At 70.7% G+C, this 56,752-nt stretch carries 53 protein-coding genes, 1 tRNA gene and 3 pseudogenes (2 of these 57 only partly in view); 15 read left to right on the forward strand and 42 right to left on the reverse strand.

Going from position 1 to position 56,752, the window contains the following annotated elements; translation table 11 throughout:
- The 10 genes from ACFYPG_RS23635 to ACFYPG_RS23680 all read right to left on the reverse strand — a co-directional run.
- Window positions 1-343 carry the 5' end (the start) of a cytochrome P450 gene (locus tag ACFYPG_RS23635; RefSeq protein ID WP_387353886.1) on the reverse strand. Its footprint begins 857 nt before the window's first position, so only the first 343 of its 1,200 coding nucleotides appear in the window; the start codon lies at window positions 341-343; its stop codon lies beyond the left edge, outside the window.
- Window positions 340-1,152 (reverse strand): methyltransferase domain-containing protein, encoded by an 813-nt coding sequence (locus ACFYPG_RS23640; protein WP_387353887.1) that lies wholly within the window; start codon window positions 1,150-1,152, stop codon window positions 340-342. Before ACFYPG_RS23640 ends, ACFYPG_RS23635 begins: the two co-directional genes overlap by 4 nt.
- 4 nt (window positions 1,153-1,156) lie before the next feature.
- On the reverse strand, window positions 1,157-2,326 hold the full coding sequence (locus ACFYPG_RS23645; protein ID WP_387353888.1) for an acyl-CoA dehydrogenase family protein: 1,170 nt from the start codon (window positions 2,324-2,326) through the stop codon (window positions 1,157-1,159).
- The gene (locus ACFYPG_RS23650; RefSeq protein ID WP_387353889.1) at window positions 2,314-3,498 is read right to left on the reverse strand and encodes an acyl-CoA dehydrogenase family protein; all 1,185 of its coding nucleotides are present in this window, start codon (window positions 3,496-3,498) and stop codon (window positions 2,314-2,316) included. The genes ACFYPG_RS23645 and ACFYPG_RS23650 overlap by 13 nt, the downstream gene beginning before the upstream one ends.
- Window positions 3,495-5,114, reverse strand: coding sequence for an amino acid adenylation domain-containing protein (locus ACFYPG_RS23655; RefSeq protein ID WP_387353890.1), 1,620 nt, complete (start codon window positions 5,112-5,114; stop codon window positions 3,495-3,497). Before ACFYPG_RS23655 ends, ACFYPG_RS23650 begins: the two co-directional genes overlap by 4 nt.
- Window positions 5,111-5,374, reverse strand: coding sequence for an acyl carrier protein (locus ACFYPG_RS23660; RefSeq protein WP_355008489.1), 264 nt, complete (start codon window positions 5,372-5,374; stop codon window positions 5,111-5,113). Before ACFYPG_RS23660 ends, ACFYPG_RS23655 begins: the two co-directional genes overlap by 4 nt.
- A gap of 72 nt (window positions 5,375-5,446) precedes the next feature.
- Window positions 5,447-6,412 carry an EamA family transporter gene (locus ACFYPG_RS23665; RefSeq protein WP_387353891.1) on the reverse strand — a complete coding sequence of 322 codons (966 nt, stop codon included), beginning with the start codon at window positions 6,410-6,412 and terminating at the stop codon, window positions 5,447-5,449.
- An 81-nt stretch (window positions 6,413-6,493) separates the two neighbouring features.
- Window positions 6,494-7,519, reverse strand: coding sequence for an iron-containing redox enzyme family protein (locus ACFYPG_RS23670; RefSeq protein ID WP_387353892.1), 1,026 nt, complete (start codon window positions 7,517-7,519; stop codon window positions 6,494-6,496).
- Window positions 7,520-7,805: 286 nt separating this feature from the next.
- On the reverse strand, window positions 7,806-8,309 hold the full coding sequence (locus ACFYPG_RS23675; protein WP_387353893.1) for a DUF1772 domain-containing protein: 504 nt from the start codon (window positions 8,307-8,309) through the stop codon (window positions 7,806-7,808).
- Window positions 8,306-9,163 (reverse strand): NmrA family transcriptional regulator, encoded by an 858-nt coding sequence (locus ACFYPG_RS23680; protein WP_355008485.1) that lies wholly within the window; start codon window positions 9,161-9,163, stop codon window positions 8,306-8,308. Before ACFYPG_RS23680 ends, ACFYPG_RS23675 begins: the two co-directional genes overlap by 4 nt.
- Before the next feature lie 103 nt (window positions 9,164-9,266).
- Between ACFYPG_RS23680 and ACFYPG_RS23685 the strand changes: the two genes are divergently transcribed.
- Window positions 9,267-10,226, forward strand: a complete 960-nt coding sequence (locus ACFYPG_RS23685; RefSeq protein WP_387353894.1) for an AraC family transcriptional regulator — start codon at window positions 9,267-9,269, stop codon at window positions 10,224-10,226.
- A gap of 222 nt (window positions 10,227-10,448) precedes the next feature.
- On the opposite strand, the gene ACFYPG_RS23690 is transcribed toward ACFYPG_RS23685, so the two are convergent.
- Window positions 10,449-10,859: a hypothetical protein gene (locus ACFYPG_RS23690; protein ID WP_387353895.1), complete on the reverse strand. Its 411-nt coding sequence runs from the start codon at window positions 10,857-10,859 to the stop codon at window positions 10,449-10,451.
- A 155-nt stretch (window positions 10,860-11,014) separates the two neighbouring features.
- Window positions 11,015-11,611: an XRE family transcriptional regulator gene (locus tag ACFYPG_RS23695; RefSeq protein WP_355008482.1), complete on the reverse strand. Its 597-nt coding sequence runs from the start codon at window positions 11,609-11,611 to the stop codon at window positions 11,015-11,017.
- Between the two features lie 95 nt (window positions 11,612-11,706).
- Between ACFYPG_RS23695 and ACFYPG_RS23700 the strand changes: the two are divergent.
- The 5 genes and pseudogenes from ACFYPG_RS23700 to ACFYPG_RS23720 all read left to right on the forward strand — a co-directional run bounded on the left by ACFYPG_RS23700 (window position 11,707) and on the right by ACFYPG_RS23720 (window position 18,022).
- A pseudogene (locus ACFYPG_RS23700) lies at window positions 11,707-12,365 on the forward strand (FAD-dependent oxidoreductase).
- Complete coding sequence (locus ACFYPG_RS23705) at window positions 12,362-12,997, forward strand: class I SAM-dependent methyltransferase (protein ID WP_387353896.1); 636 nt, start codon at window positions 12,362-12,364, stop codon at window positions 12,995-12,997. The pseudogene ACFYPG_RS23700 and the gene ACFYPG_RS23705 overlap by 4 nt, the downstream one beginning before the upstream one ends.
- Before the next feature lie 167 nt (window positions 12,998-13,164).
- Window positions 13,165-14,280, forward strand: a complete 1,116-nt coding sequence (locus ACFYPG_RS23710) for an MFS transporter (protein WP_387353897.1) — start codon at window positions 13,165-13,167, stop codon at window positions 14,278-14,280.
- 300 nt (window positions 14,281-14,580) lie between these two features.
- A complete protein-coding gene (locus ACFYPG_RS23715; protein WP_387353898.1) occupies window positions 14,581-16,245 on the forward strand; it encodes a hypothetical protein in 1,665 nt (554 codons plus the stop codon).
- A gap of 676 nt (window positions 16,246-16,921) precedes the next feature.
- Window positions 16,922-18,022, forward strand: a complete 1,101-nt coding sequence (locus ACFYPG_RS23720; protein ID WP_387353899.1) for a hypothetical protein — start codon at window positions 16,922-16,924, stop codon at window positions 18,020-18,022.
- Window positions 18,023-18,338: 316 nt separating this feature from the next.
- Here the strand turns inward: ACFYPG_RS23720 and ACFYPG_RS23725 are convergent, their stop codons facing one another.
- The 8 genes from ACFYPG_RS23725 to ACFYPG_RS23760 form a co-directional block, all read right to left on the reverse strand.
- Window positions 18,339-19,856: an RICIN domain-containing protein gene (locus ACFYPG_RS23725; protein ID WP_387353900.1), complete on the reverse strand. Its 1,518-nt coding sequence runs from the start codon at window positions 19,854-19,856 to the stop codon at window positions 18,339-18,341.
- A 75-nt stretch (window positions 19,857-19,931) separates the two neighbouring features.
- The gene (gene iolB / locus ACFYPG_RS23730) at window positions 19,932-20,756 is read right to left on the reverse strand and encodes a 5-deoxy-glucuronate isomerase (protein WP_387353901.1); all 825 of its coding nucleotides are present in this window, start codon (window positions 20,754-20,756) and stop codon (window positions 19,932-19,934) included.
- Window positions 20,757-20,799: 43 nt separating this feature from the next.
- Entirely contained in the window at window positions 20,800-21,984 is a 1,185-nt protein-coding gene (locus tag ACFYPG_RS23735; protein ID WP_355008476.1) for a glycoside hydrolase family 88 protein, read from the reverse strand.
- Window positions 21,985-22,068: 84 nt separating this feature from the next.
- Window positions 22,069-22,746 carry a hypothetical protein gene (locus ACFYPG_RS23740; RefSeq protein WP_387353902.1) on the reverse strand — a complete coding sequence of 226 codons (678 nt, stop codon included), beginning with the start codon at window positions 22,744-22,746 and terminating at the stop codon, window positions 22,069-22,071.
- Window positions 22,747-22,751: 5 nt separating this feature from the next.
- The gene (locus ACFYPG_RS23745) at window positions 22,752-23,648 is read right to left on the reverse strand and encodes a carbohydrate ABC transporter permease (protein ID WP_387353903.1); all 897 of its coding nucleotides are present in this window, start codon (window positions 23,646-23,648) and stop codon (window positions 22,752-22,754) included.
- Complete coding sequence (locus ACFYPG_RS23750) at window positions 23,648-24,553, reverse strand: sugar ABC transporter permease (protein ID WP_355008473.1); 906 nt, start codon at window positions 24,551-24,553, stop codon at window positions 23,648-23,650. The genes ACFYPG_RS23745 and ACFYPG_RS23750 overlap by 1 nt, the downstream gene beginning before the upstream one ends.
- A gap of 74 nt (window positions 24,554-24,627) precedes the next feature.
- Complete coding sequence (locus tag ACFYPG_RS23755) at window positions 24,628-25,932, reverse strand: extracellular solute-binding protein (protein WP_355008472.1); 1,305 nt, start codon at window positions 25,930-25,932, stop codon at window positions 24,628-24,630.
- Window positions 25,933-25,942: 10 nt separating this feature from the next.
- Window positions 25,943-27,976 (reverse strand): DUF2264 domain-containing protein, encoded by a 2,034-nt coding sequence (locus ACFYPG_RS23760; RefSeq protein ID WP_387353904.1) that lies wholly within the window; start codon window positions 27,974-27,976, stop codon window positions 25,943-25,945.
- 241 nt (window positions 27,977-28,217) lie between these two features.
- Between ACFYPG_RS23760 and ACFYPG_RS23765 the strand changes: the two genes are divergently transcribed.
- The 6 genes from ACFYPG_RS23765 (at window position 28,218) to ACFYPG_RS23790 (ending at window position 32,388) form a co-directional block, all read left to right on the forward strand.
- Window positions 28,218-28,505: a hypothetical protein gene (locus tag ACFYPG_RS23765; RefSeq protein ID WP_387353905.1), complete on the forward strand. Its 288-nt coding sequence runs from the start codon at window positions 28,218-28,220 to the stop codon at window positions 28,503-28,505.
- Complete coding sequence (locus ACFYPG_RS23770) at window positions 28,502-29,641, forward strand: substrate-binding domain-containing protein (RefSeq protein ID WP_387353906.1); 1,140 nt, start codon at window positions 28,502-28,504, stop codon at window positions 29,639-29,641. The genes ACFYPG_RS23765 and ACFYPG_RS23770 overlap by 4 nt, the downstream gene beginning before the upstream one ends.
- A 590-nt stretch (window positions 29,642-30,231) precedes the next feature.
- Window positions 30,232-30,678, forward strand: a complete 447-nt coding sequence (locus tag ACFYPG_RS23775) for an NADAR family protein (RefSeq protein ID WP_387353907.1) — start codon at window positions 30,232-30,234, stop codon at window positions 30,676-30,678.
- Between the two features lie 221 nt (window positions 30,679-30,899).
- A complete protein-coding gene (locus ACFYPG_RS23780) occupies window positions 30,900-31,343 on the forward strand; it encodes a carboxymuconolactone decarboxylase family protein (protein WP_387353908.1) in 444 nt (147 codons plus the stop codon).
- 71 nt (window positions 31,344-31,414) lie between these two features.
- Window positions 31,415-31,789 (forward strand): PhzF family phenazine biosynthesis protein, encoded by a 375-nt coding sequence (locus tag ACFYPG_RS23785; RefSeq protein ID WP_387353945.1) that lies wholly within the window; start codon window positions 31,415-31,417, stop codon window positions 31,787-31,789.
- Window positions 31,790-31,896: 107 nt separating this feature from the next.
- Window positions 31,897-32,388, forward strand: coding sequence for an OsmC family protein (locus ACFYPG_RS23790; protein WP_355008464.1), 492 nt, complete (start codon window positions 31,897-31,899; stop codon window positions 32,386-32,388).
- Window positions 32,389-32,631: 243 nt separating this feature from the next.
- Here ACFYPG_RS23790 and ACFYPG_RS23795 read toward each other — a convergent pair.
- The 3 genes and pseudogenes from ACFYPG_RS23795 to ACFYPG_RS23805 all read right to left on the reverse strand — a co-directional run.
- A pseudogene (locus ACFYPG_RS23795) lies at window positions 32,632-32,802 on the reverse strand (transposase); the annotation flags it as partial.
- An 83-nt stretch (window positions 32,803-32,885) separates the two neighbouring features.
- On the reverse strand, window positions 32,886-33,143 hold the full coding sequence (locus tag ACFYPG_RS23800) for a hypothetical protein (RefSeq protein WP_387353909.1): 258 nt from the start codon (window positions 33,141-33,143) through the stop codon (window positions 32,886-32,888).
- Window positions 33,143-33,553: a hypothetical protein gene (locus ACFYPG_RS23805; RefSeq protein ID WP_387353910.1), complete on the reverse strand. Its 411-nt coding sequence runs from the start codon at window positions 33,551-33,553 to the stop codon at window positions 33,143-33,145. The genes ACFYPG_RS23800 and ACFYPG_RS23805 overlap by 1 nt, the downstream gene beginning before the upstream one ends.
- A gap of 160 nt (window positions 33,554-33,713) precedes the next feature.
- Here ACFYPG_RS23805 and ACFYPG_RS23810 point away from each other — a divergent pair, with 160 nt between their 5' ends.
- Together ACFYPG_RS23810 and ACFYPG_RS23815 are read left to right on the forward strand one after the other, a co-directional pair.
- The gene (locus ACFYPG_RS23810) at window positions 33,714-34,058 is read left to right on the forward strand and encodes a hypothetical protein (RefSeq protein WP_387353911.1); all 345 of its coding nucleotides are present in this window, start codon (window positions 33,714-33,716) and stop codon (window positions 34,056-34,058) included.
- A 42-nt stretch (window positions 34,059-34,100) separates the two neighbouring features.
- Window positions 34,101-34,357, forward strand: a pseudogene (locus ACFYPG_RS23815) (site-specific integrase); the annotation flags it as partial.
- Here the strand turns inward: ACFYPG_RS23815 and ACFYPG_RS23820 are convergent.
- The 10 genes from ACFYPG_RS23820 to ald form a co-directional block, all read right to left on the reverse strand.
- Window positions 34,345-34,707, reverse strand: a complete 363-nt coding sequence (locus ACFYPG_RS23820) for a hypothetical protein (RefSeq protein WP_387353912.1) — start codon at window positions 34,705-34,707, stop codon at window positions 34,345-34,347. The pseudogene ACFYPG_RS23815 and the gene ACFYPG_RS23820 overlap by 13 nt on opposite strands.
- Window positions 34,708-35,274: 567 nt before the next feature.
- A tRNA-Pro gene (locus ACFYPG_RS23825) sits at window positions 35,275-35,348 on the reverse strand.
- Between the two features lie 264 nt (window positions 35,349-35,612).
- On the reverse strand, window positions 35,613-37,019 hold the full coding sequence (der, locus tag ACFYPG_RS23830) for a ribosome biogenesis GTPase Der (protein WP_347664889.1): 1,407 nt from the start codon (window positions 37,017-37,019) through the stop codon (window positions 35,613-35,615).
- Between the two features lie 76 nt (window positions 37,020-37,095).
- Window positions 37,096-37,776: a (d)CMP kinase gene (cmk, locus tag ACFYPG_RS23835; protein WP_387353913.1), complete on the reverse strand. Its 681-nt coding sequence runs from the start codon at window positions 37,774-37,776 to the stop codon at window positions 37,096-37,098.
- A 195-nt stretch (window positions 37,777-37,971) separates the two neighbouring features.
- The gene (locus ACFYPG_RS23840) at window positions 37,972-38,742 is read right to left on the reverse strand and encodes a pseudouridine synthase (RefSeq protein ID WP_238659881.1); all 771 of its coding nucleotides are present in this window, start codon (window positions 38,740-38,742) and stop codon (window positions 37,972-37,974) included.
- The gene (gene scpB / locus ACFYPG_RS23845; RefSeq protein WP_387353914.1) at window positions 38,729-39,772 is read right to left on the reverse strand and encodes an SMC-Scp complex subunit ScpB; all 1,044 of its coding nucleotides are present in this window, start codon (window positions 39,770-39,772) and stop codon (window positions 38,729-38,731) included. Before scpB ends, ACFYPG_RS23840 begins: the two co-directional genes overlap by 14 nt.
- Window positions 39,765-40,811: a segregation/condensation protein A gene (locus ACFYPG_RS23850; protein ID WP_355008453.1), complete on the reverse strand. Its 1,047-nt coding sequence runs from the start codon at window positions 40,809-40,811 to the stop codon at window positions 39,765-39,767. The genes scpB and ACFYPG_RS23850 overlap by 8 nt, the downstream gene beginning before the upstream one ends.
- 41 nt (window positions 40,812-40,852) lie before the next feature.
- Entirely contained in the window at window positions 40,853-41,776 is a 924-nt protein-coding gene (locus ACFYPG_RS23855) for a ParA family protein (RefSeq protein WP_124817891.1), read from the reverse strand.
- Window positions 41,777-41,955: 179 nt separating this feature from the next.
- Entirely contained in the window at window positions 41,956-42,921 is a 966-nt protein-coding gene (locus ACFYPG_RS23860; RefSeq protein ID WP_387353915.1) for a site-specific tyrosine recombinase XerD, read from the reverse strand.
- A 67-nt stretch (window positions 42,922-42,988) separates the two neighbouring features.
- Window positions 42,989-44,104, reverse strand: a complete 1,116-nt coding sequence (ald, locus tag ACFYPG_RS23865; protein WP_387353916.1) for an alanine dehydrogenase — start codon at window positions 44,102-44,104, stop codon at window positions 42,989-42,991.
- A 229-nt stretch (window positions 44,105-44,333) separates the two neighbouring features.
- Here ald and ACFYPG_RS23870 point away from each other — a divergent pair, with 229 nt between their 5' ends.
- Window positions 44,334-44,672: a TM2 domain-containing protein gene (locus tag ACFYPG_RS23870; RefSeq protein ID WP_387353946.1), complete on the forward strand. Its 339-nt coding sequence runs from the start codon at window positions 44,334-44,336 to the stop codon at window positions 44,670-44,672.
- Window positions 44,673-44,756: 84 nt separating this feature from the next.
- Here ACFYPG_RS23870 and ACFYPG_RS23875 read toward each other — a convergent pair whose 3' ends face one another.
- The 9 genes from ACFYPG_RS23875 to recN form a co-directional block, all read right to left on the reverse strand.
- Entirely contained in the window at window positions 44,757-45,362 is a 606-nt protein-coding gene (locus ACFYPG_RS23875; RefSeq protein WP_387353917.1) for an NUDIX domain-containing protein, read from the reverse strand.
- On the reverse strand, window positions 45,359-47,110 hold the full coding sequence (locus ACFYPG_RS23880) for a CTP synthase (RefSeq protein WP_387353918.1): 1,752 nt from the start codon (window positions 47,108-47,110) through the stop codon (window positions 45,359-45,361). Before ACFYPG_RS23880 ends, ACFYPG_RS23875 begins: the two co-directional genes overlap by 4 nt.
- 163 nt (window positions 47,111-47,273) lie before the next feature.
- A complete protein-coding gene (locus ACFYPG_RS23885; protein ID WP_387353947.1) occupies window positions 47,274-49,688 on the reverse strand; it encodes a hypothetical protein in 2,415 nt (804 codons plus the stop codon).
- Window positions 49,688-50,857, reverse strand: coding sequence for a glycosyltransferase family 4 protein (locus ACFYPG_RS23890; protein ID WP_387353919.1), 1,170 nt, complete (start codon window positions 50,855-50,857; stop codon window positions 49,688-49,690). The genes ACFYPG_RS23885 and ACFYPG_RS23890 overlap by 1 nt, the downstream gene beginning before the upstream one ends.
- The gene (murJ, locus tag ACFYPG_RS23895; RefSeq protein WP_387353920.1) at window positions 50,854-52,539 is read right to left on the reverse strand and encodes a murein biosynthesis integral membrane protein MurJ; all 1,686 of its coding nucleotides are present in this window, start codon (window positions 52,537-52,539) and stop codon (window positions 50,854-50,856) included. Before murJ ends, ACFYPG_RS23890 begins: the two co-directional genes overlap by 4 nt.
- Window position 52,540: 1 nt before the next feature.
- Window positions 52,541-53,407 (reverse strand): hypothetical protein, encoded by an 867-nt coding sequence (locus tag ACFYPG_RS23900; RefSeq protein ID WP_355008446.1) that lies wholly within the window; start codon window positions 53,405-53,407, stop codon window positions 52,541-52,543.
- Window positions 53,408-53,474: 67 nt separating this feature from the next.
- The gene (locus tag ACFYPG_RS23905; protein ID WP_355008445.1) at window positions 53,475-54,419 is read right to left on the reverse strand and encodes a copper transporter; all 945 of its coding nucleotides are present in this window, start codon (window positions 54,417-54,419) and stop codon (window positions 53,475-53,477) included.
- Between the two features lie 27 nt (window positions 54,420-54,446).
- Window positions 54,447-55,625: a putative cytokinetic ring protein SteA gene (gene steA, locus ACFYPG_RS23910; RefSeq protein ID WP_355008444.1), complete on the reverse strand. Its 1,179-nt coding sequence runs from the start codon at window positions 55,623-55,625 to the stop codon at window positions 54,447-54,449.
- A gap of 119 nt (window positions 55,626-55,744) precedes the next feature.
- On the reverse strand, window positions 55,745-56,752 hold the 3' portion of the coding sequence (gene recN, locus ACFYPG_RS23915; RefSeq protein WP_357262904.1) for a DNA repair protein RecN. The gene runs 750 nt beyond the window's last position; the window shows 1,008 of its 1,758 coding nt (coding positions 751-1,758); the start codon falls outside the window, past its right edge — the gene reads right to left on this strand; the stop codon is at window positions 55,745-55,747.

The following is a 56,752-nucleotide window of genomic DNA, read 5'->3' on the forward strand; positions in this document are numbered from 1 at the left end:
GCACCGCCGCCGGGACGAGTTCGCCGAGGTACCCGGGGATGGCCGACGCGGAGAAGCTCCGGTTGGTCAACGCCCGCAGCCGGACGTGCTCCTCCCCCTCCACGTCGGTCACGGTGCGACCGAACAGCACCCGGGTCGCCCGGAACGGGCTCTCCACACTGGAGCGCCGGTCCCGCAGCACCGCACCGGCGGCGGCGTGGTCCGTGGCGAACCAGGTGCGGCGCGACGTCGAGTGGACGAGTTGGCCCTGCGCCCGCAGCGCCGCGTACACGGGGTAGGGGTCGAGCTGGAACGCGGGCGTCCCGAAGTCGCGGTCGGCGCCGTTGCGCGCGGGCGCGGTCACCGCGCCGCGTCCGGCGCGTCGGCCGGCTCCCGCACGGCGGCGAAGCGCAGCCGGTGGTAGTCGGCGTACCAGCGGCCGTCGCGCAGCAACGTCGGCGCGGCCAGCTCGTTGATCCGCGCCAGGACGGCGTCGCGCCGCTCCGGCGGCACATGGCCGATCAGGGCCGCGCCGAACATGGCGACCCAGTCGGCGACGCCACCCGGGCAGTCGGTCAACTCGGTGGGCCGGGCGAAGTAGTCCATCCGCAGCACCTGGAAGCCGTGCGCCTCCAGCAGGGTGGCGTACTCCCCGGGGCTCGGGAAGTACCAGGGCATCCGCGCGCCCTCGGTCAGACCCTGCTCGGCCAGCGCGGCGCGGACGGCGGCGAGGATCCCGGCCACGTTGTGGGCACCGCCGAGTTCGGCGACGAAACGCCCACCCGGGCGCAGCACGCGACGGACGGCGACGACGACCTCCGCCGGACGGGTCATCCAGTGCAGCGCGGCGTTGGAGAACACCGCGTCGACCTGCTCGTCGATCTGGAAGTCGTGGCCGTCCGCGAGCAGCACGTCCGATCCCAGGCGGGCGGTGGCCGAGGCGACCATGGCGGGGTCGCCGTCGACCGCGATCACCCGCGCCCCGCTCGCCGCGATCGTGGCGGCCAGCTCACCGGTGCCGCACCCCAGGTCGAGGACTGTCTCGCCGGGCACCGGGGCGAGCAGCTCGACGACACCGCCGGCCAGCGCGGACACGTAGCCGAACTGGCGGTCGTAGCGGTCGGCGTCCCACCCGGGGTCGGGCCGGGACTGGTGGACGGAGTGCTGTGTCATCGTGTCACCCTCGATCAATCTGTTGGAGCATGAGTTCTGTGGTGCCGCCGGCGAGCGCCAGGCCGGTCGCGTCACGCAGGGCCCGTTCCGCCGGATGGCCGCGCCGGTAGCCGTCAGCACCGGAGAGTTGCAGCGCCTCGTCGGCCACCTCGGCCAGCACCGCGGCGGCCCGGTGTTTGCCGGCGGCCGCCCAGCCGCCCGGGCAGGCGCCCGCGGCGAGCAGGCGAAGGCTCTGCCCGGCCATCGCCTGCACCTCCTGGACTGCGGCGTCGAGCCGGGCGAGCGTGAATCGGACGTGCTGGTTGGTGATCAGCGGAACCCCGAAGGTGATCCGCCGGCCGGCGTCGGCGATCGCGTGGTCCAGGACCGACTCGGCCAGTCCGGCCATCCGGACGGCGAGCATCACGCGTTCATGGATCCAGTGGCGCATCAGCACCAGCAGTCCGTGCCCGCCGACGGCGAGCACGGCGGCGACCGGGGCCGCGTCGAGCACCACCGCACCGGTCAGGCCGGTGTGTCCCAGGCCGTCCAGGGTGGTCACCCCGACGCGCGGCCCGGCGGACACCAGCAGGAGCGCCGGCCCGCGCCGACCGGTGCGCCCGTCGCTGTCGTCGGCCAGTACGAGCAGGTGGTCGGCGTACGGGGCGTTGCTGATGAACCACTTCGTTCCGGTCACGGTCAACCCACCGGCCGCGCCGGCGCCCACAGTGGTCTTCAGGGCGGTCAGGTCGCTGCCGCCGTCCGGTTCGGTGGCGGCCAGCGCACTGGTCGCCGAGCCGGCCAGGGCGTCCGTCACCAGCCCCACCGGTGTCGTCGGCAGGACGCCGAGCAGGCGTGTCGCCACCTCCAGGTGGGTGAGCAGCGCCGCGCCCGGCGCGCCGTTACCGACCCGGGCGAACGCGCGGTGCAACGCGGCGGCACGCCACAGGGCTGCGGCGCGGTCGCCGCCACGGTCGGCCCACGCGTCGCGCAGCAGGCCGGCCTCGCCGACGGCGCGCAGCAGCTCCCGTACGGGCGGGCCGGCCGACTCCCAGACGCCCGCAGCGAGCAGGCCGTCGCGGTGCCGGTCGGTGAAGGCGTCGAGCCGCGTCGCGAATTCGACGTCGGCGGCACCCTGCGGACAACGCGACCCGACCGTCGAGGCGAGCACCGACGCGGCGGTCACTGGGGCCACCCGCGCAGGCGGGCGAGGGCGGTGAGCATCATCTCGTCCGATCCGGTGGAGATGGACAACAGCCGGGTGTCGCGGAACGCGCGGTTGACCGGGTGGGTGCTGAGCTGCCCCTCGGCGCCGTGCAGGTGCAGGCAGGTGCGGGCTACCTCACGGGTGAGACGGCTGGAGCGCAGCTTGACCGCTGCGGACAGGGTGTTCACCGCACCGCCGGTCACCCACCGGTCGATGCCGGTGTACGCGAGCTGGCGCACCGCCTCCACCTCGGCGCGCAGGCGTGCCAGCTGCGCGGCGGGCTGCTGACGGTCGGCGATCGGTACGCCGAAGGTCCGCCGCTCCCGCAGCCGCTCGGCGGTCCGCAGCAGCAGGGTGTCCGCCATGGCGATCGCGCGGCAGGCGGACAGGATGCGCTCCGGTTCGAACTGGCGCAGCTGGGTGACCAGTCCGAGACCGTGCCCGCCGAGGCGGTGCCCGTCGGGCACGAACACGCCGTCGAAGCGGAGCTGCCCGGCGACGCCGGCGGTCCGCAGCCCGAGCGTGGCGTCCGCCGGTTCCCTGCTCACGCCCGGGGCGTCGGCCGGCACCATCAACAGGACGTGACCGAAGGTTCCACGAGCCTCGGGCAGCCGGGCCAGCACCGCGAAGGCGTCCGCGGTGAGCCCGGCCACGACCCACCGCTTGGCGCCGGTCAGCCGGTACCCGCCCGGCTCGGGGGTGGCCGTGGTGGCGACGGCGGCCACGTCGGCGCCGGCGCCCGGCTCGGAGACCGCGTGCCCGAGCAGGCAGCGCCCCACCAGGGCCGGGCGCAGGAAACGCTCGACGGCCTCCGGCCCGCCGGCATCGGCCAGCATGGGCGCGACCATGTCGTTGTGGACCGTCACCCCCATGCCCACGCTGTCGAACAACAGCGCGCCGAGGCATTCGGCGAGGACCACGTGCTCCCAGGCGGTGCCGCCGGCGCCGCCCTGGTCGACGGCGAACCGCATGCCGAGCCAGCCTCGCGCGGCCAAGCCGGTCAGAACCTCGCGCAGGGGGACCGCGCCGTGCCGCTCCCACGCGTCGACCATGGGTGCGACGGTGGCCGCGAGGTGCTCGGTGAGGCGGGCCCGCAGCTCGTCCTCGGCGGGCGTGAACCAGCCGGTGCGGGCCGCGACGGTGAGGGCCGCGGTTTTCACGGTGCCTCGTCGAGCAGCAGCGCGGCGATGCGGGCGCGGTCCGGTTTGCCGGTGGACAGCACCGGAACGGACGGCAGCCGGTACAGCTCCCGCGGCACCATGTATCGGGGCAGGAGGTTGCCCACGTGCCGGAGCAGGGCCTCCACCGTGTCTCCGGGCAGTGGCAGCAGGGCGGCGGCCGGGTCGGGATCCGGCTGGTCGACGGTTGCGGGGGCGCGCAGTACCACGGCGCACGCCAGCGACAGCCCGTCGCGCGGATCCGGGACGGCCGCCACGAACGCGCTGCCGACGGCCGGGTGCGTCTCCACGGCGCGGCGCACCTCGTTGAGGTTGATCCGGTAGCCCTTGATCTTCACCTCGTCGTCGCGCCTGCCCGCGAAGCGCAGCGCCCCGTCCGCGCCGCGTTCCCCGATGTCGCCGGTGAGGTAGAAGCGCGTCCCCTCGTGGTCGAGGAAGACCGCCGCCTCCTCCGTCGGGCGGTCCAGGTACCCGCTCATCAGCTGCGCCCCGGCGATGGCGATCTCACCCGGGCCGTCCGTGGTGAGCCGGCCGTCGGCGTCCCGGAAACGGATCGTCACCCCCGGCAGCGGCGGCCCGATGGGGTACGCCTCGGTGCGGCCCGGTTCCCGCTCGGCGATCGGGTGGAAGGTCACCCCGCACGTCGCCTCGGTCGGCCCGTAGCCGTTGACCACCACGAGATTCGGGGCCGCGTGCAGCCAGTCCTGGACGGTGGCCGGGTTCAGCACCTCCGCGCCGGTGAGGATCCGGCGCAGCGCGCTCAGGTCACGCCCGGACAATCCGGGCTCCGTCCGGGCCAGCAGCGTCAACGTGGAGACCACCGCGGTGAAGTGGGTGATCCGGTCGCGTTCGATGAGGTCCAGCACCCGAGCCGGCACGACGAACGCCGGGCCGAGCCGCACGTGCGCCCCCTTGAGCAGCGGCAAGAGCAGGTCCGCCACCGAACCGTCGAAGTGCAGGGCTGTCGTGTTCAGGCAGCGTGCCCGATCGGTGATGCCGAGCACCGGGTCGACCGCGGCGAAGAACGCCTCGAGCGCGCTGCGCGGGATCCGGACGCCCTTCGGTTGTCCGGTGCTGCCGGAGGTGTACAGCACATACACCCCGTCATCCGGCGCGGTGGCCACCGGCAGGTCGTCGAGGCGCGCGTCCGCCTCGGTGCCGAGTTCCTCCACCGCCACCACCGGCACGGGCAGCGCCTGGTCGACCAGCCGGGCCACCGCCGCGCGGCGGGCCAGCAGGCGTGGGCTGCCGCAGTCCAGCAGCAGCGCGCGTCGCCGGTCCGCGGGCGCCGAGGGGTCGATCGGCAGGTAGGCGGCGCCGGCGGCGACCGCACCCAGCAGCGCCGTCACCGTGGCGGCGGTCTTCTCGCCGTGGACGGCGACCAGGTCACCGCGGCGCACCCCACGGCTGCGCAGACCCGCGGCGATCCGCAGCACCCGCTGCCACAGCTCGGCGCGGGTGAGTGTCGCGTCCGGTCCGGTGAGCGCGGGCAGGTCCGGCCCGGTGGCGGCGTGCGCGGCGAGCGCCGCCATGAGGGACCAGCCGACCGGCGTCGGTGCGCCGGCCTGCGGCGTCGAGGGCTCGACGAGCATGGTCATCGGGTCGCACGCCGCTCGACGAGGGCGACCAACGTCGACAGGCTCTCCAACGCGTCGAGGTCCTCGATCTCCTCCCCGAACTCGATGCCGTACTCGCTGCCGAGCCGGACGGTGAGCTCCACAGCGTCGAGTGAGTCCAGGTTGAGCGCGCGCATGAAGTTGTCGTCGGCGGCCAGCTCGGCCGAGACGTCGCGCTTCTTGATGGTGGCGAGGGTGTCGGCGAGGCGGTCACGGACGCTCTCGGCGGTGGGACGGGTCATCGGCTGACTCCTGAACGGTCTCGGGTGACACGGGTACGACCGGGCGCGGCCGTACCGGTGCGGCGGGTGCGGTTACCGGCTGGCCGGGACGGCCGGCGCGCTCGGGACATCGAAGGTGCGCGGGGCGGCCGGCCGGGCGGCGGACCGCACCGTCCAGGCCACCGCCGCCACCAGGCAGGCGGTGCCCACCACGGTGGCCGAGGTCAGGTCCTCACCGAGGACCAGCGCTCCCAGCGCCACCGCCACGAGCGGGTTGACGTACGAGTAGGTGCTGGCCAGCCGCTGGTCCACCCGGGTGACGAGCCACGTGTACGCGAGGAAGCCCACCAGCGACCCGAGCAGCACGAGGTGCAGCTGCGCCAACCAGACGGTGGGGTGCAGGTGGCCGACGTCCAGCCGGCCCCACTCTCCGGTCAACCCGGAGACGACCAGCAGCGCCAGGCCGCCGCCGAGCATCTGCACCGCGCTGGACAGGGCGGCGCCCGGCACGATGTCGCCGGGGGTGCCGCGCCCCGCCGAGGCGGCGGCGATCCGCCCCGCCACGGCCCACGTCAACGCCGCGGCCAGCACGAGCAGCGAGGGCAGCAGCGGGCCCGGCTGGAAACCGAGAAGGATCGCCACACCGGCAAGTCCGACCGTGGCCGCGCCCAGGTCCCGCCCTCGCGGCCGGCCCCCCATCACCAGCACCCAGATGGGTACGGTGGCGAAGTAGGTGCCCGCCGCCGCCGACGGCAGATCCTCGGATGCGACACTGACCAGCCCGTTCGCGCCGAGGAAGTGCATGAGCCCGAGCAGGGTCAGCCGCCCGGTGTGCCCCCGCAACCGCACCGCCAGTCCCGGCTGGCCGCGCCGGCGCCAGTGCCAGCACAGCCCGCCGAGCAGCAGTGCCCCCGCCACGGAGAAGCGGACCCCGGCAGCGAACAGGGGCGGCACCTCCTGGACGACCACTCGGATACCGAGGAAGGTCGAACCCCAGAGCAGCCACACCGCGAGCAGCGCCGCGGCGATGCGCCACCGGTCGGCAGTCGGCCAGTCCATCGTCAGGGCGGGTGTCGACGTCCTCGGTCGGGTCGAGGCGGAGTCCGGGCGGCGGTCCGGCCAGGGGCGTCGACGCACGCGCTAGGCCGGGTTCTGGGCGAGGATGCGGTCGAGGTACCGGCAGGAGGAGTTCAGCCTCCACAGCGCACCGCGTGCCATGGCCCGGCGGGTCTGCGGCTCGGCCGCCATCGGCTTGACGACGTGGGCGAACCACGCGCTCGCGTGGTGGGCGTCGATGCCGATGTGCAACCGGTGGTACGTGATGCCGTCGGCGGGGAGCCCGAGGCGCTCCCAGCCGTGCAGCACCTGGGAGAACCGGTCCGGCGCCAGCCACTCCGCAACGGCGAGGTGGCCGACGGCCTCGCCGAACAGGTTCCGGTACCGGCAGATCAGCACCGGTAGGTTCCCGCCGAGCAGCGCCTCCGTCGACAGGCTCTCCTTCAGCTCGTCGTCGGTGATGCCGAAGTGGGCGATGATCCGGCCGAACAGCGTGGTGTGGACCATCGCGGGGTCGCCGTTGCCCATCTCGTCCCAGAAGTTCTTGGCGATCTCCATCTTGGTCTCACCGTCCGACCCGACCTGCATCATCGCCAGCAGGTCGTCGAACCGGGCGTCCACCGACGACTCCTGCAACACGAAGCTGCGGAAGTCCTCCGGGGTGGCCCGCTCGCGCAGAAAGGAGTGGTAATAGGGGTGCTTGAACACCCGGTGCTCCCGCGTCATGTTCTTGAGCCACGGCACGAACCGTTCCGGGTCGTCCGGGATCGAGGCGTAGATGCTCTCGTCGATCCAGCTGTCCTCGTCCCGCGCGGTGTCCCGCTCCAGTTGCCGCGTCACCGCGTGCAGGACGGTGGACGCCTCGGCTGTCGATTCCGCCCCCAACTGGGTGTGCAGACCGTAGATCTTCGCCAGCAGGTACTGCTGCGCGAACTGGGCGTCGGCGTCCCCGGCGGACGCCGCGGTACCCAGCCGGGTGACGTTCTCGAGCAGTTCGGCGTAGGTGTCCTGCTCGGCGTACGAACGGTCGAAGTCTTCCTCGGACAGAGCGAAGCGACTCACCAGATCGGTGACGAACGCCGTAAGAGTGGTGCTCAGCGTGGCGGGCATCCGGGTGCGCTCCTTGCAGTCGGTATAACCCGAAGCATTCCCCCGCCGTCTGCACGGCTTCGCTGATTTTTCTGTATTCGCAGGTCGGAGGGCACGCGACGCGCCGCGTGGGCGGTCAGCCCCCTGCGGTAGACGCCGCGCAGGTGACGTGCGACGGCGCGGTCGACCCGCTGCACCTGGGTGCGGGAACCTCGTTATTGCGATGACGATCTGCTGGGCACACCCCGTGCCGCGTTCCCCCCGGCCGCCCGGAACTGGCCACCCCTGCCCGCACCGGGCGGCGACGTCATCGGGACGTGTTCGAGAAGTAGACCCCGAGACCAGCCAGCAGCAGGCTGATCAGGCTGGCACCGGCGCGTACCGAGTTCCACCACGTCCAAGCGGACGAGTAGGAAGCCCACACCCGTACCGCCTCCGCAGGATCGGTTGGCACGCCTGCGGCGTCGAGCTTCTCGTTCATCGGCACGTTGACGACCACCGTCGGGATGAAGGCGCCCACCAGGTACACCCCGGCGGCCACCAGGAACAGCACACCCGCTGACCGTTTCCCGAGGATCAACAGGAACACGCCGGTCACCATGGCGGCGACGAGCGGGCCGAAGAACGTGACGAAGAACAGTGGATTCTGGATCTTCTGGTTGATGCTCGTCATGGCCCGGATCGCGGTGCCAGCGTCGGCGGTGTTCAGACCGGGCATCACCGCCACCGAGAAGGCGTAGTAGACACCGGTGATCGCACCCGTCACCACCAGGGTCACCGCCGCCGACCAGGCAGCCAGGGTGGCGTTCATGCCCAGTCTCCACCGGGTGACGTGTCCCATGCACCAGCGGCGGCGGCGTCCCGGGCATAGTCGGCGAAGTCGCGCGGCCTGCGGCCCAGCGCCCGTTGCACACCATCAGCGAGCTGTGCGTTGCGGCCGTCCAACACCTTGCCGAACAGCTCGATCAGCACCGCCGTGAGCTCCGCCGGCACGTCGTACCCGGCCATCACGGCGGCGTACTCCTCTGGCGAAACCGATCGGTAGCGGATCTCCCGCCCGAGCGCGTTGCCGATCTCCGAGGTCGCCTCGGCGAAGGTGAGAAGTCGCGGCCCGGTCACCTCGTAGAGCTGCCCCGCGTGCCCGTCGTCGGTCAGCGCAGCGACCACGATGTCGGCGATGTCGAGGGCGTCGACGAACGGCTCCGGCACGTTCCCGGCCGGGAGGACGACCTCGCCGCCGCGTATCGAGTCGGTCAGGAAGTCCTCGCTGAAGTTCTGACTGAACCAGCTCGCCCGCACGATCGTCCAGGCCACTCCGGAGTCCTGGACCACCCGCTCGCTGAGTGTGGCCTCCTCCTCGCCCCGGCCGGAAAGCAGAACCAACCGTTCGATCCCGCCGGACACCGCCTGTTCCGTGAACGAACGGATCGTCGCGAGGGCGTCCGGCGCGACCAGGTCCGGGTAGTACACCAGGTAGACCGACGAAACCCCGTCCAGTACGGGCGCCCAGGTGCGCTGGTCGGTCCAGTCGAACGGCGGCTCGCCGGAGCGGGAGCCGACCCGTACCGGCCGGTCGAGTCGGGTGAGCCGGTCCACCACCCGGCGGCCCGTCTTGCCGGTGCCGCCCAGTACGAGGATTGGCTGCTCATCAACGGTCTTCGTCATGGCAACCAGTCAAGTCGAGGGTGAGCGCACCGGGAATGGGCGAGACTCTCGATCGCATGTCCCGACGTCTCGACCGCCCACCTCACAGGGCTAACCTGAGCGCATGGATGCGCTCGCGGGGCTGCTGGACGGGCCGAGGGCGCGCGGTGCGTTCCTGATGCGGTCGGTGTTCGACCCGCCCTGGTCGGTACGGATCCAGGATCGTGCGCCCCTCACCCTGGTCACCATGCTGCGCGGCACGGCGTGGGTGGTGCCGGATCAGGGTGCCCCCGTGCCGCTACGCCCGGGCGATGTGGCGATCATCCGTGGCCCTGAGCCATACACGATCGCCGACGACCCAGCCACGGCGCCGCAGGCAGTGATCCATCCCGGCGAGCACAGCACCACGCCCACCGGGGACGAGTTGTGCGAAGTGATGGACCTGGGTGTCCGGACCTGGGGCGAACGCGCTGACGGGATGGCGGTGCTGCTCAGTGGCACGTACCAGTTGCAGGGCGAGGTCAGCCAACGGCTGCTGAGGGTCCTGCCCCATCTCCTGGTGCTGCCGGCCGGAGCACTGGACAGCCCGCTCATCCCCTTGCTCGGCGACGAGATGACCAAGGACGAGCCCGGGCAGGATGTGGTCCTGGACCGGCTGCTCGACCTACTGCTCATCGCCGTACTTCGGGCCTGGTTCTCCCGGCCCGAGGCGGCGGCGCCCGCCTGGTACCGGGCGCACGGCGATCCGGTGGTCGGCAGGGCGTTGCGACTGCTGCATGACCACCCGGCAAAGCCCTGGACGGTGGCCACCCTCGCGGCCGGCACCGGTATCTCGCGGGCGGTGCTGGCCCGCCGGTTCACCGAACTGGTCGGCGAGCCTCCGATGGCGTACCTCACCAACTGGCGGCTCGCGCTGGCCGCCGATCTGCTGCGCGAACCGGACGCCACCGTCGGCGCGGTGGCCCGCCAGGTCGGCTACGGCAGTTCATTCGCACTCAGCGCGGCCTTCAAACGGGTACGCGGTCTCAGCCCGGCCGAACACCGGCAGGCCATCGGGTCGCCTGACGTCACTCCAGTGGGATGAATGTGCCGAGGCTGGCCGTGGGCATCCGTTCCTCATCGTCCGCCACCACCGACTCAGCGAACGAGAACCTGCCCAAGTGGACCGGCGACGCCGCGAGTGCCCACCACGCCAAGGCACTCAAGCGGAGATCTGCGGTCGACGAGTCCGTCGTCAAGTCGGAGTTCATCAGCCAGTGGTTGTATCCGAAACATCGCCTAGCCCTACCACCGTGTTGCGCCCGCCTCACGGCATGGCTGTCGACCGAATCTGTGGCAGCCCTTCCTCGGTCAGCGCAACCGTCAGTGAAACCTCACGAGACGGTGCGCTCTCGATGCCGTGGCGCAACGACCGGTGCACGGGGCACTCGCACGACGGATGCAGCGGATCCGGACATCGGGCAAGGGCAGCGTTCAGCAACTGAACTCCGTCAACGGCGATCGGCCACGACCAGTCCATGTCCCACGGCTCCTCCCAAGGTTGGTGGAAGCAGTCATGATCGAAGTACACGAGAAGCCCGGCCTCGCACAAGGGACAGGCAGACAGGCTGGTCCAGCGGTAGTTGACCTGGTGCCCCGGAGTACCGTGCGGCACGCCCCAACTGCCGATACGAACAACGGTGCGCTGGTCCACTCGGCAGGCGCCGCAGATACGCATGACTAACCCTCCTCCGCCGTCTGGCGACATCCACAGAGTTCGACGCAATCACGGACGCCGTCAACCAGCAGCGCCCAGCGCGCCAGGGGGTTTACGTGAGAGCAGGGTGTGCCGCCTGCCGGAGCCTGGCGTGAGTGGGGAGGCAGTTCTGCTGCTCATTGGGACGTGCCTGATTGTGGTGTGGCGCGTAGGTGTGCGCGTTCGCCTTGTCTGCCGATGAGGCTGAGGAACTCGACAGGCCCGGCGCTGGTGGCGCCGAACCAGTGGGGGGTGCGGGTGTCGAACTCGGCGGCTTCTCCGGGTTGCAGGATGAGGTTGTCGTCGCCGAGGACCAGGCGCAAGGTGCCGTTGAGGACGTAGACCCAGTCGTAGCCCTCATGGGTGCGCAGGTCGGGTACGCGGTTGTCGTCGCCGGCGGGCAGGACGAACTTGTAGGCCTGGATGCCTCCCGGCCTGCGGGTCAGGGGCAGGATGGTGGATCCGTCGCCAGCGGCGATGGGGCGCAAGTTGATCCGGGGATCACCGGTCAGCGGCGCGTCGACGAGTTCGTCGATGGTGACGCTGTGGGCGCGGGCGAGCGGGAGCAGCTGTTCGAGCGTCGGACGCCGCAGGCCCGCTTCGAGCCGCGACAGCGTGCTGACGGAGATGCCGGTCTCCTCGGCCAGGTCGGTGAGGGTGATGTTGCGGCGCTGCCGCAGCTGCCTCAGCCGCGGGCCGACCGCGTCGAGGGTGCGGTCCAGATTGTCGTCCACAACCCCATTTTGCCATTCGGCAAAGATCTTTGCACATATTCGCCGGGAGGCTCAGGATCAAGTCACCGGCGAAGGTGGTGAAGGGAGCAGGGCAGATGGTGGAGCAGGCAGAGATCGTGAGGGACGTGGTCGTGGTCGGCGGCGGCGCGGCCGGGTTGAGCGCGGCGCTGATCCTGGCGCGTTCGCGGCGGCGAGTGACGGTCCTGGACGCCGGCGCACCGCGCAACGCGCCTACGCAGGCCGTGCACAGCCTGCTGGCCCTCGACGGACTGAGCCCGCTGGAGCTCCTCAGGCGCGGAGCGATGACGTGCGGTACTTCACCGGCGACCAGGAACTCAGCGATCAGGACCGGGCGAAACTCGACGCGCTCGGCATCCCGGTGATCGCTGGCGGCGTCGCCGGGCTGGAGATCGTCGACGACCGGCTGACCGGGGTCCGTCTTGACGACGACAAGGTCATACCGGTCGAGACCGTGGCGGTGGCGCCGCGGATGGTCGCCCGAGCAGAGGCGTTCGCCGGTATCGGCATCACCGCGACGCAGCACCCGGTGGGTTCCTTCATCGCCGCTGATGAGACCGGCCGGACCTCGGTGCCCGGGGTATGGGCGGCCGGTAACTCCACCGATCTGTCCGCCCAGGTCGGTGCGGCCGCCGCGCGCGGCGCCCGCGCCGCAGCCCATCTCAACGCCGACCTCGTCGCCGAGGACACCGACCGGGCGGTCGCCCGGCTGACGAACGAGGAGAACCTCCGATGACGCACAGCTTCGACAAGGACTACTGGCAACAGCACTGGCAGCAGACCCACGGCGACAAGCCCGGCTCCATGGCCGGCAACCCACCCAACCCCTACCTCGCCCAGGAGACCGCCGGCCTGGCACCGGGCACCGCCCTGGACGCCGGGTGCGGCGCCGGCGCCGAGGCGATCTGGCTCGCCTCTCACGGCTGGCAGCTCACCGCCGCCGACATCTCCGCCGACGCCCTCGCCCGCGCCGCCGACCGCGCCACCGCCAGCGGGCAGACAGAGTCCATCCGGTGGGTGGAGGCGGACCTGACCGCCTGGGAACCGGGCATGCGCTTCGACCTGGTCACCACCCACTACGCGCACCCCGCGATGCCCCAACTGGCCTTCTACCAGCGCATCTCCGACTGGGTGGCGCCCGGCGGCACCCTGCTGATCGTCGGGCACCTGCACACCGGGCACGGGCACGGGCACGGGCATCAGCATCCCGCCGAGGCGACGGTCACCCTCGCCGACATCACCGCCGTCCTGAATGCGGCCGACTGGGAGATCGTCACCGCCGAGGAGCACCGGCGCCCGGCGACCGGGCTCGGCGGCCATGCGGTCTCGCTGCACGACGTCGTCGTGCGCGCCACCCGACGCCCCTGAACCACTTTCTCTGCGACGCCGGGACCGAGGTCCACCCCGGCGCCGTACCCCATCGCGCCCTTGTGGATGGAACCCCGCGCATGCCTGCCCTCGACAGTTCGCCAGGCGAGAGCGTCCCCGACGCGACGATTCGCGACCCGCGCCAGCGTCGCGCGATCCTGATCGCGGTGTGTATCGCTCTGATGGCGGTCATCGCCTCGGTCTCCGGGCTCAATGTCGCCCAGCCGCAGGTCGCCGTCGCGTTCGACGCCTCGCAGAGCACCGTCCTGTGGATGATCAACATCTACACCCTCAGCCTGGCCGCGCTGCTGCTCCCGCTCGGCGCCCTCGGCGACCGGGTGGGCCGCAAACCGATCCTGCTCGCCGGCCTCGCCCTGTTCGGCGTCGCCAGCGCGGCGGCGGGCCTGGCCACCTCATCCGAGATGATGATCGCCGCCCGGCTGTTCGCCGGCGTCGGCGCCGCCATGATCATGCCGGTCACCCTGGCCGTCATCACCTCGACGTTCCCCGACGAGGAACGCTCCAAAGTTATGGGTGTGTGGACCGGCGTCGCCGGCGGCGGCGGCATTCTCGGCATGTACCTGTCCGCGGTCCTCGTCGACTGGGCGAACTGGCGGTGGCTGTTCCTGCTACCGGTCGTGCTCGTGGCCGCGGCCACCGTCACGGCCCTGCGAGCCGTCCCGAATTCCCGCGAGACGTCGCAGCACAGCTTCGACATGGTCGGGTCCCTGACGTCGGTGATCGCCGTGGTCGCGCTCATCTACGTCCTGCACGAAGGCCCGGTCCACGGCTGGACCTCGCCCGTCACCGTGGCCAGCCTGCTCGTCGGCGTCGTCGCCGCCATCGGGTTCGTGGCCTGGGAACTACGCCGGGCGGCGCCCCTGCTCGACGTGCGCCTGTTCCGTGACCGGCGCCTCGCCAGCGGCTCGCTGGCACTGCTGGCACTGTTCGGCGTCCAAGCCGGGATCTTTGTCGTGCTGTTCCCCTACTTCCAGGCCGTTCTCGGCTGGTCGCTGGCCGGGGGCCAGTCGCAGCGGCCGGTAGCCGTCGGTGTCGAGCTGGGCGAGCTGGCCGTCGATGTCGACGGAGTGGGTGCCGTAAAAGTGCACGATCCCCGAACCACCGCCGCGATCGCGATCGCGAGCAGTCCCGGCAGCGGATGGATCCGGCCGCCGGCGTCCCGTGGGTCCGGAACCCGGGCGAGGGCCTGCAGCAACCCTGGCGTGTGTCCTGTTTCGACAGCGGCAAGATGCGCTGCTGCACCGCTCGCGACTCCTGCGTGACAAGACGCCTTTGATAAACAGCCTAAGGTCCGGCTACCTGGGTCGGCATTGATCGAGGTCTTGACTCTATGCGCCGCCCTGCTCATGATTTACTTCGGCGGTCCAACAGTGAGGGTCAATGTGATGACGCAGGTAGAGCCACCGGTAGGAGGCCAACCATCAGCCGTCACTCTCAGCGAGCTTGGACAAAATGGCCGACTCGCGCGTGCCAGTTCAGGCACCAGGGATTGGCTGAAACGTGGGGCCCATCGGCGGGAACTGAGCATCGCGGGCCTCGGTTCGGTGCTCCTCGCTGTCGCGATGATCTGGCTGATTCCGCCGTACGCGGTTCGCGTGATGACTTCCGGCGCCAAGACTGTGCCGATCGCCAACCCGGCCCACACCATCGTCGGTGACGCGGGTGACCCGACGGCCCAAGCATGGCTGGTGGGATGGGGTGGCCACGCTCTCACCCGCGGTCTGCGTGGCCTGTGGGATACCAACGCCTTCTATCCCGACAAGTACGGCCTGGCCCTGAACGACAGCATGCTCGGCTATGCCCCGGCAGGGCTGATAGGCAGCGGTGTAGTCGGTGCCGTGCTGCGCTACAACATCCTGTTCGTGCTGGCTTTCGCGCTCGCCTTCCTCGGCGGCTACGCGCTCCTGCGCCAGCTTGGCGCGAATAAGGTCGCCGCCGCGGTAGCCGGGGCCGCCCTCGCCTACGCGCCCTGGCGCTACGGCCACGACGGCCATTTGAATATTCTCTCCACCGGTGGCATCACGCTGGCCCTGGCGATGCTGGCGCGCGGCCACGGACTCTCGTTCACCCGCGGCTACCTTGCCGAACGAGTCCGACCGGGCTGGGCGTTCGCTGGCTGGCTGGTCGCGGCCTGGCAGGTCAGCCTTGGCTTCGGCGTGGGGCTTGGATTCGTATACGTCCTCGCCGCCCTCTGCCTGATCACACTGACAGCCTGGCTGATCCACCGCCCACGCCTTAGCCGCCGGCTGATCGTCAGTGATCTGATCGGCGGGTTGGTCTTCACCGCGGTGACCGGATACTTCGCGTACGCGTACCAACACGTGCGCGAGCTCAACCCACATGTCACCCGGGACTGGGACTACGTCGCGTTCTTCTCCCCGACACTGCGCGGACTTCTCGTGGCTCCGCAGTCCTCGCTGCCCTGGGGCACCCTACACAACGACGCCCGCATCGCTCTTGGTGGCGCACCCACTGAGAAAGTGCTGCTATGCGGGTATGCACTGTATCTACTGGCCTTCGCCGGCCTGTTCCTATCCCGCTGGTCACCGGTGCAACGACTTCTGCTGCTGTTCGGGGCGGTCGTCGGAGTGTTGTTCGCGCTAGGCACGAACGGGCCGATCTACCGTCTGCTCTATCTTTACGTGCCCGGGTTCGATGGATCCCGTACACCAGGACGGTTGATCTTGTGGCCCACTATCTGCCTGGCCATTCTCGCGGCCGGCCTGGTTACCCAACTAGCCGAGGTGGCTCGCAGGGGTGCCAAGCCGAAATGGTCGGTGGAAGAGGCACGGCTACTGACCGTTCCGTTGCTGGTCCTCGTGCTAGCTGAGGGCCTGCCTGACCTGCAGCACCCCCAAACCCCAGCCAAACCGGCCGCGATGGCGCTAGCCTCCGCGCACGCTCCGATCATGGTATTGCCGTCCGACGACGGCATCGACCTCCACGTCCTACTCTGGTCGACCGACGGTTTTCCCGCCGTGGTCAACGGTGCGGCCAGCTACACCACACCCAACCGTCAGTCGATCCGCGACGTTATGACGACCTTCCCCAGCCAGCAGGCCTTGGATCGGTTGCACCAGCTCGGCATCCGCAGCGTCGTCCTGCTGCGCAACCGGGTCCAAGGCACCCCATACGAACCACTGCTCAACATCCCCGACGTACCCGGCATCACCCGCCACGACGTCGGGTCAGACGTGGTTTACACCATCGACACCAACACGAAGTGATGCTGGACGTGTCCTCGGGATACGAGGATCGTTCTGTCTGAACGTGAGGAGGGTGAGCAGCCACCCTGGATCGTCCCGGACGCACTCTGGGCCAAGGTCACACCGCTGCTGCCATCCCGACCACCACGCCGGCCGGTTTCCCGGCGCAAGCCCCTCGACGAGCGACGAAACGTTCGTCTGTCGCCAGCAGATCTGGGCTTCCTCGGCTTTGCACGGTCGGCGCAAGGGCCGCCAGCGGCTCCAGATCCGTTTGCCGGCAGAGATCCGCCAGTCATCACAGGGGTGGCGCTGGCGGCTGCCGTTGTCATAGCAGTGGGGGCGACGGTAGGCGTCGCGCACGTCAACGAAAGAACCGACGAGAGCGCAGCAACCAGGATCGCAGCATGGCGAAGCTCGGGCACGGTGGCGCCCATGCTCGCCGTGACGGAGACGGACTGTCCGCGCGATCAACACTATGGTGCCGGCTGTTGCCGAGAGCCCGGAGCAGATCGCCCAAACCCGCACGACAAGCCGCTCCGCAGCTTTGCCCTGCCTCCCTCACGCGGGGATCTCCCAGGGCCGGTAGCTCGGCAGTCCCCTGCTGGAGGGAGGCGGTTCCCATCGCCGTGGGAGGTGCATGCGTTCCGGAAAGCGGACATTCGGTTCGGCCCTTCGATCTGACGACGAATGAGAAGCGGTGACTGATATGCCGGCTATCGCTCGACGGGTACGGCACTGGTGGGCCGGCTGGCCGCGGTGGTCCGGGACCGTCGCCGCCGTCGTGTTGACGGCGTACGGCCTCGCCTCGGCCGGTTGGTTCGCCGGCGGACCGTACGTCTTCGCCCGCCCGGCCAACCCGGACAACACCTTTCCCGACCACTGGCTGGCCGACCTGCCACCGGCCCTGGTCGAGGGCGTGACGCTGGGGTTTTGCGTCGTGCTGGTCGCCGCGCTGCTGCTCATGCGCCGGCGGGTCGCCGGGTGGGTGCGTCCGGTGCTGCTGGGCGTCGGCTGGCTGGCGGCGGCCTTCCTGGTGCTGGTGCTGCCGGGAACGCAGGCGCTGGACGCCATCCCCGGCCTCAATCTGCTCAACCTGGAACGGCTGGACTGGCCGACCGTCCATCTGGTGCTGCTCGCGTACACCGGATACGCCCTCGCCGCGGCCGCCCTGGCCTACGGCCGGGCCACCCGTGGCGGCTGCGAGAACTGTGGCCGGGACGGCGGCGCCGAGTGGTCGCGCCAACGATGGGCCGTGGTCGGCCAGGTCGCCTCAATCGCGGCGTTCCTCGCGCCGCTCGGCTACGCGACCGTCCGGCTGTGTTGGGCAGCCGGCATCCCGGTGGGCACCACCGAGGAGTTCCTCGACACGATCAACGAAGCCAACCCGGGCAACGGCACCATGCTGCTTGAGCTGATCCTGGCCGGCATGGCGCTCGGGGGCGGCGTCCTCTGTTTCGGGCTCACCCGGCCGTGGAGCCAGGTGTGGCCGCGCTGGGTGATGAGCCTGGCCGGTCAGCCGGTGCCCCACTGGTTTCCGGTGGCGTTGGCGACCGTGTGCGGCGCCGCTCTTTTCGGCTTCTGCACCCTGCTCGTCCCCGATCTGGTCCGGTTCGCCGCCGGCGAGCCGGTCTACTACACCGGGACCACGGTACGAACGAACTGGCTCTCCCATCTGCCTGCGGTCTCGCTGCTGCTGTGGGGCGCCCTCGTCCTGGTCTCAGCCGCCGCCTACCACTACCGCACACGGGAACGCTGCGCCCACTGCGGCAGCGGCGGTGACCATGGTCAGGGCCGGTAGCCGGACAGAAAGGTCCGGAAGCAGCCAGGCACGTTGTACAGGCGAATCAGCTCCTTCGCTGTTTCCGCACTCCAAACTGGGCGTGGGCCGATAGCTGGCTGGTCGCTGATGGGTATCTGCTTCGAGCGCTGCCTGATCATGCTGGGCCGGGCGGCAGGGGCATCAATCTCCAGCGACTCACCGGACATCGATCCGTAGTCGCGATGCTACGGAGCCGCCCCGCGCGGCCCGGACAACGACGGGTTGCCGACATGCAACCTGTCGTTGTCCGGCTCGGCAAGGTCGCTGCTGATCGGTCGTTACGTCGGGACGACCGTCAGACGGCGGTGCGGGACCACTGCTGGTTGGTGCCGGTGTTGCACGAATACTGCTTGATGACCACTCCGTCCGCGGTCGCCGCGGCCGGCACGTCGACGCATTTGTTGCTGTGTCGTGCCCGGAGCTGGAAGTAGGCGCCGTTGGTGAGCATCTGGAACTGCTGGTTGGCCCCGGTGCCGCAGGTGTACTGGACGAGCTCGGCGCCGTCGGCGGTCGACGCGTTGACCACGTCGAGGCACTTTCCGCTGTGCCGGCTGACGATGCGCCAGTAGCCGCTACCGGCGTCCTGGAACTGCCACTGCTGCCACGCACCACCGCCGTACGTGTACTGGCCGACGCGAGCGCCGTTGGCGGTGTTCGGCTGCTGGACGTCCATGGCCTTGCCACTGTGCCGTACGTCGATCCGGTAGAACGTCCCCGTCGACGGCGGAGGCGTCGTCGGGTCGCCGCCGCCGACGGTGTCGCCCCACGCGTACCGGATCCGGTCCGCCCCGGAGGTGTTGCGAACCGTCAGGTTGAGGTCGGTGCCGCTACCGCTCAACGCGAACATCGAGTACCAGTCGTAGCCGATGGTGCCGGTCTTACCACCCAGGGCAGGCCAGTACGTGCCACCCATCTGGTTGTCGCGCATGACCTGGGCCATGGCGCGGATGTAGCGCACGAAGTTGTCGCTGCTGCCCGCATCGGCGTAGTTACGGCCGTCGTTCATGGGCGCGCCGAACTCGGTCGCCACCGCGCGGGAGGCGCAGGTGCCGAGGCGGGCCTGGATGTGGCTGCGGAACGCGTCGTAGGTCATCGCCCCGTAGAAGAAGGCGTAATAGTGAAACGACAGCAGCGTCGCGTTGAAACGGCTGTCGTTGCAGATGTCACGCAGGTCCTGACTGAAACCGGTGCCGCCGATCAACACCCGGCCGGGCACCGCCGAGTAGTGGTAGGTCAGCCAGTTCGCGGCCACGTCGCGCCACTCCGCCGAGCTGTAGCCGTGCGGCTCGTTCATCGGCTCGAAGTACACATTGCTGTTCGAGCCGTACGCGTTCGTCACGGTCGACCACATCGCGTTCCACGCGGCCAGGTTCGTGATCCTGCCACCCGAGGCGGCACCGTCCTCCCAGTAGGCCAGGATGACCTTGAAACCACGGGCGGTGGCCGCGTCGATGGCACCCCGATACGCCTCCCACCACGCCGTCCCCACCGTGTGCGTGTTGATCGGCAGTCGGACCGTATTGACCCCCATGGTCGACGCCATATCGTCGTACAACGCGTTGGCCTTGGCCCGCACCGTCGCATTGCTGTCGGACGCGCTCAGGCCCTGCACGACGAGGGGGCCGGTCTTGAAGTTGTCACCCAACACAGCCCAGTTCATGCCGCGGAACTGGCTGGTCGCGGCAGTGGCCGGCGACGACACGACGACGACGATGCCAACCATCGCCGTCACCGCGCTCACCAGCGCGATCAGCAGACGGCGCAACCGGGTGCTCGGCAATACGTGTCCGTGGAACGACTTCCTCTGTGTCATGACATGTCCAATCGGTGTGGGTCACAGTCGGGGTTCAGCTGGTCACGCGGAAGGTGGCGTCCCGCATCGACGTCACTACAGGCCCAGGCCCCGCAGGGTCGGTACGGTCTGGCCCACCCAGGCCAGGTCGGCGTCCTCGCGTGCGCCCTGGGTGCGTTGTGTGCCGGCCAGGAACCACAGGAAGTAGGTGGTGTAGCCGGGTGCGCTGACGACGGTGTGGTAGCCCTCGGGCATCATCTGCATCACATGGTCACGGATGGTGACGTTCTCTTCGTACCCGTCGTCGGTGTAGACCCGGCTGATGCCGAAACCGTTCGCCGGGCTGACCCGGTAGTAGTACATCTCCTCGTGTGCGGCCTCGGCGGGCAGGTCGTCGACCTTGTGCCGGTGTGGCGGGTAGGTGCTCCAGTTACCCGAGGGCGTGTAGGTCTCGCCGACGATGAGCCGGCGGGCGGGCAGCTCCGGCTGGGAGATCTCGGTGAGGATCTGATGGTAGGTACGGCCGAAGTTGGCCGCCCCCCAACGGCCGCCCGCGACCTGCTCCGGCGCGATGACATAGGGGTCGGTGGCCAGCTCACTGGGCGCGCTCGGTAGGGCGATCTCCACGGCGGTGACGGCTTCGACGGTCACCGATGAGCCGGCCGGGAGGTAGACGGAGTGCGGCTTGCCGGAGAAGACGTCCGGGCGTTGGCCGACCTGCGGGAAGTCGCGGCCGGCGACGGTGAAGTTGGCCGTTCCACCGAGGATGACGGCAAGGATCTCCCGGTCCCCGGACTCGCCGGTCCAGGACTCGCCGGCCGACAGCCGCAGCAGGCTGAAGTCGAGCAGCCGGCAGGGATTGACGGGCAGCGTGTTCCGGCCGTCAGCGGCGGGAATGGTGCAGTGGTAGCGGTAGTCCATGGTCACCTTTCGGGATGTGGGGCGGAGCGGGTGGGTCGCGGGGTCACCAGGGGCTGACCCAGCCCGGAATGGTGGCGCGGGTGAGGGCTTCCAGGTAGAAGTAGTCGCCCCACAGGGTTCCCTCGTCGACGCCGACGTCCTTGGGTTTGTCGTAGACGCCGTGCAGGATCAGCGCGTTCGAGACCGGATGGCCGCCGGTGGAGTAGTGCTCGATGAGCGAACGCAGGATCTCGGTGGCGGCTGTCCGGTACCGGCCGGCGCGGGCCGGGTCGGTGAGGTTGTCGGCGAGTTCGAGCAGGCCGCAGACGGCGATGGCCGCGGCCGAGCTGTCCCGCTCCTGGCCGCTGCCGTCGCCGAACTCCAGGTCCCAGTAGGCGACGTGGTCGTCGGGCAGGTGGGCGAGGAAACGGTCGGCGCAGGTCATCGCGGCGGCGAGCAGCGCGGGATCGCCGATGTGCCGGTGGTTGAGGCTGAACCCGTAGATGCCCCAGGCCTGCCCTCGGGCCCAGCAGGAGTGGTCCGCGTGGCCCTGCTCGGTCTCGCCCCGCAGTGGCACCCCGCTGTCCGGGTCCCAGTAGAAGGTGTGGAAGGTGGTGCCGTCCGGACGCAGGATGTGCTGGCGCAGTTGCGCGGTGTGCCGGCGGGCCGCGGCGGCGTAGCGGTCGTCGCCGGTGGTCTGGCTGGCCCAGAAGAGCAGCGGCGTGTTCATCAGGCTGTCGATGATGGTGCGGCCCCGTTGGCGGGGGTCGTTCAGGTCGCCCCAGGCCTGGATGATTCCGGCGGGTTCGAGGACGCGCGTCATCAGGTGGTCGGCGGCGGCGAGAGCCGCGCCCCGGGCCCGCGGGTCGCCGGTCCGGCGGGCCGGGGTGACGCAGGAGAGCGTGTAGAGGAACCCGAGGTCGTGGGTGTCCAGGTCGATGCCGTGGGCCACCCGATCCGCGAAGCTGTCCACGTGCGACAGTGCGGCCCGCAGGTGGCGGTCGTCCCCGGTCAGGTCGTGGGCCAGCCAGAGCTGGCCGGGCCAGAAGCTGGTGGTCCAGCCGACGTTGGCGCCCTCGGGTTGGCCAGCACTCGGTGGCCGGAGCAGGTAGCGGTTGGCGTCGGTGGTGTCCCCGGGGTACCCGTCGCCGAAGGCGACGATGTTCGCGTCGACGGTACGTATCGCGGCGGCCACCGCGGCCGCCGTGGCCTCTGCGTCGGGACTGGAACGGACGTCGGTCGCCGTCATGGATGCTGTTCTCCCTCGTGGGTCCGGTCCGGTGCCGGGCAGGCGTGTCATCGGCGCCCCGGCTCGGTGGCCGGAACGTGGTGGTCAGATCGGCCGGGGTGCGGCCGTCGGCGGGTCGAGGACGGCGCGCAGGGTGAAGCGGCTGTTGGCCCACACGACATAGAGCAGCGGCGCGGCGGCGAGGCCGAGCGCGATCGCGGGGCGGGCCGCCAGAAGCTGGGCGAGCAGCGTGAGCACGAGCAGCGACGCGGCGGTGAGGTACCACCGGCGTACCGCCAGATACACGCAGGTGCGGGCCACCTCGCGCAGCGGCGCGTCGGGTCGCTCGGCGACGGTCACCAACCCGAGCAGCGCGGTCGCGACGGTGAGGACGATCAGGGTCGCCAGCACCGGCAGGGCGAGTGCTCCGACCCGGTGGCCCCACGCGGCGCGGGCGTCGACGGCGAGCACCACCAGGGCAGTCATGGCCGCCGCCGTCCAGAGCATCGCCGGCCGGGCGGTGGCTCGCCAGGCGCGGCCGTAGGTGCGCAGCACGCCGCCGGTGTCGCCGGCCGAGTAGGCGGACATGACCGCGAAGGCCGCACAGAGCCCCGGCGCACAGAGCGGGGCGGTCAGCGCGTACAGGGGCCAGGACCGCGCCGTGTCGGTGGTGAACGCGAGCGTCACCAGGGGCAGGCAACCGAGCACCAGCAGGAGGTTGCTGACGAGCGCGACGTGGATCCCGTCGAAGACGGCGGTGATGGTGTGGTGGCGCGAACGCATGGGCATCAACCCTTCAGTCCGGTCGAGGCGACGCCCTCGATGAAGTAGCGCTGGCCGAGCAGGAAGATGACAGCGACGGGCAGCACGGACAGCACCGAGCCCGTCATGATCAGCGCGTACTCGGCGTTGTACTGGGAGATGAAGGTGTTCAGCCCCAACTGGACGGTGCGCAGCTCCGGGCTGCGCAGGTAGATCAGTGGGCCGAGGTAGTCGTTCCAGGTGGTCGTGAACGTCAGCAGGGCCAGGCTGGCCAGCGCCGGCCGGGACAACGGCAGAATGATCCGTCGGTAGATGCCGTACTCGCTGAGCCCGTCGACCCGCGCCGCTTCGCTGAGCTCCTCGGGGATCGTCTCGTAGAACTGCTTCATCAGGAACACGCCGATCGCGCCAAACGCCTGGATCGCGACGATCGACCACAGCGTGTTCGACAGGTGCAGCTTCGACATGAGGATGAACTGCGGGATCATGTACGACTGCCAGGGCACCGCGATCGTCCCGACGTACGCCAGGAAGAGCAGGTTGCGGCCGGGGAAGCGGACGCGGGCGAAGCCGTAAGCCGCGAAGCTGCCGGTGAACACCTGTAGGAAGGTGACGATCACCGACAGCAGCAGGGTGTTCCCCAACCACGTCGTCAGGTCCGAGCGCTGCCAGATGTCGACGTAGTTCCGCCACACCACGGGATCGGGCAGCCAGGTGATCGGGATGGTGAAGACGTCGTTGTTGGTCTTCAACGACGCCACCACCATCCAGAAGAACGGCAGCAGCAGCCCGGCCGCCGCGAGCACGAGAGCGGCGTACCCGACGAGCCGCCCGCCCCGGGACCGGACCGGTCGGCGGGGGGCGCTGCGATTGCCGGGCGCGGCGATGGCCGGGACGGGCGTGGCGAGGTCGGTAGCGGTCATCAGCTGTTCCTCCGCTTGTTGACCATGAACTGGATGACCGTGATGCCGAAGCAGATGGCGAACAGGACGATGGAGACCGCCGAGGCGTAGCCGAACTGGTTCTCCTCGAAGCCCTTCTGGTAGATGTACTGCGAGAGCACAAGTGTCGATTGGCCCGGTCCGCCGCCGGTCATCACGAGGATCAGGTCGAAGACCTTGAAGCTTTCGATGGTGAGCAGCACCGTGACGAAGAAGGTCGTGGTTCGTAAGCCGGGGAGGGTCACGTGCACGAACCGCTGCCACGGTGTGGCGCCGTCGGTCTCCGCCGCCTCGTAGAGCTGGGACGGGATGGTCTGCAGGCCGGCCAGGAACAGCAGCATGTAATAGCCCATGTAGCGCCAGGTGCCGACGATGATGACCGCCGGCATCGACCAGGTCGCCGACGCGGTCCAGCCCGGCGGATCGTCCACCCCGACGGCACCGAGGAGAGCGTTGATCGGGCCGTACTCCGGACTGAAGAGCTGGTTCCACACGACCGCGATCGCCACGATCGAGGTGATGTAGGGGAAGAAGGCGATGGTACGGAAGAACCGTACGCCGCGCAGTTTGCGGTTGAGGAGCAGCGCCAGCCCGAGTGCTGCCGCGAGGGTCAGCGGGATGTGGAAGACGGCGTAGTAGACGGTGTTGCGCAGTGCCGTCCAGAAGCTCGCGTCATCCCACATTCGCCGGAAGTTGGCGGTGCCGGTCCACTCGGCCACCCCGAAGACGTTCCAGTTGGTGAAGGCCACGTAGAACAGCACGACGACGGGTAGCAGGGTGAGCGCGGCGAAGCCGATGAAGTTGGGAAGGATGAACGACCACCCGGCGACCGTGTTGCGCGACACCAGCCGCCGGTTCCTGGGTGTCGTACGCGGCAATGTTGCCATAGGGAGTCTCCGGAAGCGTTCAGCATGGCGGCGGGACCGGCGTGCGGCTCAGGCCCGCCGGTCCCGCCATCAGCTCACTGGTTGAGGACTTCGTTCTTGGCGCGGGTCTGCGCCTTGCTCAGCTCCCCGTCGACACCCTTGCTGTCGGAGAGGATCGCCGAGTGCGTCTCGTTGAGCAGGTTCTGCAGGCCGGCGGTGTGCTTCGACACCGGGTTCTCCGGCTTGACGGTGTGCTTGGCGTAGGCGAACTTCGACAGGTCGTCCTGCGGTACACCGTCCAGCCCGAACAGCGTCGCGGTGACCGCGTCGGTGATCTGGGCCGGGGTGATGCCGATCCCGGCCAGGGCCTTGCCGGCATCCGTGCCGGCCGCGTACTGGAGGAACGCCTTGGCCGCGGCGGTCTTGGACTTGCTGATCTTCGGGTTGATCCCCAACCCGGTTGGGTCACCGAAGGTGACAGGTGTGGCGGAGGTGCCGGTGGTGGACTTGTCGAACTGCGGTGCCGGTGCGATTCCCCACTGGAACGTGTCGGCGTCACCGCTCTTTCGCTGGTTGAGCAGCGTGGCCACGTACCAGGTGCCCATCAGCAGCATCGCCGACTGCTGCTTGCCGAACTGCGCCTGGTAGGTGAGTTTGTTGGTCTTCGCGGTGCCGAAGGTCGGCTGCGCGCCGGCCGCCTGCAGGTCCAGTGACCGCTCGTAGTACGGCTTCAGGTAGCCGAAGTCCCCGGAGAGCAGGTCCGCGTTGGGGGTCTGGGCGAGCGCAAATCCCTGCACTGTCGACTGGAAGGTGTGCTGGTACGCGCCTGTCGCGTTCGAGCCGGCCGCCTTCAGTCCGGTATGCAGTCGCTTCGTCGCGTCGGTGTAGTCGTCCCAGGTCCAACTGCCGTCCGGCGGCGCCACCTTCGCCTTCGCGAACAGATCCTTGTTGTAGAACAACACCCACGAATCCTGCCGGTACGGCACCGCGTACGCCTTGCCGTCCACCTGGTACGACGCGAGCGCCGGGACCGAGCCGAGATCGGAGGTGACGTCGGAGACGTCGAGCAGCTGACCACCGCTCTGGTACGTGTAGAAGTTCTTGAGGTTCTTCATGACGTAGACGTCCGGGGCGGTGCCGGCGGCCAGGTCCGTGATCATCTGGGTGTCGTAGTCGTTGCCTGGGGCGTACTCCTTGAGCTCCACCGTCACGTTCGGGTGGGTCGCCTTGAACCCGTCCGCGAGCGTCTTGAACTCCGGCGTGGACGACAGGCTCCAGCCGGCCAGGGTGATGGTCACCGGGGCGTTGGGGTCGACTGGCTCGTCTCCGCCCCCGCAACCGGCGAGAACAAGCGTCAGGGCCGTCGCAGCGCTGATGACGGCCGGTATCGCACGCTTCATCCCTTTCTCCTTAGGTCAGGGGCCCGGACGGGCCCGCACTGCTACCAGGCCACCGGGTGGGCCCGGCATACTCCGTGTCCAGACGGGTCGACGTGCTGATCCCGTCGGGCCAGTCGACCGACAGGTGAAGGCCGTGGCCGTCCTCGTCGACCACGGCCTGGCATGCCCGCCCGGCCGTGGCCATCGGCATCCTGGACAACTCGGTGAAGGTGGCGACCCATGCGCGCGGCCGGACAGGGTGGTCCAGCCAGGGCACGACCAGCCCGCCGGCCAGGGGCCCGCCGTGCGGGACGGCGGTGGCGCCGGCCGTTCCGCCGCCGTGCACGCTCTCCAGCACGCTGGTCAGGCCGGCGCCGGTCACGGCCGCCACACCGCCATTGAGGTCAGCCGTCGCATCTCCGGCAACGGCCCAGCCGCCGATACGCAGCCGCAGCGCAACCGCCTCGACGCCGTCGGCGAGGCCGTCAACGCGGGTCAGACGCAGCTCCCAGGGGCCGCGGACCAGCGAGTACACCGTGAGGTGCCCGGCCGGTCGGGACTGGCCCAGGAGGCCGCCGCCGTGATCGCGCTGACCCGGATCCGGGTCGACCCAGTGGGCGAGGGCACGTGACCCGGCCACACCCACGCCGTTGGTGTCGACGTGGACGGTCAGCAGGCGCATGCCGGCGCGGTGGGTGGCCCGACCCGCGTCGTCGACGAGAGTGACTGACTGGTCGAGCGGACTGGCCCAGCCGCCGTCGTCGAGGACCGGGGTGGTGGCTGTGGAGTAGCCCAGTCGGGCGTAGAGCGGGGAATCTGAGACGGTGGCACCCTCGACGGCGTGGTCGGTGCCGTGGTTGACGACGCGGACGATGCCGTCGGCACGGGTGCCGGAGACCAGCCAGCCGGGCGCGGGTATCGCCCGCAGCGTGTCCTGCTCCTGCACCGGCAGGGGCTCCTCGGGGATCGTCCAGACCGGATGGTCGGCGGGTAGCGCGATGCCGAGTAGGCCCTTGCTGGCCCAGTACGGCGAGCCCGGCCCGGAGTACGACTGCGCGAGTCGCGGCCACGGCCCGTGCCAGCCGACGGTGAGCAGGCCCCGTTCGTCCAGGGCGCCGTTGGCGACGAAGTGGCGCACGATGCGGGTGGCCGCGCCGCGCAACCGGCCGAGGCTGACCGAGGGCACGCCGGCGATGGCGCCGACCCAGAACGGCGCCGCCGCGGCGAAGCGGTAGGTCAGGCTTCGCCCCTGGATCAACGGCGATCCGTCAGCGCCCACGAGCGCGACCGCGTCGGCGAGGAAGCGGTCGAGGCCGGCAAGGTCCCGCTCGCGGCGCTGCTCGGCGAGGTCGGCGGCGCCGGCCATCCTGGCCCACAGCGTCGGGTAGAGGTGCAGGGCCCAGCCCACGTAGTGGTCGTAGGCGCGGTCCGGCCCGTCGGACATCCAGCCGTCTCCGCGGACGAAGCCGTCGTGCGTACGCAGGTCCTCGTTCATCTCGTCGAGCGAGTGCGGCCCGCCCACCGAACGCAGGAACGTCTGAACGACCAGTCGGAACCAGACCCAGTTGATCCGTGGGTACGTGTCGTCGCCGACCGCCGGGCGCAGATAGTCCACCACCCGCTCCCGCACAGCGGACGGCAACCGGTCCCAGATCCACGGGCGGGTCAGGTCCAGGACCAGCGCGATGGAGGCAGCCTCCACCTTGGCCTGGGGGTGCTCGTCCAGGCGCACCCAGCGGTCCGGAGAACTCGGGTCGGTGCCAGCGGCGATGCCGGCCGCGTACCTGTCAACAAGTTCGTCCACGCCCACGCCCTGGGCACCCGCGATGCGGAAGCCGGCCAGCAGGAAGGTGCGGGCGAACCCCTCCAGGCCGTCGACGGCCCGTCCGTAACCGCCCTTCGGCCCGGGAAACGTGACGAGGGCGTGCCCGGGCGACGCGAACGGCCGGGCGGCGGCGAGCATCCGATCGGCGAGGGTCAACCAGTCATCCCGGTGCCAGGTCGCGGCGGCGGGGGCACAGGGGTTCGTCCCCGGTGCCAGCCGGCCGGCCGTCCCGAACGTCATCCGAGGTCCTGTCGCATCGAGCCGTCTCCGTGGAATGTGGCGAGCGGGGCGTTGCCCATGAATGTGACGTACAGACATCCGCCGGGTTTCCGAAGTAAAACGCTCACAACAGAGCAAGTCAATGCTGTCCGCAAACGAATGCGGCCAGAACCGATCATGAGAGCGCACAACCCCACTTCAACGCGCCCAGCGCTCTGATACGATCACAATCGCTCATAGCCGCTCTACCGTCCGAGGAGTCATGACCGTCGCAGACCGCCTCGCGGACCCGCTGGCTGCGGTGTGGCACGGTCACCGGACGGAACCGCCGGCACGGGTGCTCACGTCGCCGGACGACGCCGGAGACCTCGACCCAGCGCCGTGCGCCGCGACGACCCGGCGGAGCACGACTCCTATGCTCTTCGACAGATGGGGCGATCAGCCGATCCGGCTCGCGATCAACGTCACCGCGTCCGACCCGGCCGGCGAGTTCGTCCGCACCCTGCAAGAGCTCCCGCCGCACGAAGCGTTCCCCGGAGGTCCCCCATGACCAAGGACAGTCCTGTCGTCACCACGGCGGAGGGCTCCCGGGGGCCGCTTCAGGTCGCCCGCCGCCAGCAACTGTTGGCAGCCCTGCAACGGGACGGCTCGATGCGCATCTCTGACCTGTCCCACGTGCTGGGCGCCGCGCCGGTCACCATCCGGCGCGACATCGCGGAGCTGGCCGCCGAGGGGTTGGTTCGCCGCGTCCACGGTGGGGTCTCCCTGATCCTGCCGGACGACGCCCCGGCAGCAGACGAGGCACCTGCCGCCGGCCTGGACCCGCTGGTCGGGCGCGCCCTCGGCATGCTCGTGCCCTCGTTGGACTACTACTGGCCGGACGTGGCTCGCGGCGTCGAGGGGGCAGCCCGCGAGCTCGACATGCGCGTGGTGCTGCGCGGCTCCTCCTACGACACCGAGGACGACCAGCCGCAACTGGCCCGCCTCGTGGAGCGGATGGGCGTCGACGCGCTCATCATCGCGCCGAGCATGGACGCCCCGAGCGCCGAGCGCACCATCGAATGGCTCGACCAGGTCGGCCTCCCGGTCGTCCTGCTGGAACGCACCGCTTCGGTAGGCAGCCACCACGCGGTCATGGAGTCGGTGGTCACCGACCACGCACTCGGTGCAGCCATGGCGGTACGCCACCTCACCTCGCTCGGACACCGCAAGGTCGGCCTGGTGCTCGACGCCGACAGCCCCACCAGCCAGCACGTACGGCGCGGCTGGCTCGACGCCACGACCGAGTGCGGCCTCGATTCGGACGCCACGGTGGTGGCTGTGGTGCCCGACGCACGGTCACCGGAGCGCGACACCGTACTCAACGACGTCCTCGACCGGTGCCAGGCGACCGGGACGACGGCACTGCTGGTGCACGCCGACGCCGAGGCCATCGCGCTGGTGCAGCACTGCGAGGAGCGGCACCTTTCCGTTCCCGGCGACCTCTCCATCGTGGCGTACGACGACGAGGTCGCCGGTCTCTTCAGCCCGCCGCTGACCGCGGTCCGACCGCCGCGACGCTCGATCGGACGGGCCGCCGTGCGTCTCGTCGCCGACCGGCTCATCGATCCCGACCGCCCCACTCACCGGATCGTCATCAGCCCGTCACTGCGGATCCGGGAGTCGACCGCGCCCCCACCCGTGTAGGCGGTAGCCCCCGGTCCGGAACGTTCAGACAGGGCAAGCCAGGGTGATCTGGACCGTTCACCTGGCGCGGGCGGGTCGGCACGTGAGCGCATCGCTACTTGAGTCAGCGAATCCAGAGGGAAGAGTCCGTGCCCGCGTGCGAAGTCCCGTCACCGGCACCGCGCCGACGTCTGCGCCGGACCGATCCGCCTCGCTTGTGGCCGACCGCCCGCGCAGGCTCCTCACCGAAGTGCCACGCACCACCGTCAAACCGATCGCCCGGTTCAAGGTGCGTAAGCCGGAGCCCCACGACAGCGAACGGGCGGTCAGGTCGAGTCGGAGGTCACCGTAGGGGCGGCCTCCGCATGGCGTCACACGGTACGGGCTCTGGAGCAGGCCGCGCGTTCCCTACCGGACCCGCCCGACGACCTCACGGAACTGGTTCGGCGGGCCGATGAGACTCGTGACGGCTTCTACCGCGCCGCGCGGGGCAGCCTCGGTGTCCGCGGCGGCACCGTTGACCAGGTGCGGCGGCCAGCCGAAAATCGTGTGCTGGCCATTCGCCTCCAACGCAGGTCCATGACACGAGCACTTCGCGGCAGATCCGGACGGTGGCCAGCGAACCCGGCTGCCGCTCTGTCGATGCCTGTGACACGGTGCAGATCCCCGCCCCCACTCCGAGCGCCCAGATGACGATCTACTTCTACGGTGCCGACGAGGTTCCGTACGGCTGCTTCTCCAACTTCTCCGGCCACGGCTTCGACCTCGACGGCCACTGGTGGACGACCTCCGAGCACTATTTCCAGGCCCAGAAGTTTCCCGGTACCCGCCACGCCGAACTCATCCGTCGGACGGCGACCCCGTTGCGGGCCGCCGAGCTGGGCCGCGACCGGTCCCGGCCGCTGCGCCGTGTTCGGGTCCGACTCGCGAACTCCTTGACGCCCACCTCGTCGCCCAGCAGCCGGACGCGGCCTACACGCTCACCGATCTGGGCCGTGGCGCCTACCAGGCATTGCGTCCGCTTGTTCGCTGGTCCGAAGCGTGGGCCTCAGCCCTGAGCGAGGACGGCGAGAACTGAACCGCGAAGCATCACCTCTGGCGCTTCGGAAATCGAATCGCTACTGTGCTTCTGAATCCGAAGCCCTGGAGGGTGGCCATGGCTCGCATCTCGACGCTCGAACCGCCGTTCGCGCCGGACGTGGCGGCACAACTCGCCACGATGATGCCGGTCGGGATGCCTCCCATCGGCCTGTTCCGGACGTTCGCCAAGAATTTGCCGATGACCACCGCGATGAGCAACTGGGGCAGGTACGAACTCGGCCGTGACCTGACCCTGACACTCCGCGAGCGGGAGATTGTCATCCTGCGCACCTGCGCGCGCTGCGGCTGCGAATACGAGTGGGGCGTCCATGTGATGGTCTTCGCCGACCGGGCCGGACTCACGCCGGCCGAGGTCACCTCGCTCACCTGCGGTTCCCCTGACGATCCGAGCTGGACGGCCGGCCGCGAAGCCACACTCATCCGGATGGTGGATGCCCTGCACGACTCGTCCGACGTCGACGACGAGCTGTGGCGATGCGCGCAGGAACTGCTCGACGAGCGGCAACTGCTCGACGTGCTCCTCCTGTGCGGGTGGTACCACGCGATCTGCTTCGCCGCCCGCACCGCACGCGTCGACCTCGAGCGCGGCGCTCCCCGCTTCGCCGACATCACGGCCGCCTGATGGCTGGCCCACCTATGGCAGTGGTGAACGCCTGCACCCGCGACGGCCAAGGCGGCAGCCCCACCGCGGTCATGATCGACGACGCTACCCTCACCGACGACGACCGGCACGCCATCACCTGTAGGACCGGCACCTCCCACACCGCGTTCATCGACACCAGCACAGCGGACACGCCCACGGTGCGCTTCTTCACCAGCGCCGGGGAACTCACGAACTGCGGCCATGGCACCATCGCCGCGGCAAGCCGTCCTGCTGCACCGCAGCTCGTCGTTGGCACCGACCACGCCGTCTCCGCGAGGCCGTTGTTCTCAACCGCCGGTCCCACCGCGATGTCGCCGAACTGTCCGGCAATCTCATCGCTCTCCGCATGCTTAACTGGCTGGGACCAGATCCACGTCTCCACGCATCGTTCGCTCACCCAACCCGCTCGGCTGCGCCCAGCATGAGCAGTTGCTCAGCGCGATCGAGCAGGGCCACGACGACGACGCCGAGCGCATCGCCCACGAACACATCCTCGATGCGTACGACAACACCGGCCAGGAAGGCTGAGCGCATGGCACGAGCGCACCACTACTCCACTGTCGTCACCTGGACCGGCAACCGCGGCACGGGCACCAGCGGCTACCGCGACTACGGCCGCGACCACGAGGTGAGCACGGCCGGTCCCGCCTCGATCGCCGGCAGCTCCGACCTGGCGTTCCGTGGTGACAAGTCCCGATGGAACCCGGAACAACTTCTCCTCGCCGCACTCTCCCAGTGCCACATGCTGTCCTACCTGCACACGTGCGCCGACGCCGGCGTCGTCGTCACCGGATACGTTGACCGGGCCGCTGGCGTGATGATCGAAAACGCTGGAACGGGGCAATTCACCGAGGCCGTACTACGACCCGAGGTCACCGTCGCATCGCCGGACATGGCCGAGGCAGCCAGCCGACTGCACGACGTCGCACACCACAACTGCTTCATCGCCAACTCGGTCAACTTTCCCGTACGCCACGAGCCGAACGTGACCGTCGTCGGTGCCTCGGCAGTACCTGCCACGTAACCGGCCCGGCGCGCCATCGGACACGCCGACCTGGCAACTGTGCAACGCACGCTCACGCAGGGGGCCAATGCTCGCTATGAGCGTCGCCGACGAGAACGATAACCTCGTGCATGGAGACCAATGTGGCGCTGGCCGGCGGCGTTATCACCGCCAAATGCCCAATGTTGAGTGCCCTCTTCTGCCGCGAATCGACCACTATGCAGGGTTGCGGTTGTCTCGAGAGGCGCAGGCGCAGGCGTACGGCCCGAAGCGTTCCGGCAGGTCACGCCACGGCGCACCTGTGCGCAGCTTCCACAGGATCCCAATGATGACCTGCCGGTGATCCCGCCACCGCCCCCTCGAACCGCCCGGCTCGGGAAGTAGCGGCGCGATCAACGCCCACGCCTCATCGGTCAACTCACCACGACGTACCACCGGCACATCGTCAACGATCAACCACTACAAGATCGGCAGGACACGCCCTAGAAGAGTGCACCGGCCCGCGTCGGTCTGCCGCCTCAGGCGAGGATTGCGTCATGGCACACCCACCCGAGGACGTTGGCGTCGTCGGCGTCGATCACCCCGATCGCCACCGCGCGGGCCAGAACGAACTCGGGATGGTCCCACGGCTGCAGCGGGGTACGCGGCCCGGGCGGCTCACTGTCGAAAGGTTCGGTGGTGACGTCGGCGTATCGCACCTTCAGGCCCGCCCGCCCAGCAGCATCGAGCAAGCAAGCGAAAGAGGATCCCGGTTGGTCGACGTCCACCCGGCGCATCAGACGGTCCCAGAAGGTCCCCAGAATCTCCGCGTCGATATCATCGCTGTCGCCACGGTAACCCCGCGCCAGCCACCGGCCAAGGCCCGCAGGCCGGGCATCGCGAGGCCGACGGCCCCCAACCCCCAGCCAGGGCCGTCTTTGCGCGAGCGGACGACGAGTTCCCGCCAGATCAGGTTGCGTACCTCTCGGGAAGTGTCCCGGTCGAGGAGGTACCGCTTCAGCTCGTACAGGGACATCAGGCGGTCCGGGCAGCCGTCGAACTGGAGAGTCGTGGGCGGGTGGACGAGCAGGTCGAAGGCGCGCTGGGCGAAGTCCAGCGGAGATTCGGCCACTCGGAGAAGGAAGGCATCGCGATACTCCCGGTGTGCGGCGGGCTGCCGCCAGCTGCGGTAGCTCTCGAAGCTCATCCACATCCTTCCAGCCTGCCCATGGGACAAAGCCATCTCAGATGTCACCTATCGGTGCAGCAGACCCCTTTGATGCGTTACAAGATGGGTTCACTTGAAGCGTCATACTTACGCGGCTGAGGCACAAACCCAGATCGACAGTCGTGCCTACGATCGCAACGTGAACCCGACCCGTCGCAGGCAGTTCGATCACCTCGGTACCGCCAGGCGCGAGCTCCTCTCCTGGGCAGCTGCCAACGAGGTACCGCTTACGCGCGTGGAGTTCGTCGTCCCGTTTGTCCCGACCGACTCCGACACGGCGGTGTGGCTGTTCTTCGACACCCACGCCAACGTGGCACGCTGCGCCAGCAACGGCGTCACGGCAAGACTCGAACAAGAATTCCGGACGATCCTCACCCGTAGCGGATATCCCGCCGAATGGCTCGCCGGTACCTCGTTCTACGTTGACTCCCACGAGAACGTTGAACGCAACTACAAAGGTAGCTACTTCTACCGCCTGCGATAGAAGTAGCACCCGCGCTGCAGCCGCCGTCAGGCGCGCACAACCGAGATCGTGGAGCCGGACCTCGCCCGCTGACCTACGCCACGTACGAGACGCTGAGCCGCCTCTACATCGTTAGGGGCCTCAGCTCCAAGCGACTCGACGGACGGCTGTCAGTACGAGACGTTCAGGCCTAGCTCAACAAGGTCGCGAAGACCTGCCAGTGCTGCGCGGCTGGCCGGTGCTGCCAGGACCTTCCTGCGGCTCGCACCATCAAGGAAATCCGCGCCGCCCTCCGCTCGGCACTCTCTCAGGCCGAAGTGAGTAGCGGAAGGAAATCATCGGCGGAGCGGTGTAGTCGCAGGAGATACCCGGACCCGGTCGGGGCAGGGCGGTCGAGGACGAACTCCTCGACTCCCGCAGTCTGGTGCTGGTGGATGCGGTCCGCGACGGCACCCGGGTCGCCGAGCAGGGTGGTTGCTTCAGGATCGTCCTGGCGGCTTGCGGAATCGACCGTGGTGGAGATGCGCAGGGAGATCCCGAGGTGTCGCTCCGGAGCGAGCCGGGTCAGCTCCGTCCGGGCTTGACTATGCGGGCCGACGACACCGCCGAGCGGGTACGGGCTGACGGCGATGGCGTGCCAGCCGTCGCCGTAGCGCGCTGCCCGATTCAACGCCGCCCGACTGCCGCCCCCGACGACAATCGGGATACCACCCGGCCGGGCCGGTATTGGCGAGAAAATGATGCCGCGTCTGCTGCGCCAACTCGGCGCGCAGCGCACTGCGGTTCGACCCGGGCGACCGGCGTTCCTGCCCGCGCCGGCTCCGCGCAACGCGGTGCTGCGGCGGCTGTTGCTGGTCCGTCCAGACGCGATCCTTCACTGGCGCAGGCGATTCCGGCCCCGCGCCGCCGTGCGGTGTTCCCGGCCGAAGCGCCCGGATCGCAGTTCCTAGCCAGGCGCCAGCTGCCGGAACAGCTCCCCTTCCTCAACAAGCCGATAGAGGCGCAGGGGAGATCACGCCCAAGTTCTCCGAAATCGCCCGCCGTCAGGAAGTCCAGCAGCGACCACACCACGCCGATGCAGTACGCCTACCAGGTAATTCATGGCGGAGGCAACCAAGATCGGCTCGCAGGTCACCCGAGTTAAGGATTCCAGCAGCGCCCCACACGCCACCACATCGAGCCAAACAATAGATTGAGGGTTTCCGCAAGTCACTGACCTGCGGAAACCCTCACGCTGTCGGGACGGCCGGATTCGAACCGACGACCCCTTGACCCCCAGTCAAGTGCGCTACCAAGCTGCGCCACGTCCCGCCCCCGCGCGGTTTCCCCCGCGGCAGCCGGTACAGCTTAGCGCAGCAGCCCCGACTCCTTCGCACAGGCCCCACCGCGACTGCGACCCGACTGAACCACCGCACAACCCCTAGAGCGTCCTAGGAGGGTGGGGTTGGGAAGACGAATGCCGGATGGGCAGGAGCGCCCATCCGGCATTCGCGGAGCAGAACGGCAGAACGGCAGAACGGCAGAACGGCAGAACGGCAGAACGGCAGAACGGCAGAACGGCAGAACGGGAACGCGTCAGCCGTGCGCCTTGCCTCGGCCGCCGGGGCCGAGCTTCTTACGCGGGCGGACGGAGATCTCGATGGGGCTGCCCTCGTACCCGAATTCCTCGCGGAGCTTGCGCTCGACGAAGCGCTGGTAGCCGGCGTCGAGCGGGCCGGTGGTGAAGAGCACGAACCGTGGCGGCGCCACGCCGGCCTGCGTCGCGAACAGGATCCGCGGCGCCCGCCCACCACGTACCGGGTGGGGGGTGGCCTGCACCAGCGCGGTCAGCCACTGGTTCAGGTGCGCGGTTGGCACCCGGGTTTCCCAGCTGGCCAGCGCCTTGTTCAGGGCCGGGGCAAGCTTGTCCACGGCACGCCCGGTCATCGCCGACAGGTTCAGCCGGATCGCCCAGGGGATGCGGCGCAACTCCCGGTCGATCTCCTTGTCCAGGTAGTACCGACGGTCGGCGTCGACCAGGTCCCACTTGTTGAACGCGATGACCAGCGCCCGACCCGATTCGGTCACCATCGACAGGATCCGCTGGTCCTGCTCGCTGATCGGTTCGCTGGAGTCCAGCAGCACCACGGCCACCTCGGCGGCCTCGATCGCGCCGGCGGTCCGCAGGCTGGCGTAGTACTCGGTGCCGCTGGCCTTGCCGACCCGCTTGCGCAGCCCGGCCGTGTCGACCAGTTGCCAGGTCTGACCGCCGATCTCGACCAGGCTGTCCACCGGGTCCACTGTGGTGCCCGCCACCGAGTCGACGACCGCCCGCTCCTCACCGGAGAACCGGTTCAGCAGGCTGGACTTGCCGACGTTCGGCCGCCCGACCAGCGCCACCCGGCGCGGCCCACGCGGACGGTTCTCCACGATCGCCGGTGCCTCCGGCAGCGCGGCGAGGATGGCGTCCAACAGGTCGCCGGAGCCGCGCCCGTGCAGGGCGGACACCGGGAACGGCTCACCGAGGCCAAGCGACCACAGCGAGGTGGCCTCCATCTCGATGGAGTTGTTGTCGGCCTTATTCGCCACCAGGATCACCGGCTTGGCGCTGCGCCGCAGCATCTTCACCGCGGCCTCGTCCACGTCGGTGGAGCCCACCATCGCGTCGACCACGAAGAGCACCACGTCGGCGGTGACGACCGCCGTCTCGGCCTGCGCCGCGATGGCCGCGGCCCGGTCCTTCGCGTCCGGCTCCCAGCCGCCGGTGTCCACCACTGTGAACGCCCGGCCGTTCCACTGCGCGTCGTACGGGACCCGGTCGCGGGTCACGCCGGGGACGTCCTCGACGACCGCCTGCCGGCGGCCGATGATCCGGTTGACCAGCGTCGACTTACCGACGTTGGGGCGACCGACGACGGCCACCACCGGCTGCGGGCCGCTCGGTTCCTCGACGGCGACGTCGGGCTCCCGCAACTCGACCCACCCACCACCATCGCTACTCATGCCGCTCCTCCGCTTCGCTCCGGAGCGTCATGAGACACGACGGCACTGAGCCCGATGATTCGCTCGCTACGCTCGCTCATGCCACGCCCCGCTCGGTGAGCATGTCGCGCAGCCGCGCCACGACCTCGTCGATGCCCAGCTCGGTGGTGTCCAGGACCACCGCGTCGGGCGCCTGGGTCAGCGGGTTGACCTTGCGGGTCGAGTCGAGATGGTCCCGCCGGGCCAGATCGGCGGCCGTGGCCGCCACGTCGGCGGCGTCCTCGGCGCTGCGCCGGGCGGCACGGGCCGCCTCGGAGGCGGTCAGGAAGACCTTCAGGTCGGCGTCCGGCGCCACGACCGAGCCGATGTCGCGACCCTCGACCACCATCCGACCAGCGTTGGCGATCATCTCGCGCTGCCGGTTGACGAGCAGCTCACGGACAGCCGGCATGGCGGCGACAGCGGAAACCGCGCCGGTCACCTCGACGCCACGGATGTCGGCATCCACGCCGACCCCGTCGATGGTCACGGCGTACCCCTGCGGGTGGGTGCCGATGCGCAGGTTGACCTCGCCGGCGACCTTCGCCACCGACGCGGTATCGGTGAGATCCACGCCGGAGCGCAGCACGGCCCACGTGATCGCCCGGTACATCGCCCCGGTGTCCAGGTAGCGCGCACCGATGCTCGCGGCGAGGCGCCGCGACACGGTGGACTTACCCGACCCGGACGGCCCGTCCACAGCGACCACACATCGCCCGGTCCGTACGTTTTCCTCCACCGTGTCCTCCTCAGCCCGTACCTCGCGGATCGCCCGGTGATCTGGCGCCGCAAGCGGTTGTCAATCGTCATCAATCATGCCCGGGTCCATTAGCGGACCTGCGCGCGACGCCGCCGGAGGCGACCCACGCCACCCGGGCGGCCGCGTCCCGGCCATCGGTGGAGCCTACCGGCTGCCGTACCCCGAACTCGGGGGTCAGTCACCCACCGCGTTGAACAGGGCGGCGACCTCGGCGTTGGTCAACCGCCGGATCCGTCCGGTCCGCAGTTCACCCAGCCGGATAGGACCGATCGAGGTACGCACCAGCCGGGTGACAGGGTGCCCGACCTCCTCCATCAGCCGTCGGACGATGTGCTTGCGGCCTTCGTGCAGGCTCAGCTCCACCTGGGCGGATTTACCCAGAGTGTCCACCACCTTGAACGAGTCGACCTTGACCGGCCCGTCCTCCAGCTCGACGCCGGCCAGCAGCCGCTTGCTCAGGTTGCGCGGGATCGGCCCGACCACCTCGGCGAGATAGGTCTTCAGCACCTCGTACGAGGGGTGCATGAGCTTGTGCGCGAGGGTGCCGTCGTTGGTGAGCAGCAGCAGGCCCTCACTGTCCGCGTCGAGCCGCCCCACGTGGTAGACCCGCTGCTCCACCCGGTTGCCGATGAACTCGGCCAGCTCGTTACGCCCCTTGTCGTCAGCCATGGAGGTGACCACCCCGCGCGGCTTGTTCATCGCCACGTAGACCAGGCGAATGTCGACCTGGAGGCGCTCCCCGTCCACGTGGATCACGGAGGTGGCCGGGTCGACCTTGTCGCCGAGCTTGGCGACCCGCCCGTCCACGGTGACCCGGCGTCGGAAGATCAGGTCCTCACAGGCGCGCCGGGAACCCACGCCGGCGGCGGCGAGCACCTTCTGCAGGCGCTCAGCCCCCTCGTAGACGGGCGCGTCGGGTTTCGGGGAACGGTTATCGGGTCGCATCAGCAAGCTCTTCTACGTCGTCGGGCAGGAAGGGTGCGAGGGGCGGCAGCTCGTCGACGGTGTTCAGCCCGAGCTTCTCCAGGAACAACGTGGTGGTCCGGTAGAGGAACGCCCCACTGTCCGTTTCGGTGCCGCACTCCTCGATGAGGCCACGGGTGACCAGCGTACGGATGACCCCGTCGCAGTTCACACCCCGGATGGCTGAGATTCGCGAACGGGTCACCGGCTGCTTGTACGCAACCACAGCGAGCGTCTCCAGCGCCGCCTGGGTCAGCCGCACGGACTGCCCGTCCAACACGAACCGCTCAACGTAGGTAGCGTATTCCGGCCGGGTGTACAGCCGCCACCCGCCCGCCGCCCGCCGCAGCTCGAATCCGTGCCCGGCCGCGGTGTAACCGGCGGCGATCTCGTCGAGCATCGGCCCGACCCGCTCGGCGGGCTGCTCCAGCACCTGGGCCAGCACCAGCTCGCTGACCGGCTCGTCGACGACCAGCAGAATCGCCTCCAACGCGCCGCGCAGCTCAGGGTCGGACAGCTCGGGCGCGGGCTCCGGCACGACCGTCGCCCGCCGCCGTCCCGCCAACTGCCGCCGGGGTACGCCCGCAGCGTCACCCGACTCCCCCACCGTGCCGTCCGTCACCCCACCGAGGTCCGGGCGCGCCGAGCCCCCGTCGTCCGCAGCCGCCTCACCGCGATCTGGCTCACCCGGGCCCATCTCGTCGGCGGCCACCTCAAGGGAATCGGGCCCACCTGCGGCCACCTCGACAGGACGTGGCTCACCCGGGTCCGCGTCGTCTGCTCCCCGCCCATCCGGGTCAACCTGCGCAGAGCCCGGCGCGACCACGTCCGGCTCGGCGGCTTCTGGCTCCGGTCCGGGCGCTGCCGCAGCGGGCTCGTCGGTCTCCGGTGACGCGGCTGACCCGTCCGGCTCCGTGGGAGTGTCGGCGGCGGTCGGGCGGGGACGGTCCCACGGGGGCACCCAGGCGGCGGCCTGGTCGGCCAGCGAGTCCCGACGTTGCTCGTCACTCATCCCGCGCACCCTCCGTCGTTCCCGTCCCGTCCGGCCCGCCGGCCTCCCCCGTCGGCACAAGGTCAGCCCCCGCCGGGTCAAACTCAGCCCTAGCCGGCTCAGGCGTACTCCCCGCAAGCCCAGGCCCCGCCGGGTCAAGCTCTGCCCCCGCCGGTTCAGGCCCCGGTGACTCCGGGTCGGCCGGGGCTCCGGCGTACTCGTCGACGTGCAGCTCGGTGTCGCCGTCGGTCGGGCCGGTCCACCGCACTGTCAGCTCCTCCAGGGCCTGCTCCTGCACGAACGACACCAGGCCCTCCCGGTACAGCTCCAGCAGCGCGAGGAACCGGGCCACCACCTCCAGGGTGGCCTCGCAGTCGGCGCAGAGCAGCGAGAACGTGGCGGTGCCGGCCCGGCGCAGCCGGGCGGCGAGTATCGCCGCGTGTTCCCGGACACTGACCCGGACCATGTGCACGTGGGCGATGGAGACCTCCGGCACCGGCTTCGGGGTCATCGCCTTCACGGCCAGCTTCAGCAGCCGCTGGGGGCCGATGCCGAGCACCAGGTCGGGCAGCGCCTCGGCGTAGCGGGCCTCCAGGCTGACGGCGCGCGGGTAGCGTCGGCCGCCGACGGCCTCCAGCTCGGCGATGTGCGCCGCCGCCTCCTTGTACGCCTTGTACTGCAACAGCCGGGCGAAGAGCAGGTCCCGTGCCTCCAGCAGGGCGAGGTCGGCCTCGTCCTCAACCTCGGCGGCGGGCAGCAGCCGGGCGGCCTTCAGGTCGAGCAGGGTGGCGGCGATGAGCAGGAACTCGCTGGCCTCGTCCAGGTCCCAGTTGTCGCCCATCGCCCTGATGTAGGCGATGAACTCGTCGGTGACCGTGTGCAGGGCCACCTCGGTGACGTCGAGTTTGTGCTTGCCGATCAGTTGCAGCAGCAGGTCGAACGGGCCGGTGAAGTTGGCCAGCCGCACCGTGAACCCGGTGGCAGCGGGATCGACCGGCGGCACACCGTCGACCACGGCCGCGTCGGCGGTCTCGGGTGGGTCGAGGGGTGGCGCGGTCACCGGACGACCGTAGTCCACGAGGCGGGCACGGGACGTTCCGGCTACCGCTCCGACTGGGCGGCGATCACCTCGCGGGCCAGCTGACGGTAGTTACGTGCCCCGGAGGAGGCCGGGTCCATCGTCGTGATGGGGGCACCGGCCACGGTGGACTCGGGGAACTTCACCGTCTTGGTGATGACCGTCTGGTAGACCTTGTCGCCGAACGCCTCGACCACCCGCTGGAGGACCTGGCGGCAGTGCGTGGTGCGGCTGTCGTACATGGTGGCGAGGATGCCTTCGAGCTCCAGGTCGAAGTTGAGTCGCTCGCGCACCTTGTCGATGGTGTCCAGCAGCAGTGCCACACCCCGCAGACTGAAGAACTCGCATTCGAGGGGGATGAGCACGCCGTGCGCGACGGTCAACGCGTTGATCGCCAGCAGGCCGAGTGACGGCTGGCAGTCGATCAGGATGTAGTCGTACTCCTTGCGGACCGTGCGCAGGACCCGGGCCAGGGCCATCTCCCGCGCGACCTCGTTGACGAGCTGGATCTCGGCGGCGGAGAGGTCGATGTTGGCCGGCAACAGGTGCAGCCCCGCGACGTCGGTCTTGATGACGACGTCCTCGGCGAGGATGTCGTCCTGCATGAGCAGGTTGTAGATGGACAGGTCGAGGTTGTGCGGGTTGACGCCCAGCCCCACCGAGAGGGCGCCCTGCGGATCGAAGTCGACGAGCAGCACCTTGCGGCCGTACTCCGCGAGGGCGGCGCCCAGGTTGATGGTGGTGGTCGTCTTACCGACGCCACCCTTCTGGTTGGCCATCGCGATGATGCGCGCGGGGCCGTGCCGGTCGGTGGGCATCGGCTCGGGAATGGGCTTGCGCATCGTGTAGGCAGCCGGGTCCGCAGGACCCAGGTCCGCGCCGAGCGTGGCCTGCTGCTCGCGGAGCTCCGACGTCCAGGTCTCGGCACGGTCACCGTTGCCAGCCATGTGCTCGTTGCCCCCTCCCGACGACCCACCCGGCGTCGGAGCCGTCCGACGTCCTTCGCGGCGCCGCTGCGCACCCCGGTCGTGTCGCTCCAGGAGGTCCGCGCCGATGCCGACTGTACGCCACCGACCAGCAGGGGGTTCGGCACCGGCCCGGCGTGTCGGCGTCGACAGCTACCGGTTCAGCCCTGGGCGCGGGGATGGGCGGTGGCGTACACCTCGCGCAGCCGCTCCACGGTGACCAACGTGTAGACCTGGGTGGTGGTCACCGAGGCGTGGCCGAGCAGCTCCTGGACCACCCGGACGTCGGCGCCACCGTCGAGCAGGTGCGTGGCGTAGGAGTGGCGCAAAGTGTGCGGGGAGACCGCGGCCGGCCCGTCCACGGGCAGCCCGGCCCGGTCGGCGGCGCGGCGCAGGATGCCCCAGGCGCCCTGGCGGGACAGCGCGCCACCGCGGGCGTTGAGGAACACCGCCGGGGTGCCCCTACCGGCGGCGGCCAGCCCGGGACGGGCCCGGACCAGGTAGGCGCTGACGGCGTCGACGGCGTACCCGCCGATGGGCACCAGCCGCACCCGGCCGCCCTTGCCGCGCAGCAGCACCGTGCCGTCGTCGGTGTCGAGGTCGTCCACGGCGGCGCCGACCGCTTCGGAGATGCGCGCTCCGGTGCCGTACAGGAACTCCAGCAGCGCCCGGTCGCGCAGCGCGAGGGGCGCGTCGTCGCCGGTAGCGGTGATCGGGCCGGCGGTCTCCAGCAGCCGGACCACGTCGTCGACAGGTAGCGCCCGGGGCAGCCGCCGGGGCGGCGTGGGCGGGCGGACGTCGCGGCTCGGATCGGCGCCGGCCAGGCCCTCGCGCAGCGCAAAGCGGTGCAGGCCGCGTACCGCGCTGGCCGCGCGGGCGGCGGAGGAGACAGCGAGGGGCGGGTGCGCGTCGTCGCCGGCGCGCAGCTGCGCCAGGTGCGACTCGACGAGGCCGGCGCCGACCGACGCGAGGTCGGTGACGCCGGCGTCGGTCAGGGTGGCGAGATAGCGGTCCAGATCCCGGCGGTACGAGGCGAGCGTGTTCGCGGAGAGGCCACGTTCGACGGTCAGGTGGTCGAGGTACCCGCGAACGGCACGGCGCAGCGCCGGCGTGGGTGGTGTGCCCACGCCGGCGCTGGCTACGCCGTCGGTCAGTGCTCTGCCCCTCGGCTCGCTACCACTCGGCCGCCACCGTTCAGGCCAGCACGTCGGCCAGCGGGAGCACGTCCATGCCGTGCGCCTCGGCGACCGGGCCGTAGGTGACCTGACCGGCGTGGGTGTTGAGGCCCAGCGCCAGCGCCGGGTCGTTGCGCAGCGCCTCGCGCCAGCCCTGGTTGGCCAGTTCCAGGGCGTACGGCAGGGTGACGTTGGTCAGCGCGTAGGTGCTGGTGTTCGGCACCGCGCCGGGCATGTTCGCCACGCAGTAGAAGATCGACTCGTGGACCTTGTAGACCGGGTCGGCGTGCGTGGTGGGGCGCGAGTCCTCGAAGCAGCCGCCCTGGTCGATGGCGATGTCGACGAGAACGCTGCCGGGCTTCATCCGGCAGACCAGCTCGTTGGAGATCAGCGTCGGGGCCTTCGCGCCGGGCACCAGCACCGCGCCGATGACCAGGTCGGCGTCGAGCACGGCGCGCTCGACCTCGTACGCGTTGGAGGCGACGGTCTGCAGGTGGCCCCGGTAGATCGCGTCGGCCTGCCGCAGCCGGGCCACGTTCTTGTCCAGCAGAAGCACCTCGGACTGCAGACCCAGCGCGATCGCGGCGGCGTTCATGCCGGAGACACCGGCGCCGATGACCACGGTCTTGGCCGCGTACACGCCGGAGACACCGCCGGGCAGCACACCGCGCCCACCACCGGTACGCATCATGTAGAAGGCGCCCACCTGCGGGGCGAGCCGGCCGGCGACCTCGGACATCGGGGCGAGCAGCGGCAGCGACCGGTCGGGCAGCTCGACGGTCTCGTACGCGATGCCGGTGACCCGGCGGTCGATCAGCGCGTCGGTGCACTCCTTGGAGGCGGCCAGGTGCAGGTAGGTGAAGAGCACCTGCCCCTCGCGCATCCGGTGGTACTCCTCGGCGATCGGCTCCTTGACCTTGAGGACCAGCTCGGCGGTCTCCCACACCTCGTCGGCGGTGGCGAGGATCTTCGCGCCGGCGGCGGCGAACTCCTCGTCGGTGATGCTGGAGCCAACCCCGGCGCCGGACTCGACGAAGACCTGGTGGCCGCTGCGGGTGAACTCGTTGACACCCGCTGGCGTGATCGCCACGCGGTACTCGTGGTTCTTGACCTCGCGTGGGATTCCGACCTTCACGATGCAGACACCTCTCTTCGGGGCTGCTCTCCCCCGACTGCTCGGTGCCACGACGGCCCCTTTGCCGCCGCGGTACACCGGTCCTGCGGCGGCAGTCTAGGCGCGCCCGGTGCTGCCGCGAGCCAGCACAGTGACACCCGGTGCCCGGGTGTCCTGACGATGTGTCAGGGCACCGCCGAGATTCGGCGGTCGAGCGTCACCTCAGCCAACAGGACAATGTTTCACCACTATCGTCCCATCTGCCGGGCGGCGGTGCGGACAGCCGGCGAGTGGATCACTAATGTGTCCGCCCATGACCACTCCTCCTTACCAGCCCGGTTACCCCGAGCCGGGGTACCCCCAGGGCGTCTCCGACAAGAGCAAGATCGTCGCGGGTATCCTCGGCATCCTGCTCGGCACCTTCGGTGCCGGTCGGTTCTACACCGGACACACCAAGATCGCCGTCCTCCAGCTCGTCGTGAGCGTGGTGACCTGCGGCGTCGGCGCTCTCTGGGGCGTCATCGACGGCATCCTCATCCTGGTCAACGGCGGCACGGACGCGCAGGGCCGTCCGCTGCGCGACTCCTAGACCAGCAAGCGACAGGGGCCCCGCGGCTGACCGCGGGGCCCCTTTGGCGCGTACTCCCCCGACCGGCTGGACCGGCGGCGACGCTCAGCGCGGCAGCGGCGCGTCCGCCCGACGCAGAGACGCGAAGCCGGTGTCCCGGGCCCGGGCCGCGGCCAGCAGCCCGGCCACCGCGGACGCGTTGGTGATCTCACCGGCCGCGACCATGGCGACCACCTCGTCCAGATCGATCCGGACGACCTGAAGGTCGGCCTCCTCGTCGTGGCGCTCGTGCCGCTCGTCGGCCGGCACGTCGGCGAGGTCGCGGGCCAGGAACACCCGGACGATCTCGTTGGTGAACCCCGGCGAGCTGTGCAGGTCCACCAGCACGTCGACCCGCCCGGCGGTGAGGTCGGCCTCCTCGGCCAACTCCCGCAGCGCGGCCACCGGCAACTCCTCGCCGGAGACGTCCATCAGACCGGCCGGCAGCTCCCACAGGTGCCGCCCGACCGGGTGCCGGTACTGCCGGATCAGCACCACCTGGCCGGCGTCGTCGAGCGCCACCACGGCCACCGCCCCGACGTGCCGGACGAGGTCACGCAGCCCGGTCCCACCGCCCGGCATGGTCACCTCCTCGGTGACCACGTCGAAGATCCGCCCCCGGTACCGCTCCTGCCGGGAACGCACCTCGTAGCGGTGCTCCAGGTCGCTCACGACGCCGACGACGCCTTCGTCGCGGCGCCGTTGCGGGCGGCCTTGCGCGTCGTCGGGGCCCCCGCCGCCGCGTCCAGGTCGACCGGCAACTGGTCGGCCTGCGAGTACGTCACCGCGGCCTTGACGAACGAGGCGAACAGCGGGTGCGGGCGGGTCGGGCGGCTCTTCAACTCGGGGTGCGCCTGGGTGGCCACGTAGAACGGGTGCAGGCTCCGGTCCAGTTCGATGAACTCGACCAGCCGGCCGTCCGGCGAGGTGCCGGAGATGTGCAGGCCCGCCTTGGTCAGCGCGTCCCGGTAGGCGTTGTTCACCTCGTAGCGGTGCCGGTGCCGCTCGCTGATCTCGGTGCTGCCGTACGCCTCGGCGACGATCGAGCCCTCGGTCAACGTCGCCGGGTACGCGCCCAGCCGCATCGTGCCGCCCAGGTCACCCCGACCGGCGACGATGTCCTCCTGGTCGGCCATCGTGGCGATGACCGGGTGGGCCGCCTGCTCGTCGAACTCCACCGAGTTCGCGCCGTCCAGGTCGGCCAGGTGCCGGGCCACCTCGATGGTCATGCACTGCAGGCCGAGGCAGAGGCCGAGCAGCGGGATGCCGGCCTCCCGGGCGTACCGGGCGGTGCCGATCTTGCCCTCGATACCGCGGACGCCGAAGCCGCCGGGGATGAGGATGCCGTCCACGCCGGCCAACGCCGCAGCCGCGCCGGCCGGGGTGACGCACTCGTCGCTGGGCACCCACTTGAGCTGCACCCGGGCCCGGTGGCCGAAGCCCGCCGCCCGGATCGCCTCACTCACCGACAGGTACGCGTCGGGCAGGTCGACGTACTTGCCGACCACGGCGACCGTGACGGTGTGCCGGGGGCGGTGCACCCGCTCCAGCAGGTCGTCCCAGCTGGCCCAGTCCACGTCCCGGAAGGAGAGGCCGAGCCGGCGCACCACGTACGCGTCGAGCCCCTCCCGGTGCAGCACCTTCGGGATGTCGTAGATGCTCGGGGCGTCCGGGGCGGCGACGACCGCCTCGGCGTCCACGTCGCAGTAGAGCGACAGCTTCTCCTTGAGCTTCACCGGGATCTCCCGGTCGCAGCGGAGCACGATCGCGTCCGGCTGGATGCCGATGTTGCGCAGCTGCGCCACCGAGTGCTGCGTCGGCTTGGTCTTCAGCTCACCCGACGGTGCCAGGTACGGCACCAGCGAGACGTGCAGGTAGAAGCAGTTGTCGCGGCCCAGGTCGTGGCGGACCTGACGGATCGCCTCCAGGAACGGCAGCGACTCGATGTCGCCGACCGTGCCACCGACCTCGGTGATCACCACGTCGGGCAGCTGGCCGTCCTCGTCCGGGTCGGCCATCGCCAGGATCCGCGACTTGATCTCGTTCGTGATGTGCGGGATGACCTGGACGGTGTCGCCCAGGTACTCGCCGCGCCGCTCCTTGGCGATCACGTCGGAGTAGATCTGACCGGTGGTGACGTTCGCCTTACCGGACAACGCCCGGTCGAGGAACCGCTCGTAGTGCCCGACGTCGAGGTCGGTCTCGGCGCCGTCCTCGGTGACGAACACCTCACCGTGCTGGAACGGGTTCATCGTCCCCGGGTCCACGTTCAGGTAGGGGTCGAGCTTCTGCATCACCACGCGCAGCCCGCGCGCGGTCAGCAGGTTGCCGAGGCTGGAGGCGGTGAGGCCCTTACCCAGCGAGGAGGCGACGCCCCCGGTGACGAAAATGTGCCTGGTCGTCCGTGCTGATGGGGCCAAGGCCTGCTCCCGTGTCGTCTGTCGCGGTCATGCAGACCGCCGTGCTTGATCAGCAAAGTGATCACGCGATCCACGGGATTCGACGGTAACACCTCCCGGGCGGGTACCCGCAGGCCGCACCCCGGCTGCGACACCTCCGGGCCATCCGGACGAGGTCCGGCGCTCAGGACGCGGCAACCTCCGTCGATGACCGGGGGACCTGCCGGGGCGGCACGGGCACCGTCGGCGCGGCGTCCGGCGTCGACAGGCTCGCCGTCGGCTCGGCCGGTTCGTCGGCGTCCCCCCGGCGCTCGCCCGCAGGGTCCGACACCGGTCGGGCGGCCGTCGCCGGTGCGCCCGGGGGCGGGCCGGCGATCGGACGGGGGTGCACGGCACCCAGCGGTCCCCCGCCGCCGGTCGGACCGTCACCGCCACCGGCCGGGCCGACCCCGCCGGACCCCGAGTCGTCGTCGGCGCCGTTGGCGCGGGAGCGGGCCGCTACCGGGCGGGTCCGGTCCGCGGCGTGCCCGAGCACCCGTAGCGACGCCAGGGCCGCCATCGGCACCACCAGGGCGGCGGCAGCACCCATCACGTCCAGGGCCGCGCCGTCGAGCACACCACCGAGCACCGCGGCGACCACGGTGCCGGCCAGCGCGGCCCGGACCGCCGGGTAGATGCCGAACAACCGCATCAGCCCACCCCACGGCTGCAACAGGGCGAACCACACCAGCAACCCGGCGGCCAGCGCCAGCACCGTCAGCGGGCTGTTGACCAACGTCTCGAAGTTTTCCGTGCTGGAGCGGTGCACGGCGAACCCGCCGGTGCCGTCACCGAGCGCGGAGAGGAACCGGCCCAGGCTGCCCCGCTCCGCGGCCGGACGCCGCAGGTCCACCACCGCGAACCCGATACCGACCGCCAGCGCCGCCATGGTGGCCCAGGCCAGCCGGCTGACCGTCAACCAGCCACCGGCGCTGATCACGGCGGCGACGCTCACCCCGGCGGTGAGCGCGATCGCGCCGACCGGGTCGGCGCCCAGATACGGGCTGCCGACCACCACCACGGCGAGGCCACCCACCGCCACCATCACCGCCGGCCGCCAGCCCCGGTGCACCCGCTGCGCGAACCAGCCGCCGGTGACCAGCGCACCGGCGAGGAACACTCCCAGCCCCACAGTGCTCAGCCCGGCGTACCGGCCGCCCTGCAACGCGGAGTAGCCGACCACACCGTTGAGCTGCAGGCGGGCCCCGGTGAGCACGTCCAGCCCGACCACGAGCGTGGTGAGGCCGGCCACCGCTCCCAGCGGCCCGAGGGTGTTCGCGTACCCGGGGGCGAACCGCACCGCCGCGGTGCCGGCGGCCACCAGCAGCGCGGTCACCCCGGCGAAGATCCACCCGGGGTGCTCACCGCGCCACCAGGGGACCGCGTCGGTCAGCAGCGCCGCCGGCACCGTCAACGCTGCGGCGACCAGCAGCAGCTCCATCACCGCCACGATCCGCCCGGAGACGGGCGTCGGACCGGCCGGGCCGGCGTGCGGACGGGCCCGGCGCAGCAACGGCAGGATCGCGACGGCCAGCAGCACCTGCACCCCGGCGAGCAGCGTGAAGAACACCCCGGAGACGGAACGCTGGGAGGCCGCCTCCCGGTCGGCGTTCGCCGGCGCGTTGATGGCCTCGGTCAGATCAGCGGGACGACCGCCGGTGCTGATCGCCGGACGGCCGAGGAAGAGCCGCTCCGGCATGGGCCGGCCCAACGCGGCGAGGGCGGTCGGCGCGAGGTCGACAAGTTGCAGGTACCCGTCCCGGCCGGTGCTGGCCGAGGTGAGCCACCCCCGCTCCCAGCCCGGCCCGTCGGCGACCGCCACGTGCAGCCGCGCCGGCTGGGTGGTGTCGGAGATCCCCGCGACCAGCACCAACGACCGTGGGGGTCGCGCCGCCAGCACCCTGGCCAACTCGGCGTCCGCCGCGCGGGCCTCCTCGGCGCGGGTGGCCGGGTCGGCCCCCTTGACAGTGCCGAGGTCGACGATGCTCAGCACACACGAGCCGAGCAGCGGCCGCGGGTCGGCCGGCAGCCCCGAGGCGTACCGGTCGACACGGCCGTACGGTCGGGCGGCGGCCACTGCCGCGCCCGGGCCGACGGCGACGGAGCACCGCACCGACTCCGACAACGAGCCGGGCAGGGCGCCCCAGGGCAGCCGCTGCTGGTTGTACTGGACCACGCTCTCCTGGTCGGGCAGGTTCGCGCCGATGCCGTCGGGTTGTTCCACAGTCACCGCCGCCGACGGGCAACCGTCGACCGACCGGCTGCCGTTCCACGCGGCGAAGCTGCCCGCGCCCAGGGTCAACCAGCCGTCCACCGGGCAGGTGGGCCGGTGCGCGGAACGCACCGACAGGGAGCCGATCGAGCCGTCCTGGGCCATCCGCCACAGCGTCGGGGTGCTCTGCGGATCCACGTCGTCCCAGCGCAGCCCGGCGACCCCGGCGAGCACCACGAAGTCGGCGGTCCGTTGCGGGGCGCCCTGGGGTGGGCGGGCGGCGAGCGCGGTGACGCCCAGCGCCACCACGAGCACTGTCAACAGGGCGGGGGCGATTCGGCGCAACATCACCGGTGTCCCGTTCTCGGGGCGTCGGAGCCCGGGGCGGCCGCCGGACCGCCGGGGTTCCCGGCCAGCTCGGCGTAGAGGGCGGCAAGCGAAGCGACGGTGTCCGCCTCGGTCGGCCACGTCGCCGCCCGTTCGGTCCCGCGCCGGCCCAACTCCGCCCGCGCCGCCGGATCGTCCAGCAACGCGCGTACGGCCGCGTCGAGGGCGTCCACGTCGCCGGCGGGGACCAGCGTGGCGGCGTCGCCGACCAGATCCGGGAGCCCGCCGACAGCGGTGGCCACCAGTGGCACGCCGGCGCGCAACGCCTCCTGGGCGAAAAGTTGCCGCGCCTCCCAGTCGCTGGTCACCACCGCCAGGTCGGCGCCGGCGAGCAGGTCGGCCACGTCGGTGCGGTGCCCCAGCAGGGTCACCGGGGCGCGGGCGGCGGAGGTCCGCGCCGCGAGCGGCAGATACGCCGGCCCGCTGCCCGCGATCACCACGACCGGCGGCGGGGTACGCGTACGCCAGCGGGCCGCCGCGTCGATCAGCACGTCGTAACGCTTCTGCGGGTGCAACCGACCAACCGAGACGATCAACGGCTGGTCCGGGCGGACGCCGAACTCGGCGCGTACCGCCGCCGGGCGTCGACGCGGCGCGGGCAGCGTCGGCGCGGCGACCGGGGCGAGCCGGGCGTCGGCGGCACCCACCTCGGCGGCCCGTCGCACCAGGTCCGCGGAGGCACCGAGGGCCACCCGCACGCCCCGGGCGACCACCCGTTCGACGAGCCGGGACACCCCGCCCCGCAGTCCCCCGGCGAGCACCGCGTTGTGCCAGGTGACGATCAGCGGGGCGGTCGGCCGGGCCAGCACGGCGACCAACCCGGCCCGCAGGCCGTGCGCGTGGACCACGTCGACAGTGGCGTCGGCGAGCACCCGACGCAGCGCGAGCACCGCCCGCGCGTCGGACGGAGTCGGGCTCGCCGGGATCTCCACCGCCTCGAACCGGGCACCGACACCGGTGAAGTCGAACTGCTCCTGAGTGGCGGCTGGCCCGCAGACCAGGACTGTGGTGCCGCCCGCGACGAGGCCACGGGCCACCGAACGGACGTGCTGGCCGACCCCGCCGGTGCTGGACGCGAGCACCAACGCGACGGTGCCCGACCAGCCGGCGGGCAGAGTTGGCTCAGTCATCGCGTCGCCGTCTCCTTCCCGTCGCCCCGCTGCGCGGAGCCCGCGCCCGGTGTCGGCGCACCGCCGGACGGCCCCCGCCGGCCCAGACGCCGCAGCACCCCGGCGAGCAGTGGCTGTACGTCCCGCCGGTCGACGAACCAGACCACGGCGAGGAACACAACCCCAACCAGAACCCCGGACAGCATGCCCTGACCGAACGCCGCCGCCGTCGTCGGGGTGCCGCCGTCCGACTGGTCGAGCCAACGGCTGAGACCCAGCCCGGCGAGCCCGGCGAGCACACCGGCGAGACCGCCGGCCGCTGCGGCCCGTGCCGCGCCCGCGAGAGCGGGACGGCCGGCGCTGCGCCGCACCGCCAGGAGCAGCAGGGCGCCCAGCACCAGCATCCCCACCGAGTTCGCGGACGTCACCGCGAGCACCCGGTCGGCGGTGGGGAGCAGCACCGTCAACGGCAGCGCCACAGCCGGAACGACCAGCCAGCCGAGGGTGATCGCCACCGTCGCCGAGCGGGTGTCGCCGCGTGCGTACAGCGCGCGGGACAGCACTGCGAACAAGCCGTAGCCGAGCAGTCCCGGCGCGAACCCGCTGATGGCCGCCGCGGTGGACGCCGGATTGTCCGGGTAGAAGAGGGCGGCGATCGGCTGCGCCGTACCGATCAACGCGGCGACGCCCAGGCAGCTGAAGAGCAGCACACCCCGCACCGTGCCGGAGAGGGTGCGCCGATAACCGTCCTCGTCACCGGCCGCGCTGGCGGTGGCCAGCGTGGGATAGGACGCCACCGCCAACGGCACGGCGAGGACCGCCCACGGCAGCAGGTAGATCGCCTGGGCCAGGTTGAACACCTGTGGCGAGCCGGTAGGACCCCCGGAGACCCGGTTCAGGACCACCAGGAGCGCGATCTGCTGCGCGGCCACCGTCACCGCCCCGGCCGTGGCGAGCCCGCCGATCCGCGCCCGCGCGTCAGCGGTGAAGGCGTACCCGAAGCGGGGCCGTAGCCGCAACCGCCGCAGCGGGATCAGCAGCGACAGCGACAGCACGACCACGCCCAGGGTGGTGCCGCCGGAGAGGAGCAGTTCGCCGCTGCGGCCGACCTGGGCCACGGACACGCCCCGCCCCTGCGCGGCGCCGAAGGCCACGTAGACGACGACCACGGTGAGGCTGGACAGCAGCGGCGCGATGACCGGCCAGGCGAAACGTCGGTGTGCCTGGAGGACGCCGGTGAGTACGATGCCGATCCCGTAAAGCGGCAACTGCGGGGCGAACACGCGCAGCATCCGGGCGCCGGCGGCGAGTTCCGCCGCCGATCGTCCCTCGCTGATCAGCGAGATGATCGGGTCGGCGAACAGGACGACGAGCACGGCGAGGGGAACCAGCAGGCTCACCGTCCAGGTGAGCAGGGCGCCGGTGGTCGCCGCCACCGTCCGCCGGTCCTCGGCCGCGACCGCCCCGGCCAGCAGTGGCACGACCAGGCTGGCCAACGCCCCGCCCGCGACGATCTCGAAGACGATGTTCGGCACCGTGTTGGCGATGACGTACATGCCGCCGAGGTCGCTCTGCTCGACCACCCAGGTGAACACGGCGGTACGGCCGAAGCCGGCGAGTCTGCTGGCCACGGTGAGGACGGCGATGAGCGCGGCTGCCCCGGCCAGCCGGCCGGCGCCGGCGAGGGGTGCCGGTCTGGTCACGTCAGTCGGCGCGTCGGCCCAGTGCGTCGAGTTCGCGCAGCCCCGGGGTCCGCTGGATCACCGCCGTGAAGCTGACCTTCTCGCTGGCGGCGGTGAGCCCGGCCAGGACCGCGAGCAGACCGGCCCGGCCGAGCGGGCCGGTCCGGGCGGCGAGCGCGACGCCGAGCACCGCCCCGAGCGCGTTCGCGCCACTGTCGCCCAGCATCACGTCCTCGGCCAGGTCGTCGCGGAGCAGACCGGCGGCAGCGCCGGCCGCCCCTGCGGCGATCCCGCCCTGCGGGCCGCCGGTCAGCGGCGCGGCGAGCAACAGCCCGGACTTGAGGGCGCGGCCCGGCCGCAGGTCGAGCAGGTTGAGCAGGTTGGCAGTGCCGGCGATCACACCGGCGCCAAGCAGCACGTCGACGCCCCGGCCGAACGCACCGTGCCGCTGCCGGCGCGGGTGCGCCGCGACCCGGGGATCGGCGGCGAGCAGCGCGGCGGCGCCCAGCCCGACGGCGCCCACCCCGACGACCTTGACCAGACCGGCGGTGACCCGCCCCTCGCGCAGCGCGGCGAGGTGCCCGGCGAAACCCTTGGCCGCCTTCTGCTCCGGCCGCGCGCCGACGACGTCGTCGTACAGGCCGACACCGCCCGCGCCGAGACCGGCGACCAGGGCGGCCCCACCGGCGGCGCCGCCGGTGGCACCGAACGCGCCGGCGGCGGCAGCGCCGGCGGCGAGCGCCGGCCCGGCGGCCAGGCTCACCGTGCGGCCACGGAAGTTGGTGCGTTCCAACGCGGGCCCGGCCGGCGAGGTGCGCGCCTCACGCAGCGCGTAGCGGGCCGCCGCGGCACCCGCACCGGCGATCAACAGCCGACCCAGGGCGCTCACGCCGCCACCTCGCCGGCTCGGTCACGCGTCACCTGGTCGGATCCGGACACGGGGGTACGTCGTTCGCTCACTGGGGCAGTCTAGGCAACAGGCCGGAGGCGGCGTTGTCGCCGACGCCGTACTGGCCGGCCTTCTTCTCGGTGAGCTGCTGCACCAGTGCGAGGCTGGTGACCAGTTGGCCCTGCACGGTGTTGGCGTTGTCGACGGTGGAGATGGTCTGGGAGAGCACCGGGTCACCGCGGACCACGGAAACCAGGTTGCCACCGGCGGAGCCGTTGCCGGCCACCACTATCGCACCGGTCCGGTCGAACTGCTCCGCGACCTTGACGACCGACTCGTCCCGCTTGTCGGAGTCCTTGTCGACGTACGGCTGGCCGCTGACCACGACGACGGCCTCCGCCGAGGCGGTCACCTTGTTGCTGTCGGTGGTCAGGTAACCGGCGTTGTTGTAGGCGGCGAGCACTGCCCGCCGGTCGGCGTCGCTGACCGGTGTGACGCCCTGGGACCGGTCCAGCAGGACGCTTGCCAGCAACGCGCTGGAGGTCTCCACGCCGTGCCCGTTGCCCGGCAGGCCAGTGGTCTGCGCGGTCGGGCGGGCCGCGGTGACGGCCAACTCCAACAGGTTGGAGTTGTTGTCCGGGTTGATGAACTTGTCCTGCAGGTCGACCTGACCGGTGATGGTGGCGCCGGCCTGCTGGAGCTTCTTGAGCACGCCCTCGGTGTGGTTGCGCCCGTTGGGCAGGCCGAGCACCACGACCCGGCGCCCGGTGAGGGTGCCGGGCAGGAAGACCTGGGAGATCTCCTCGGCGAACTCCTCTTCCAGACCGAGCTGCTTCTCCATGCTGTTGACCTGCTGACGCAACTGCTGGTTGTCCTTGCGCAGCCCGGTGACCTGCTCCTTGAGCGAGTCGGCGACCGGACCGTTGAGGGCGGCTGTGCCGACCACCAGGCCGATCGCCAGAGCCAGGAAGACCGCGGTGAGGGACACCACGTGGTAGCGGAAGTTGATCACGCTTGCAGCCTCTTGATCGGTCGGGAACTAGAAGAGCCGGTACAGCTGGAACACGAAATTGTCCCACCACTCGGCGACCACGCCGAGGTACGCCTTCCCGACGGTCGAGACAGCCACCGCGGACGCCATCGCCGCGATCGCCGACAGCACGAGCAACAGCAGCGAGGACCCGGAGATGCTCTGCCGGTAGAGCCGGCTCACACCCTTGGCGTCGACCAGCTTGCCGCCGACCTTCAGCCGGGTCAGGAAGGTCGAGGCCATCCCGCCGCGGCCCTTGTCGAGGAACTCGACGAGCGTGGCGTGGGTGCCGACCGCGACCAGCAGCGAGGCGCCCTTCTCGTCGGCCAGCAACATGGCCAGGTCCTCGCTGGTCGCCGCGGCCGGGAATGTGATGGCCGGCACACCGAGGCCGTTGACCCGGGGCAGGCCCGGCGCGCGCCCGTCCGGGTACGCGTGCACGATCACCTCGGCGCCGCAGCGCAGCACGTCGTCGGTGACCGAATCCATGTCCCCGATAATCACGTCGGGGGTGTAGCCGGCCTCAACCAGCGCGTCCGCGCCGCCGTCGACGCCGATGAGCACCGGCTTGAACTCCCGGATGTACGGGCGAAGCACATCCAGGTCGGCCTTGTAGTCGTAGCCGCGCACCACGATCAGGCAGTGCCGACCCTGCATCTGGGTCTCGATGTCCGGCACACCGACACCATCGAGCAGCAGGTCGCGTTCCTGACGCAGGTAGTCCATCGTGTTGGCGGCGAACGCCTCCAACTGCACCGACAGACCCTCCCGGGCGTCCGCCATCGCCTTGCCGACCGACTCAGCGTCCTGAAGGCTGCCGTGGGCCACCGGCTCGTCACCGGCGAAGACCGTGTTGCCCTCGATGCGCACCTGGTCGCCCTCGCGGATGCGCTCGAAGACGCCCTCCCCCAGGTCGTCGAGGAGCGGAATGCCGGCGGCGATCAGCACCTCCGGGCCCAGGTTCGGGTAACGACCGGAGACCGAGGGCTTGGCGTTGAGCACCGCCGCGACCCCGACGGCGACGAGCGAGTCGGCCGCCACCCGGTCCAGGTCGACGTGGTCGATGACCGCGATGTCACCGGGGCGCAGCCGACCGACCAGGCGTTTCGTCCGGCGATCAAGGCGCGCGGTGCCGAGGACTCTGCCCGGTTCGGCGTTCCGGTTCCGGCGCAACGTGGGTAGACGCATCGTGACCATCCTGGCATGTGAGGCAGGCTTTTCTGTCGCGACATGCCTGAGCAGGGCCGCCTACCCAGGGAAGCACACACCGGCACAAGCCGGTGTGCTTGCGCTCACAATACGCGGCGTCACAACCGCCTTTCCTTGGCGGCCACTGCCAGAAGCTCCTCGGCATGGGCGATACCCAGATCCGAATCGGGCAAACCCGCCAGCATGCGCGCCAACTCCCGCGCCCGCTCGGTGTCCTCCACCACGCGCACCCCGCTGGTCGTCACCGCGCCGCCGGTGTCCTTCGCCACCACCAGGTGCCGGTCAGCGAACGCGGCCACCTGCGGCAGGTGCGTGACCACCAGCACCTGGTGGCTACGGGCCAACCGCGCCAAACGACGGCCGATCTCCACCGCCGCCTGCCCGCCGACCCCCGCGTCGACCTCGTCAAAGACCAACGTGGGCGGGCCACCGGAGCCGGCGAACACGACCTCGATGGCGAGCATCACCCGGGACAACTCACCCCCGGAGGCCCCGCGCTGCAACGGCAACGACGGCGCCCCAGGGTGGGCCAGCAACCGCAGCTCCACCTCGTCACCGCCGTCCGGCGTGACACCCACCTCGACGCCGTTGACCGCAAGCGTCGGCTCGGCACGCCCGGCCGGACGCGGCAGCACCGCCACCTCGATCCGCGCGTGCGGCATGGCCAGCCCGGCCAGCTCGACGGTGACCTGGTCGGCGAAGCGGACCGCCGCCTCCTGCCGGGAGGTGGACACCCGCCCGGCGAGATCGGCCACCTCCACGGCGAGCCGCTGGCCCTCCCGCTCCAACTCGTCGAGCACGTCGTCGGACATGTCCAGATCGGACAGTCGGGTGCGCGCCCGATCGGCCCAGGCGATCACCCCGTCGACGTCGTCGGCGTACTTGCGGGTCAACGCGCGCAGCGCCGCCCGCCGCTCATAGACGTGCTGCAACCGGGCCGGGTCCGCGTCCAGCGTCGCCAGGTACGCCGACAGCTCAGCGGACACGTCGGTGACCAGGGTGGCCGCCTCCTCCAGGCGGGCCGCCAGCTCACCGAGCGCCGGATCGGTGCCGGACTGCGCCTCCAGGGTCCGCCGGGCGGTGCCGAGCAACGCCGCCGCGTCCGG

It is taken from the genome of Micromonospora sp. NPDC005553 (assembly GCF_042871765.1).
GTDB lineage: Bacteria > Actinomycetota > Actinomycetes > Mycobacteriales > Micromonosporaceae > Micromonospora.

Coding starts and splice junctions, on each gene's coding strand:
- ACFYPG_RS23640 (WP_387353887.1), bottom strand. CDS start 1,152: ATGACACAGCACTCCGTCCACCAGTCCCGGCCCGACCCCGGGTGGGAC.
- ACFYPG_RS23655 (WP_387353890.1), bottom strand. CDS start 5,114: ATGACCATGCTCGTCGAGCCCTCGACGCCGCAGGCCGGCGCACCGACG.
- ACFYPG_RS23660 (WP_355008489.1), bottom strand. CDS start 5,374: ATGACCCGTCCCACCGCCGAGAGCGTCCGTGACCGCCTCGCCGACACC.
- ACFYPG_RS23665 (WP_387353891.1), bottom strand. CDS start 6,412: ATGGACTGGCCGACTGCCGACCGGTGGCGCATCGCCGCGGCGCTGCTC.
- ACFYPG_RS23670 (WP_387353892.1), bottom strand. CDS start 7,519: ATGCCCGCCACGCTGAGCACCACTCTTACGGCGTTCGTCACCGATCTG.
- ACFYPG_RS23675 (WP_387353893.1), bottom strand. CDS start 8,309: ATGAACGCCACCCTGGCTGCCTGGTCGGCGGCGGTGACCCTGGTGGTG.
- ACFYPG_RS23680 (WP_355008485.1), bottom strand. CDS start 9,163: ATGACGAAGACCGTTGATGAGCAGCCAATCCTCGTACTGGGCGGCACC.
- ACFYPG_RS23685 (WP_387353894.1), top strand. CDS start 9,267: ATGGATGCGCTCGCGGGGCTGCTGGACGGGCCGAGGGCGCGCGGTGCG.
- ACFYPG_RS23690 (WP_387353895.1), bottom strand. CDS start 10,859: ATGCGTATCTGCGGCGCCTGCCGAGTGGACCAGCGCACCGTTGTTCGT.
- ACFYPG_RS23705 (WP_387353896.1), top strand. CDS start 12,362: ATGACGCACAGCTTCGACAAGGACTACTGGCAACAGCACTGGCAGCAG.
- ACFYPG_RS23715 (WP_387353898.1), top strand. CDS start 14,581: ATGATCTGGCTGATTCCGCCGTACGCGGTTCGCGTGATGACTTCCGGC.
- ACFYPG_RS23725 (WP_387353900.1), bottom strand. CDS start 19,856: ATGACACAGAGGAAGTCGTTCCACGGACACGTATTGCCGAGCACCCGG.
- iolB (WP_387353901.1), bottom strand. CDS start 20,756: ATGGACTACCGCTACCACTGCACCATTCCCGCCGCTGACGGCCGGAAC.
- ACFYPG_RS23735 (WP_355008476.1), bottom strand. CDS start 21,984: ATGACGGCGACCGACGTCCGTTCCAGTCCCGACGCAGAGGCCACGGCG.
- ACFYPG_RS23740 (WP_387353902.1), bottom strand. CDS start 22,746: ATGCGTTCGCGCCACCACACCATCACCGCCGTCTTCGACGGGATCCAC.
- ACFYPG_RS23745 (WP_387353903.1), bottom strand. CDS start 23,648: ATGACCGCTACCGACCTCGCCACGCCCGTCCCGGCCATCGCCGCGCCC.
- ACFYPG_RS23750 (WP_355008473.1), bottom strand. CDS start 24,553: ATGGCAACATTGCCGCGTACGACACCCAGGAACCGGCGGCTGGTGTCG.
- ACFYPG_RS23755 (WP_355008472.1), bottom strand. CDS start 25,932: ATGAAGCGTGCGATACCGGCCGTCATCAGCGCTGCGACGGCCCTGACG.
- ACFYPG_RS23760 (WP_387353904.1), bottom strand. CDS start 27,976: ATGACGTTCGGGACGGCCGGCCGGCTGGCACCGGGGACGAACCCCTGT.
- ACFYPG_RS23765 (WP_387353905.1), top strand. CDS start 28,218: ATGACCGTCGCAGACCGCCTCGCGGACCCGCTGGCTGCGGTGTGGCAC.
- ACFYPG_RS23770 (WP_387353906.1), top strand. CDS start 28,502: ATGACCAAGGACAGTCCTGTCGTCACCACGGCGGAGGGCTCCCGGGGG.
- ACFYPG_RS23780 (WP_387353908.1), top strand. CDS start 30,900: ATGACCACCGCGATGAGCAACTGGGGCAGGTACGAACTCGGCCGTGAC.
- ACFYPG_RS23785 (WP_387353945.1), top strand. CDS start 31,415: ATGATCGACGACGCTACCCTCACCGACGACGACCGGCACGCCATCACC.
- ACFYPG_RS23790 (WP_355008464.1), top strand. CDS start 31,897: ATGGCACGAGCGCACCACTACTCCACTGTCGTCACCTGGACCGGCAAC.
- ACFYPG_RS23800 (WP_387353909.1), bottom strand. CDS start 33,143: ATGCGCCGGGTGGACGTCGACCAACCGGGATCCTCTTTCGCTTGCTTG.
- ACFYPG_RS23805 (WP_387353910.1), bottom strand. CDS start 33,553: ATGAGCTTCGAGAGCTACCGCAGCTGGCGGCAGCCCGCCGCACACCGG.
- der (WP_347664889.1), bottom strand. CDS start 37,019: ATGAGTAGCGATGGTGGTGGGTGGGTCGAGTTGCGGGAGCCCGACGTC.
- ACFYPG_RS23840 (WP_238659881.1), bottom strand. CDS start 38,742: ATGCGACCCGATAACCGTTCCCCGAAACCCGACGCGCCCGTCTACGAG.
- scpB (WP_387353914.1), bottom strand. CDS start 39,772: ATGAGTGACGAGCAACGTCGGGACTCGCTGGCCGACCAGGCCGCCGCC.
- ACFYPG_RS23855 (WP_124817891.1), bottom strand. CDS start 41,776: ATGGCTGGCAACGGTGACCGTGCCGAGACCTGGACGTCGGAGCTCCGC.
- ACFYPG_RS23885 (WP_387353947.1), bottom strand. CDS start 49,688: ATGTTGCGCCGAATCGCCCCCGCCCTGTTGACAGTGCTCGTGGTGGCG.
- ACFYPG_RS23890 (WP_387353919.1), bottom strand. CDS start 50,857: ATGACTGAGCCAACTCTGCCCGCCGGCTGGTCGGGCACCGTCGCGTTG.
- steA (WP_355008444.1), bottom strand. CDS start 55,625: ATGCGTCTACCCACGTTGCGCCGGAACCGGAACGCCGAACCGGGCAGA.